This window comes from Candidatus Dependentiae bacterium, assembly GCA_040878395.1.
Lineage (GTDB): Bacteria > Babelota > Babeliae > Babelales > Vermiphilaceae > JAKBEL01.
Genome location: JBBDMI010000007.1, coordinates 1 through 57,671, shown reverse-complemented (window position 1 = coordinate 57,671; position 57,671 = coordinate 1). Strand labels below are relative to the sequence as shown.

Genomic DNA, 57,671 nt, shown 5'->3' with positions numbered 1-57,671 from the left:
TTGAATAATGATAAGTTGATCAAGCAATTGACGGTTCAATTTAAAAAAACTGTTGCTGAAATTAAACGATTATTAAATAAAAGTATAGATGATTCAAAAAAAGAGATTGTTCGACGATTGGTTACATCTAAGCCGGCAGATAAAGAAAACAATCTTAATAGTGCAAATCTTATACCATCTGATGTTCAATCTAAAAAAAGCAGAACCAGAACAAAAATGACCATGCTCACGTCAAAAAATTTATTGAATGCTTCAGAGAATGGTGATTTAAAAGGTGTTAAATGGTACATCGATAAGGGTGGAGATTTAAATCAGGTTAATACAAATGGATTGACTGCATTAGCTTTAGCAGCCAATAAAGGGCATTCGGATATAGTGTCGGCTTTGATTAAAGCCGGTGCAGATCTTGATAGATCTAATAAAAGTGGTCATACACCAATGGTATTGGCATTATTTGCAAAACATTTTGATATTGTAAAACAGTTAATTACAGTTGGTGCAGATGTGAACATTAAAGATCAAAATGGTTGGAATGTATTAATGCATGCTGTGCGTAGAGGTTATATACCAGTTGTAGATGACTTGCTAGAAGAAAGGAAAAGAATTTTATCTAAAATAAATGAAGGTTCTATTGAAAATACTATATATAGCTCAACAAGAATGCTCATTGATGTAGAGGCAGGGGCAAATGTTCAGTCTCCTTTAATTTTGCTTCCAATATCTAAAGGGGACTGGAAGACCGCTATATGGAATATTATGATTAACGCTTTTGGGGGTGGCATTGGATCAGAAGAATTGACTGTAAATCAAAAAAAAGAAAAAGTTGGTTCTTTAATTAAGAAAGAGGAACCACAAAAAATAATAAGTGATACAAAAGGTCTTGTCTTTGAGGAACAGGTTGAAGTTTCAGGTCAGAAGGATCCAATAGAAAAATTAAAAAGGAATGTTCAATTAAATGCAGTAAAAATTATGCAAGCGCCAAAAATATATAAAACTCTTATTGATATTAATGCACAAAATAATGATGGAGAAACAGCTTTAATAATTGCAACACGATGGAACTATGCAGATATTGCCAAAAAAATTATAAGAGCAGGAGCTGATGTAAATATAGCACAAAACACAGGATTAACGCCACTGCATGAGGTCGTGATTAATGGTAATGTTGATTTAGCAAAAATATTATTAGATGAGGGCGCTGATATCAATGTTCGTGATACGTATCGAGGTAGAACACCATTGCACTGGGTTACGCGTATTACAGTAGGGGCACCAAAAAAAAAGTTGAATCAGATTTCAGTAGCAACATCGGTTAAGCTGGTGCGCTTATTGCTTTCTCGAGGTGCTGATCCTATGATTAAAGATTTTCAAGGGAAAACAGCATTGCAGTGGGCAAGAAAGATTAATGCAAAGCCATTGATTGATATATTACAAAAAGCTAGAGCGCGAAGAAAAAAGGTTGCTTATAATCAAAATAACTTTGATATGAACAACCTGTTTAATTTCGGTTTAAATTCGTTCAAAATGATGTTTGCATAATATTAAATAATACATCCATCGTTATATGTTTGAGCTTTGGCCAATACATCATCTAATGATAAACCAAACTCCTGTTTACCATTGCGATAGCGTAAAGTGATAGTATGGTTATCCATCTCTTTTTGGCCCATGACGAGCATCCAAGGAACTTTTTCCAATTGAGCGGTTTTAATTTTGCCGGAAATTGGATCGGAAGTTTCATCCATTGCAACACGAATGTTATGTTTTTGTAGTTGTTGCATAATGTTATGTGCATATTCTTTTTGATCATCAGTGATGGTGAGTAGTTTAACCTGAATTGGTGCAAGCCAGAATGGTAGGTTACCTTTGAAATGTTCCAGCAGTATGCCAAAAAAACGTTCCATAGAGCCATAAATGGCACGATGAATCATAACAGGGCGTTCTTTTTTACCTGATGATGCAATGTAAGATAAATCGAAGTTTTGTGGTAAGAAGAAATCTAATTGAATGGTGCTGCACTGCCAAGAGCGGCCCATTGAGTCTTGGATGCCAAATTCTATTTTAGGTCCATAAAAGGCGCCTTCGCCTTCTTGAATAGTGTATTTTAAACCAGAGCGATCAAGTGCATTTTGGAGTGCTGTTGTTGCTTGTTGCCAATATTCATCGGTTCCCATTGCATTTTCAGGTTTAGTTGAAAGCCCAACGGTTATGTTGTCAAATCCGAACTTTTTGAGTGTTTTTTCAATCGCTTTGATAGTATCTAAAACTTCATTTTCAACTTGATTCGGGGTGCAAAAAATATGGCCATCATCTTGTGTAAATGAACGTACGCGAAAAAGACCATGCAAAACGCCTGAAAGTTCATAGCGATGTACTAAACCAAACTCTGAAAGTTTCAGCGGCAGTTCGCGATATGAACGGGGATGATCTTTATATACCATGATAGCTCCGGGGCAGTTCATCGGTTTGACGGCATACTGTTGCTTATCAATGACCGAAAAAAACATGTTGTCTTTGTAATGCTCATAATGCCCTGACTGTTTCCACAATTCATCGGATAAAATAATTGGTGTTGCAATTTCTTGATAATGTTGTTTATCCAACATAGTGCGTAAATCATCTTTGAGTAGTTGAATAACTTTTTGACCTTTCGGATGAAAGAAAGGGAAACCGGGGCCTTCTTGCACAAATGAAAAGAGATCAAGTTGTTTGCCCAATTTACGATGATCATATTTTTGAGCTTCTTCGACTCGTTTTTCGTATAAACGTAACTCTTTTGGCGTTGCAAATGCGGTACCGGTGATACGTTGTAGCGGTTGTCCGTTTCGGTCTGCACGCCAGTAAGAACCGGAAATATGCAACAATTTAAAATTTTTAAGTTCACCGGTTGATGTTACATGTCCGCCTTTACATAGATCAGAAAAGTCGCCTTGTTCTGCCAAGCCAACAGTGTCGCCGGGAATGAGATCAATAAGTTCTAATTTGTATGGATTATCTTTATAGAGTTTGCGGGCATCTTCTTTTGGAATCTGTTTGTGTGTCAATGGAATGTTGCGTTCTGCAATTTCTTTCATGCGTTGTGTTATTTTTGGTAGATCTTCATCTTTAAAGTTGGTTTCGGGTAAAAAATCATAAAAGAAACCATCTTTGGTTGGAGGTCCAATGGTCAAAATAGTTTTTGGATATAACTCTTTTACTGCCTGTGCAAGTAAATGAGCAGTTGAATGACGAATTTTTTCTATTTGGCTCACGTTATCATTTGGCATAATTTGTACCTTTTTTGTACCGACATTGATTGTTAAATCTTGAAGTTAAGTATATCATATTTGTGCTAAAATGCATGTTTGATGGTAAGGGTTCTATAATATATGCATGGATCATTGCCTGCAGGAAAAATCCTGTGATAGCATCGAATTAGGATGGAGACACCATGAAAAAAAGGAGCAAGAGTAATGTCAAATGATACACAAGTAAAAAAAGTAAAACCATCAAAAAACAAAAAGATCTATTTATTAGATACGAATGTCTTGGTCTATGATCCTAAGGCTATTTATGCTTTTGATGGTGCTGAAGTAGCGTTGCCATCAGTGGTGCTTGAAGAGTTAGATAAATTTAAAAAGGAAGGAACTGAACGAGGGCGCAATACTCGTGAAGCGATCCGTATTTTAGATGGGTTGCGCTCACAAGGCTCATTGGGCAGTGGCATTAAACTTGACAATGGTAGTACTGTGCGTGTTGTGTTTATGCGGACTGAAAAAATTCCATCATTTCCTTTTCAGTTAACCTTTGCAGATAATGAAATTTTATATGAAGCAGTTTCGCTCAAAGAGCAGGGTTATGACGTTCAGCTTATAACTAAAGATTTAAATGCACGTATAAAAGCTGATGCATTAGGTATCGCAACAGAAGATTACATTAAAGAAAAGATTAATATTGATGAATTTTATAAAGGATGGATGAACGTTGCTGTGCCTGCAGTCACTTTAAAAGATAATGATCCTCAAATATTGCAAGAGTTGGCACGAGATACAGATATTGCAGTCAATGAATATGTTGTGCTTGAAAGTCAGCATAATGCGTATAATTATCGCGTATTTCGCTATTTGGGCAGTAATAAATTTGTACCGGTACGTGAACCTTTATTGCGTTGGCCACTTAAACCACGCAATGCTCAACAGTTAATGGCAATGGATTTACTTTTAAATGATGATATTCGTTTAGTTACATTGTTCGGACCGGCAGGAACGGGTAAAACATTTTTAGCATTGTTGATTGGGCTGCATAAAGTTCTTGTTGAAGAAGTATATGAAAAAATGCTCGTTGCACGGCCTGTCGTGCCACTTGGGCGCGACATTGGGTATCTACCGGGTGATTTGCAAGAAAAACTATATAGTTGGATGTTGCCTATTTACGATAATATGGAATTCATTGTGCATTCAGCTTACACCGGGCGTCATTTGGATAACGTTGACCAAGAACAGCAAAAAAACAAAAGAAAAAAAGGACCCGGCAAGAAAAAACGTAAACGTAAAGGAGCGATGGAGTCGTTAGATAATTTGGTTAAAAAAGGTAAAATCAGTTTGGAAGCGATCACCTATATGCGTGGACGTTCAATTCCGTTTCAATATATCTTTATCGATGAAGTGCAAAATTTATCACCGCATGAAGTAAAAACACTTGTTACCCGTGCAGGCGAAGGAAGTAAGATTATACTTGCCGGTGATCCATATCAAATTGATTCACCATACTTGGATTTTGCAAGTAACGGTTTGGTTGTTGCAAGTCAACGTTTCAAAGGGAAAAAACTGTTCGGTTCAGTATATCTTGAAACAAGTGAACGTAGTGAGTTGAGTAAACTGGGAGGTGAGTTGTTATAATGATATATGACGATATTGCACACTATTTCATGCTTTTTTTATATGCAATAAAATGGTTCTTGGCAACTATTGGTGTTTTAATCATTTTCTTAGGTGGTGTTCAAGCTGCATATATGCTATTAAAGAAATGTTTCTTTATAGATAAAAGAAAGAGAGAGCTTGATTTGGATGATGTACGCAGAGAACTTGGTTTGAGTATTGTGCTCGGATTAGAGTTTATTCTGGCCAGTGATGTGATTTTAACCATTGTGTTGCCGGATTATTATAATTTAGGTTTGCTTGCAATCTTGGTGGTAATTCGTACTATTTTGAACTATTTCTTGGATAAAGAGTTGATGCAATTGAGTGTGAAAAAGAGTGCATAAATAAAGCCGCCTATTTTAGTATAAAGTAGGCGGCGGTTTATATTTTGTTATTCTTCAGTTTTTTTATTTAAGAGCTTTTCGCAGCAATTAACTTTTAGCAGTTGCCCTTCGGTTATTTTATCTATTAATTCAGGTTCATCATTTAATCTATCAAGATCTCTTTGATCGCACAAACAAACCTTAAATGTTTGGCCTATACTATTTGTAAATGTACGTACAAAAGGCTTGTTTCCAGGACTTTTGCTTCGCGGTCCCGGTTCGAATGCGCAGTAGCATATACAGGGTGCCTCTTCGTTTTGATTTTTTGCATTTGCCTGAATTTCTGTAATTGTGCCAAATCCAAGGCTTATAATACTAAAAGCTAACAATAATTTTTTCATGATATTCCCTTTTAATTTTAACATAGCAGGTTTATTGTTAATAAATCAAGGGTTCATGTGGGTATTGCCTAGGGTTGGATCAATGATATCAAATATTATGATGAACTGCCCGATGTACTTGCAATGTTTGCCGGATCACTATCAAATGTATCGGGAATATATGGTTGATATATTTCTTTAAAGTTTTCAGGCGATATGGTTTTGGGGATACGACGAGGTATCAAGCTTTGAAACCTAATTACGCGCGCTTGTTTAATATGTTCAGCTTTTTCTTCATCCCCATCTTTTTGGGCTTTTTCGAACTCTTTTTTTTGAAAGAGGTTTATCTCATTGAGTAATTTCATTCTTTCTTTGGGTGAAGATCTTTTTGCAGCTCGAATAATATGATGGATTAATGTTAAGCCATCAAAGAATTCAACTTCTCTGCCGATCCAGGTATAGGCTGTATCGCCCCATCTGTCTTCGATCGTTGGATCTGCACCTTCACACATTAAAATAAATAAACAAGGCAGTAGCTCGCTAGTAGTTAATTGTCTATGCTCGTATCTTACTCCAGATTCATGCATGCGAATTAATTGTCGTAATGGTGTACGTCTTTTTTCTGAGGTTTGAGCATTAATGTCTGCACCATTTTTAATCAATAGTGCTGTAAGCTTTGGATCTCCTTTTGTAACAGCCCAATGCAGAGGTGTTAGTCCTTGTGTGTCAGTATTTTGATAATGTTCTTTTCTTCCGGCGATTGATTCCACCAATTCAGATTTACCGGAACAAACAGCCGAGCGCATTTGATTCGGTTTTGGTTGGTTACGTACAACTTTTTGTCGGAATGTTTCAAGAAGGATTTTTTTTGCTTCTTCGCTGATAGGATAATCAAAAGGCCAATCTTGATAGAGGGAATTAAACTTGGCTCCATGGTTTGTTAAAAGTTTTATTGCCTCTATGTTGTCATAATTAAATGCCATTGCTAAAAGTGATGCGCCATAATGAACTTTTGTATTTACATCAGCTTTTAACCTAATGAGTTCCTTTGTTGATCTCATTTTATTGAAGCGTATGGCATATTCTAAAGGAGTATGATTATGAAGTCTTTCTTCTTTTAAATCAGGATATTTTTTAAGGCACCAAGCTATTTTTTGAGTATCATAGTCTTTGATAGCTTGAAAAAGATCAGCTTGGATGCTTAATTTTTCGGCCCCATATTCTTCCATAAGTAATTTAATCTCTTTTTTATTCCTATCTTGGCATGTAGATGTATCATGACAATTTTTTTCCAAGCATGCTTTACAAGAGACCATGCCCATTTGAGTATATAAGCTTATGCCTCCAGGCTCTTGTGAGCAAAGTTCACAATTCATTTCAGGGGTGCTTTTGGCTAAAAGATGTTCAACTAATTGGACGTCTTCAAGCATACATGCCCAATCGAGCGGGGTTGCTTTTGGCAATGCAGTATTGGGTTCATCTGATTCATCAAGGCAATATTTTTGTATTTTTTCAGGATGCTTGTCTAAAATTTTATCAATTTTTTTTCGATGTCCAAGCATAATTGCTTTAAATAAAGAATTGTCTATTCGATTGAAGTTACATAGTAATATTTCACATCCATTATGTTTATTATCCTGTGCAAGCATATGAGGGGTTGGGCCGGAGCCTACAGGGAATGCTTTTTCCCATTGAGGGTCAAATTCATGAGCTCTTAACAGTCTGCGTAATATTTCAAGGTTTCCAACCATTGCAGCTTTATGAAAAGTATTTTGTGATTGTTTATCAAGAGATTTACCCTTGTAGGTGATTTGATGAGGATGGTCTTCGATCCAAGGATTAGCTTTTTGACGTATTAATATTCTTACTTTTTGTACATTGTTTTGCTCAATTGTATGCATGAGCAATGTTTTGCCTTGTTCATCTCGATTGTTTATGTTTCTGCTTTTAATCGCTTTTTCGAAATTTTTGCGGCTTTGATTTATTAAATTGATCATTTGCTCTGATTTAGATGAATCAGCTGCAAAAGATGATAATGAACAAGTAAGGATGCCTAATAAGCTTAGATAATTTAGTATGTGCATAATAACTCCATTTTTTATATTTTATATATAGTTAATTATACGCTTATTATTCTATTTGTCAATCATTAACAATGTTTTATAGGAAACATGCGATAGGAGTATTTTACTCTATGGTTGATAAAAATACTCCTATAAACCTTCTTACTTACGATACGAAACGTTAATCGTCATATCATATGCGTCAAAGAATCTTTGTGCTTTGTCTGCGATATCATAAGGGTCATAAGATTTGCAACTGAAAACATCAATATGCATATTATCCCCCGATTCATTAACACGAATGGTGATATCAGTATGTCCATTTGCTTGTTGCACTGCACTTAATCCTGCAGTGTAGCCATTGCCACTATAATGGTAGAGGAATTCAGGGTCACCATAGGGTGTCACACCAAGATGATTGCATAGTTTACGCAAAAATCGTTTTACTTCATGTTTCGAGCGCATAATGCTATATAAACAATTATGCAGATCTATACTGGTGTGTGTTGCCCATGCTTTCGGTTTTGATTTTGAGTAGGTGGGCTGTGGATAATAGTCTATGAGTCGACGACTTTCAGATTCAACGGCAAAAAGCATTGAAAGTAATAAAAGTTCTTTCATCGGGATCCTTTTGTTTTGATCAGGAAAAAAATGGGCTCGTCCTTGATCAAAGAATACTGGCTTGATGTGAAAAAAACAAAAGGGTGTTTAATCATGTGATGGAAAGGAGCCCCATGGGCTACATGACCATACACGTTTGCAAATAGTGTATAATGCATGAAATAATGGTTTTTCTTCAAGTTGCTTAACTGCATAGGGTCCGCAACTTAACTTGAATCTACATTGCGCAGGCCCAAGCAAAGGGCGTAAACAGTAATACATAAGAATAAAACCTTTATTGACTGTTTTTATCAAGATATAACGCAAATGCATGATGTAAGATCTTTTTTAATTGGTCAGATGAATAGTTTGTACCTGATTTTTTGATAATAACAAAACAGTCAAGTTTGTGCTCATAGAGTTTTTCTTTATAAAATATGGCTTTCAAGCGTCGGCGTACTCTATTGCGTTCGGGCGCATTGCCAACCTTGCGTGATGTAACCACTAGAATGCGGCCAAAATCTGTGGGGCTCGGGTATAATAAAATATCAAGACCCGAATCGCGGAGGACTCTTCGGGCCTTTTTAAAAACTGTTTTTATCTCATTTTTAGTTAAATGGGATAAGTATGGTGTTATAGCCATATGAGATCTACGCAATTAGTATGCGCTTACTCCAAGGCGTTTTCTACCTTTAGCACGTCTACGATTGATGATTTTGCGACCATGGCGTGTTGCCATACGTGCACGGAATCCGTGTTTTCTACGACGTTTTTTGTGGCTTTTTTTCTTTATAGTCAATGACATGGTGACTCCAGTCGGATTATAATTCAATTAAATTTTGCTATGTTTCTTATTTTAAAGTAATAATCGATGATTGGCAAATTATTTCTTCTTATGGATTTATTGCGTTATTATGTCGTATATTCTATTTGTACTATGTTTTTTATCTTTTTTGTAATAAGTCGATAATATCTTCATATTGGCGAGCGATAGCATAATCTACAGGTCTTTTTCCATATATATCATACATATTGGGATTGGCCTTGCAGTTCAATAGGGTTGACACAATTGTGGTATGTTTTTCTAGTACTGCTATATGCAAAAAAAATTGATATTGTCAGGAATGAATTCAAATAAAAAGAGTAAATAAAACGCATATTTATCTTTAATTATAAGCGTTCAGATCTTGGATTCCCGTTCAAGCCGGGAATGATAAAGAAGAGCATTATCTTATAATGTTTGGTCTTGCTTATGAGAGCCTTGATTTTTCGAACTCGCGTTAATTACTTAAAATATCACAAAAGATGTGGATAATGCATGGGCATTCGCAGCCTGCCCGACATTCTGTGCGAAGAAGTCTTGGCGTAGTCGTAAGCTTTAGCGATGTCTGGGAGAACGACAAGGAAGACTGTTTATAGTAAATTAAAAGTGTATTCACCTAATTTTAATCCGATTGAACATTTTTCGGCGCCCATTAAAAACGTAATTTGGAAAGCCGCCGACGGCGATTTTTTATGAAAAAGCTGTGTGAATATTATGTGAAATGTGTGCTGTTTAGTGAAGGACGCTATAAAAAAGCCATATTAGTCTTTTACTGAAAAGGGTTGTTCAAAAGTTTCATCATCATCATATTCTGTATAATCGATTAATTCTACTTTTGGAACACGTAAGTCGTTTAGATTGGGGAAGGTATCCTTTAAATCATCCCATGTGAGAATGTTTCCATTTTTAAGATCAACTCGCCCATAAAGATCATTAGGATCTATTTCTATTTCATGATAACTTTCATACTCTGTTTCATTATTTTCTTTATCTTCAAATGGAAGCTCATCTTCTTCATCGATGCCGACCTGCATTAACATTCTGCCGACGTTTGGTCCAAAAACATCACGAGATATATAATCGTCTTTGCTTACTCTTTCTAAAATAAACGGTCGATCTAACTCTTGTGGATCATCCTGATAATAAAGATAAATAATTGCATCATCTTTTGCTGTCTGGCGAACGAGTTCTTGGAATGCTAAATGAGGATCTGAGTACCATACAAGTTGATATTGATCGTTTTCGATTTTGTTAAGTAATTTATTCATGCTTTTAATAACTGCAGTTGCAATTGTTATTTTGTTTGCAGGAGTAAGAGTCTTATATGTAGCATATAAGGCATTCAATTTATTTTGGTCGAGATGATTTGTTTTTTCAAAGATGGCTTCATTTATTGTGAGTAGCTCATCTAATAGAGTATTCAATTGAATTTCTTCGATTTTGTTGTCTTGTGCATCATTTAGTAATTGTTCATTTTTATTGAGTAACTCTTTTAATGTTTCCTTATCATATGCTGAACCGAAGGTAGTAATGATCCAGTCTCTAAATTTTGCTTTATAAGGTTTGAATGTTGCTTTGTGGTCTTTATGTTCTTCAATGAATCTTGCAGACTTAATTAAATCATTGATTTTTTGTATAAATGGAGCATCTGTTTTCTGTGCGTCAGTATAGGTTTTTAGATGCACATATACTTGTGATGGAAAATCTTTTGCAACAGTAACAAAAACATGGGGTTTGTATTGAGGATCTTGTTTGTCGAACAGTGTTTTATCTGTTATGCCGACCATATTTGCTTGCGATGGAAATGGTGCAATATCAAACACATTCAAATCGGGGTCGACAATCGTAATAACATCGGCTTTTAAGTCGGGTCTTTTTTGTGCTAAGTCTATATATTCATGCATATTTCTAAACGTATTAACCGTTACATTTGGTACTAATTCTTTAAGATGCTCTAATGCTTTTTGATACCCATATCCTGAATCAAAAGCTCCGGGATCAATTAGTTCAGCTAGTTCAGGAAATAGTGTCTTATTTTCATTGATCCATTTGTATTTTTCATCCGGGTCAGCACCTTGTAAGCCGGCAGCACGGATCACTTCATGTTTATAATGTTTGATTGCGCGTTTTGCATTTTCAGGTCCGGTTTGTTTGATAATGCGTTGTAATGAAATTGGATCAGGATAACCTAAATCAACTAAATTAAGTGCAATGTTGGTGTAGCCATATTTTTTAAGTAACGTTAATAACAGATACTCTTGCAGTAGTAAGCCGGATGCAAAAGATGTTATTACAATGCGTTGTTTAGGATCAGGAAATTTTTTGCGAATGTCATCAGCTAAAATAAAGCTGTAGCTAATGCGATCTGCCATTGGAATGCATTCACATGAATTCATAGTATTACCAACAACATTTTCTATGAACATACCAATAACAAGTGCTTTTGCATGTTCTTTAAATACGGCCAAAGTTTTTTCATTACGTGGAGTAATGGGTGGGTTTTCTTGCAATTGTTCATTTTGAACGTATATATCGTCCCAGGTCAAATCAAATAGATTTTTTAAAAATGTGCGAATTTCATTAATATCTATTTGTTTTATAGCATTCTTATCTATTTCACCTTCTATGACAGCAGGAAAGATTGGGTTGATTATTTCATCTTCTATTTTGCTTTCTGATTTAGAAGAAATTGAGCTAGATGGTAAATATATTGCATCATGATAGATTTCGTTCCAAAGAGTACGTATAAGTTCTTGCATGAAAGCTTTGTTAACACTGTAAGTTACGACTTCATAGGATGCACCTTTTGGCATCGACGATGCTGCCGGTGTAATCTGCATTCCAACCAATGAAAGGGATAAAATAAGTAATATTTTTTTCATTTTACTCTCTTTTTTTTACTCTCTTAATTTCTTAGTTAGATTCTATTCTTTTTTATTATAGCAAAGTATTTTTTACCATTTCAATAATATGTAAACAATTGGGTGCGCTATGAGTGAATCCACTAGATTTTATAGGTGCTTATTATTCTTCAATTAAGTCTGTCAATAGGGAAAATCTGTATACAAATGGATAATATAGTTCCTTTTGTAATTATTGTTTTTACCAGTAAAGGGGGGTGCTTTACGGGCTCTTAAAAACAGGATATATTTTTACATATAATGAATTGGTCGGTTATTTTTATTAATTTTAATGTGAGGTATTCATGTTTACACGTAAAATGAATAGTTTGTTTTTATCGATACTTTGTCTATCAGCTTCGGCTGCTTTTGCAGTGGAAGAAAAAAAGACTGATGAATCAAGCGGGAATGAACAAGCTTTAATCAGAAAAGCCGCTATGTGTGCCGGCGTAGTTGCATGCATTGGTGGTGCGATTTATTTAGAAAAAGAATATAGTCTCTTGAGTGCCTGTTGGAATAATATTTCTAATTGGTGGCAAAATGTAAAAGCTGAATGGGTTTTTAAAAAAGAACATGTTAATGCTCTTTTAACTGAGCATAACAATTTGGTAGAGACAATTCCTGATCAAATGAGTCGCGGTGATTATATTGGTGCAAAAATTGCAACATACAGAGTGAAAGATTTACAATGTAAAATGCATGATATATTAGCAAATTCAGAGATTGATGGGCAATATGTTACTTCGGCATCTGAAAGATGGTCAAATAATTTAAATACTCATTTAAATTTTGTTGAAAGAGCCTGGAAGATTACGCCAAATATTAAAGCTAAAATTATTAAACTTTTCTCTTAATATATAAAAGATGTTTTATCTATTAATAACGAAAATGGAGTTACCTTAAAGATGAAAAAACGATATTTGACATGGGCGTTATCATTATTGATTTTGAATAATGTTGTATGTGCTCAAAGCAATATTTTTGATAAAGACTTTATTAAGCATGTAATTGCTCGTGTTCCTTTCGAAGTGAAAGTTGCAGCAGGAATTGGAGCTTTAGCTGGCATTGTAGGACTTTTAGGTTATTTTGAATCTAAGTGTCAGGAGTCCTATCGTGCAGAAAAAAAACAACAAGAGCTAAATAAGCAGCAGCGAGAGCAGCAGCGAGAACTAAATATGCAAAAATGTCTAAAATGGCTTCAAAAACCTGATTTTAGAGAATCTTATCGGTTTGAAGATGCGGCTGAAGGGGAAAACAATCATTGTTGGTGGTGGTGGTATGATGGCGGTGGTCCTTGCTATAACCCGTACAGTGAAAAATATTCTCAATATGGACATTCATTTTGGTCAACCCGTATTTATAAGTTAGCCATGCCGAATGGTTCGTATCTTAATTTTATTGGTAGAAAGCAGTTGCAGGATAGAGGTGTAAGATATTATGCAACTTATTCAAAGGCATTATGTTTATATTCTGATTTATGTTATAAACGTATTTCGTTACAGGCTCTTATTGAGGAAGTCTCCAATGATTACACGGACAGTTTAGATTTATCTGTAGTTAGAGATTTAAAAAATGATTGCATCAGATATAGAAAAACGTTGAATAATATGATGAATAAATACATTTCATATTTTAATTTCGATACATCACCATGGCTTCGCTTAGAAAAATATGCAGTTATTTTCTATGAATCTGCAGAAAAAATGAATAAGCTTTATGTATTGATTAAGCAAAATGCAAATAAGATCAAACAAAAGTTAAATAATTTAGATAATAAAGAAAAAAATGATTGTCTAAGCTATGAAGAATGTTTAAGCAAGATCCAAGAGATTTGTTCATAGTTATTGTTATATAATAAAGACGGTAATTTTAAAGAGTGAGGAACAAAATGTTTCTCACTCTTTTTTTTATTGTTTACTCAACCAGCGTTCAGCGTCAAGTGCAGCCATGCAGCCTGAACCTGCTGAAGTGATTGCTTGGCGATAGCGGTAATCTGCCACATCACCGGCGGAAAAAACACCTTCAACAGATGTCTTAGTATTATCAGTTATTTTTAAATAACCCCAATCATCCAGTTCTAATTGATTTTCAAATATGTTTGTGTTCGGTTTATAACCGATAGCAACAAAGACGGCATTGGCATCAAGCTTCGTTTTTTCATTCGTTTGTTGATGAGTAATGGTGGCAGACGTTACACCGTTATCATTGCCGAATATCTCAGTGACAGTGCTATTATAGATAATATTTATTTTAGGATTATCAATGACTCGTTTCTGCATTGCAGCTGAAGCGGTCAGTTTATCTAATATATGCACAATGGTTATCTTATCGGTGAATTTGGTCATGAATGAAGCGTCTTCCATTGCGGTATCACCACCACCTACGATGATAACCGGTTTATCATTGTAAAATGCACCATCGCATACGGCACAGGTGGTAACACCTTTGCCCCAGTGTTCATCCTCACCGGGAACACGTAGGCGCTTTGGCGTTGCACCTGTTGCGACGATAACACTGTGTGCTTTAAATGTTTTATCTTTGTTTGTTGTAACGATGAAAGGGCGTTGTTTAAAATCAACTTTGGTAACATCACCCGATTGGAATCGTGTACCAAAGCTTTTTGCATGTTCTTTCATATCCATCATAAGTTTGGGGCCCATAATACTTGCCGTTCCGGGCCAATTTTCAACCACCGTGGTGCCCATCAGTTGGCCTCCCGGTTTTGAACCTTCGATAACCAATGGGTGTAGATTTGCTCGTGCTGCATAAATTGCAGCGGTTAATCCGGCAGGACCTGAACCGATAATAATCAGTTGTTCAATAGTATTGCTCATAAAAAGCCTTTTTATGCTCGCATTAAATGATGTATAACATGATTGAGTGTTTTTTCACGCATACAAATATGTCTTAATTCTTCAGCGCATATTGGAGATTCTTTTCCATGTACACGTGTAATCGGTGCATCAAAATAAATAAACTCTTTTGCTCGTGGGCGTTTAGTTAAGTTTAAATATGATTTTACATCCAAATCACTCGGTATGAGGTTATCATTATAAGCTAATTGATCAAGAATTAATGCTTCTTTGACCTGTTTTTCTGCAAGTTGTTCTACACGTTCTTGAAAATCTTTTTGCATGCGATATACCTGATAATCTGAATTGGTAGATATAAGGTTTATAATTTGCTCTTGTTGGCGAGTGATGACATGCTGTGGAATATCAAATTTATGTTTGTGCAGTAATAGGGCTAAAGATTCTTCAATTATGGATCGGCGTTGAGAAAGGTCATTGCGATATGAAAATACTTCGATTAATTTTTGAAGCATTTCTTTGTTTGTTTTAAGTTTGAACTGTTTCTTGAATAGTTCAAAGCAAAAATAGCTATCATGCAATATATCTATAATTTCTATTGCAAAGATATAATTAGTTTCAAATTGATGACCAAAAAAATGTTGCAATCCTCGGCTTTGTGAATTGAATATTTCTCCTTTTTTGCGCTTCATAAAAATAGAACGCAACTCTTCATCAGCATCTTCATCACCCATTTTTAGCCATAGCATTAATGGTTCGTGATTGAAAAAAGGTAATCCGTCATTATCGAGAGGTTTGATGAGAAATTGTACCCAATCATTTATGTGGACAATATCTTGTTCGTCGAAATTTTTAAGAGCTTCTTTTTCATCTTTTATAAATGAATCAACTTGACGATCAAGGTCTTTATATTTTTTTCGTTTAGGTGCTTTGAACGGAAAATAGCGCCATTCAAGCAGGGGAATATTCTCAAAAGTGCTTAATTCAAAATCAAAAGCACCATCACTATTGTATTTTACACGGATATCTTTTAGGCGTGGTTCGCCTGCAATTAATATTTTGCGACTTCGTAGTTCTTTGTATAAAAAGGGTATAACAAAGTATTTAAATAAGAATTCTTGAACATGATCAATTAGACTGAACATGAAATTTTGTTCAATATATTCGATAGGAACTTCACCTTTGTTGAAGCCAATAGTGTGTAATGCTTGTTTTTGATCATGTGCAGCTTGTAAAAAAAACTTATTAACGCATTCTTTGGGAATAATAATTGATAATGTAGCGCAGGTCGGTCTGACCTGATTGAATTGAAAGTCCAATGCAAAATCATATAGAGGTTGATTTTGGTTTTGGCTTATTTGCTTCATATGCCTCACTCCTGTTTTTAACTGGTGCAAGTGAAGGGACTCGAACCCCCACGCCTTTTCAGGCACTGGATCCTAAATCCAGGGCGTCTACCAATTCCGCCACACTTGCATCCAAATTTTAAAATCAATTTGTGGGCTGCCTTGGACTAGAAGTTAACATCTTGTTGGGCTATTTAGCTAGCAGCCACTATTCTTGTCCAAGGGTAAATGTAACAATAGTCTAGCAAAAATTAAAAGAAAATAAAGGAAAAAGTCTCTTTTTTTAGAAAATTAAAAACTTTTAAGTTCTTTTTCTTTCTTTTGAGCCATTTGGTCAGCTTTTGCAATCCATTTATCCGTTGCATCTTGCACCAAATCACCTAAACGATTAAAGAAATTTTCCGATATTTTTTTGTCTTTTTTTGCATCACGAATCAAATTATTAAAGTCTTTGCGGATATTGCGGATGCTTACTTTGCATTCTTCTAGCTTTTTACCCAATATTTTGATCAATTCTTCACGGCGAGTGCTACTCATTTCAGGTAATACGAGGCGAATGATTTTCCCGTCAACTTGAGGGGTAATTCCCACTTCTGATCCCATAAGTGCACGTTCAATTGAAGGAATTGTTGAGATATCCCAGGGTTGAATTACAATCATGCGTGCATCAGCAGCTGAAAGTGCCGCAACGTTTTTGAGTGCCATTGGTGAGCCATCATAACATTCAACTTTGATATCTTCTACTAATGAAGTATGAGCGCGGCCGGTTCTGATTTTAGCTAATTCGCCTTCAAAATGAGATGTTGCTTTTTTCATCTCATTATTCATTGCTTCTTGGAACGCTTTTGGTTCATTTTCTATTAAGGTAATATCCTTCATGATGGTCCTTGCCTAAAGTATGTATGTTTAGATTCTTAAGATATAGATTAATTTTATCCTTAAGGAGGTTCTTGTCAACCTCCTTAAGGATCCTAGACATAAAAAGAGGGTTGGTACGTGTAGTGTCACACGCTTAGACATAAGATGATTTCATCCTGAGTTGAGTGATGGCGAAAGCCTGTCCTGAGCTCTGTCGAAGGGTATTGATGGACGCTTTTGAATCCCTTTTTTTGTTTTGTTATTTTAGTTTTTGGCACGTCCATTTAGTTTTTTATCTCTGATAATTATTTTTGTCCTTAAGGGCTTTTTGCCAACCCCTTAAGAATCCGGGCCCGAAGGCTTCGCCTTTCGAAACCTTTCATCGCGGATAAAAACGTTCTCATTCACTCCGTTCATTCTCACTGTCAGCACACGCTTTCGCAAAAGTTCAATCTTAGGCTTCCATATCCACTAAAGGATTAAATATTAAAATTGAAATTCCTGTAGTTTGCCTTCGGCATTTGCCGTGAGGGCGAAAGCCCGTAGGCATAATGGCCAGAAGTTCAAACGGGAATGCGATCCAACAGCATGTTGGGGTCTTTTAGTTAAGATATTTTGGACAAGCAAAATATCTTAGCCCGGCTGGCAAGCCAAAAGAAATATAAGAAAAAAAAGTAACGATCGCGAAACACAAAAAAGAATTTTGCTAGCTTTTATCAAAAGCGTTAGCCATTTATTGCTTTAAATGAATCTTTAATTCCTTGTGTGATCTGATCAAGTGTATGATTACATGAAACATTATGTTCTGTTTTGAGAACATCAGTCGTTAATTGATTATTATAAGCCTTCAATTGACGAATAAGTCCCTTGGAGATTTGTGTGTCAGTTACAATAGACGCAAGAATTTCTTGAGGAATTGATTCCTGTTTATCAAGTAATGTTAATATATTTTTTTGAAAATCTGTATCAGTAATAACGATCTGTTTGGTCTGTTTTGATTGTGCCATTACATTTGGCTTGTCGGAGGAATAGTACTGTTGTAGCTTCTGCCAAGCAGAATAGGAAAAGATTGATGCTGTTGCAAGATAGCTGCCATAAGTGATTGCCGGGCTCAACCAGGATGGACTTTCAAAAAGTCCTTTTGCAAAAAGCTCTTTTGTGGTGAATGTTTTTATCGGCAAGAGGCATAAAACTGCTGCCATGACCAGTGTATATTTTTTATTGTCCCATTTCATAACGGCCTCCATAACCAGTGTGACGGGGTAATTTCATTTTTATCTACCTTTTTAAGTATACGGTATATGTAAAAAATTTCAAGTGGTCATTTTGCTGCCAAATTCAGGCTGTTTTGCAGCTTTTATCAGTGCTTTAGGTTCAAATATGTTGAAAATGCGCACAGTTTGATTGTGTTCTTCTGCTAATGCGTATGAAGGAGGGTCCATGATCTTGAGATGTTCATTTAAAGCTGTTTTATACGTAAGGTGTGTGTAGCGCTGAGCGTCCGCATATTTATGTGGGTCTTTATTATATACTCCATCAACTTTAGTGCCTTTCCAGATTTCATCAGCTTGCATTTGCAATCCACGTAATATCGCATTTGTATCGGTGGTAAAGAAGGGATTTCCGGTTCCGCCGGTGAATACTAATGTATTATCTTTTTTGATTGAGGAGGTTATGCCTTGTTGTGAAATGGGCGTTCCTGCAGGAGGGCATTCAATTGCGCAAAAAATGGTAGTTTTGACCTCTTGTTGTTCGAGTAAGTTCTTGAGGATGATGCCGTTGAGTGTTGTCGCTAAAATACCAACTTGATGAGCCGATGATGGTTGCATGCCCAACATCTTTCCTTCTTTTGCACCTCTAAAAAAATTGCCACCCCCGACAACAATGCCGAATTGGTGGCTATTTTTTAGTTCTTTTATTTGTGCAATAATTGCTTGAAGCGTTTTGGGACAAAGTGTTTTGCCATCTTGGGCTAGAAATGCTTCACCGGTCAGTTTTAATAAAATACGCTTTTTTGCAATCATGTTTATGCACCAATTTGATAACGGACAAAATGTTTAATCTTGATGTTTTCACCGGTTTTTGCCATTAAATCTTGTAAAACTTCTCGTACTGTCATTTGATCATTCTTAACAAATGTTTGATCAAGTAAGCAAATGTCAGAGTACAGTTTTTTTAATTTGCCTTCCAAAATCTGATTAACGATTTTTTCCGGTTTTCCTGAATCAGCAAGTTGAGCTCTTAAGATCTCTTTTTCATGTTCAAGAAATTTAGGATCAACATCTTCAGATGAAAGATACAATGGTTTCATAGCTGCAATATGCATACCTAAATCGCGTGCGAACTGCTTTACTTGATCATTTTGTGCAACAAAATCGGTTTCACAATTAAGTTCCAGCATAACGCCAACTTGGTCACCAGGGTGAATGTATGCGTATACGATACCTTGCTCAGTATCTTTGCCCGAACGTTTTGCAGCAACAGCAGCACCTTTTTTACGCAAGATTTCTACCGCTTTTTCAACATCGCCATCAGTTTCTACAAGGGCCTTTTTACAGTCCATCATGCCTAAACCGGTGCGATCACGTAATTCTTGAATTAATTTAATGTCAACTTTTGCCATGTAAATAAGCTCCTGTCAATCGAGTATATGAAATTTATTATATTCTTATTGTGCCATAATTATCTATTTTAGCAATGTTTTAAGCGTTGTATACATTGAGGATGCGTAACATCTGGCTATGAGTTAATGAGCGACGAAATTTCTTCCATTCAGGTGAATGTGTTGCAAGCTCTACGTTTTTTTTCCAGATACCTTTAGTTACGGGTTCTTGAGCTGCAATCACCTTCCATTCATTTATTATTTTTCTGAAAGAAGGGTCTTGCATATACCGAACATCTCGAGCCATTCCGTGCCAAATAAGTGCGATGTCTTTTTTTGTTAGTGGTTCTTCCATAGGCAGGCCACGGAACTTGGTTTCTATGGTTTTCCATAAATCTTTTTTGTCTGTATACCATGCATAATTGGTGCCATTATGAGTAACGCCAACGCGAAAAAGATCCTTTTTTATTTGTTGAATAAGGATCGTATCACCATTATCATAAGTTGCAAAAAAACCGGCAGTTTCTTTGTCAGCAACCGCATCAATAGGCATACCTTTAGGTAGATTTCGTATTTGAATATCAGCAGTGTTAATTGTGCAACAAAATAAAGTTGTTAATAATAAGTAGATCATGTGTTTATCCTTACATTTTTTCAGGGCAGGAGATGCCCAATAGGGTTAATACAGTTTCGAATGTATCTTTTAAAATTGAAATTAACAATAAACGTCCGCGACTTTGTTCAATATGCTCTTCGTCAATGACGCGGTGTTGTCCATAATAGCTATGGAATATGTTTGCTAATTCTAACACATAATAGGTCAACAGGTGTGTTTGGTTGTTTTTGCAGATAGTTTCAAGGATAGAGCGCAAAGCAGCCATTTTTTTGAGCAATAAAGCTTCTTCATGTGTAATGAATTGTGCATCGTCTGAGTTAATACTGTGCAGTGCTTTGATTTCTTCTGCTTTTTTCAAAATGCTTTTTGTGCGGACATAGGCATACTGCACATAATATACCGGGTTTTCATCCGTTTTTTTCATTGCTAAATCGATATTAAATTCAAGTTGTGCATCAGCTTTTCTGTTTAAAAAGAAGAATCGAGCAACATCTTTGCCAACTGTTTGGATGACATCGTGTAACGTAACAATGTTTCCTGCACGTTTTGACATGCGGACTAAATCGCCACTTTGTTTCATTTTTACCAATTGATAGAGAATAATATCAAGTGGGTATTCTGCAAGGCCAAGTGCTTGTTGAATGCATTTCAAGCGCATTAAATAACTATGGTGATCATGCCCTAAAATCATAATTAAATGATTAAAGCCGCGATCGATTTTATCCTGCATATAAGCAACATCGGCTGAAGCATAGGTATACTGTCCGTCATCTTTGATTAATACGCGATCTTTGTCATCACCAAATGCAGTTGCCTTGAACCATGTTGCGCCATCTTTTTCATACAGATAACCGTTTTGATGCAATATTTTGAGTGCTTTTTCGATTTCACCATCGTTATGTAGTTTTGTTTCAGGGAACCACACATCAAAGGTAACACCATAATCTTCGAGTGTCTTTTTTAATGCAGCAAGCAGATGTTCTTCAGCATATTGACTAAAAAATGCTTCAGGTTTTTCTAGTAATTGTTGGCCTTCTTGTGCAACCAGAGGTTTTGCAAGTTCGAGTAGATATTCGCCATGATAGGCCTCTTCCGGTAGTGCGACATCTTGTTCCAATAGTTGCATGCAACGAATTTTGAATGACATGCCAAGTTTTTGCATTTGATTGCCGGCATTATTGATATAAAATTCTTTTGTTGCTTTCAGGCCGGAAAAGTTAAGGACATTTGCCAGAACATCGCCAATAATGGCACCGCGGCCGTGGCCAACATGTAATGGACCGGTAGGATTAGCGCTTACAAATTCAATGTTTATGTTTTCTTTACTGTTTTGGTAGATCTTAAAAAATGTTTTTTTTTGATCGTGCATCTGTTTTGCTAAATTTTGCAATGCATCGTCAGTTAAAAAAAGATTTAAAAATCCGGGAGGGTGCAGTGCAATCTCTTTTACTTGCTCATGAGTAAAACCACCTGCAATGAGTTCAGCAACTTCCATGGGCCGTTTACCCAATGTTTTTGCCAATACCATTGCAGCATTTGAATTTAAATCGCCAAACTCACTTTTGTTTTCATCCGTGTTTATTATTAAAGATGTTTGTGCGGTGAGATCAGGACTAATATCAAATAGTCGTTCAAGATAATCATTAAAATCTTTTTGTATTTGTTCAATTATGTTCATAGGAAAGGCCTTTTTCTTTACTGTTTTCTTGTAAGCGCTTATGCATGAATGTAAATGAAAAAAGGCCAAATGTCACTTGAAAATTTATTCTTTGGGTAAAGATCTTAGTTTTATATAACCGGATCCTAATTGTCGGTTGCGCATGTTTCTTGGATTGAGATTTAGCTGCCCTCGTATGATTTTTCGACTTTCTTTTTGAACCTTGTTAGTTTCTTCTGTTTGATTGTGTTGTAATAGATCTTTGATTGTAGCTAAATGTTGTACTTTTTCTTCAGCTTCTTTTTCTAATGCATCGATAGGTAAAAAGTATATGTGACTGAAAAAGGATAAATTTGCTTGATTGAAAGAGCGCATTAGATTTAAATTTCGAGTAGCTTTGTCGAGAGCTATTTTTTGCATATCTATAGGACTTCTTTTTTGAGTGTCTCTTAATTGTTGTGTTCCTTCCAATAAATCAACTTCAACAGGAGATATTCTCATTATGTTGTAAATTAACGAAGTGTCTCCATCTTTATCCTGGACATTTACATTAGCATTGTTTAAAAGCATGCGTGCTATAATTTCTGGATCTTCTTGCGCAAGCATGAGTGGTGTACGACCTTTATGATCTTTGATGTTTAGGCATGCGGATAATGTATCAATTATTTTAAGTGTTAAATTTTGAACTTTTGGATGAGTTTGGTCCAATAGAGCTATATGATGTAAAGCATGTTGTCCTTTTGTATCTTGTTCTGCATGATAATGAGGACAATCTGTAATTATGTTGTAAATGAATGGTAAGGGCATTTTGTCTTCTATTGCCTGTATCAATATTGTATTGCCATTGGGCATTTTGTATATCTCTTTTGTGTATTGTAAGCAAGCATGTAGTTTTCCCATTAAAATCGCTATTTGCTTTGCTTTTTTTTCATCAGATACGTTTGGGTTTAGACCAACCCTTTTGATGCTAGAATAGATAGCCTCTATTTCTGTTTGATCAACTTGTGCGCCGTATATAAGCAAATACTCGATAAGAATTATATCTGCTGTATATCGTAATAAATGAATGATGAAAGGCTCTGTTGTTTGATCAATCGTAATTGGCTGATTAAAATTGATGCCGTGTTTTTTCAAAACTTGTAATATAGGCAAGTAATCTTGTTCGGTGTTTTCTCTGAATGTACCATTTTGAGTAAACAGAAGTTGAAATGGGTGATATTTTGTTTTTGCACCATAGGTTAATAAGATGTCAGCTGCGTGTGGATAATTGTGCTGTAATGCAATCTGTAAAGCATTTTTTTTATTGATTGTAATATTTTCATTTGCGCCGGCATCAAGCAGTATTTGCATTGCTTGTGTATCATTTTGACGCGTTGCAATCATCAATGGCGTCCACATACTTTTTGTTGCAGGTCGATTTGGGCAAGCTTTGTTCAATAGGGCTTGTATTGTATTTAGCGATCTATTTTTTTTGCGTAATGCGATGCTTAATGGTGTTTCGTTATTTTGGTTATAGGCATCAAGGTCGATGTTGGTTTTTTGAGTTAAGACAGTCAGTACTTCATGTGCATTATATTTTACTGCAATATGCGCAAGATTATTACCGCCAGATACTGTAAGCAGGCCATTTGCACCTTGATCAATAAGTTTATGAGCTGTTTGTGCGTTATTATTGATGCAAGCTTGCATCAACTTTTTATTTAATGGTTGACTGAGTAGTAATTTTTCGGCATCAGAGCAGTTATAGTTTTGCGCAATCTGTAGAGCACTTTTTCCATTGATTGCGATATCTTCATTTGCGCCGGCATCAAGCAGCATTTGCATTGCTTGTGTATCATTTTGACGTGTTGCAATCATCAATGGGGTCCACATTTTGGTAGTTGCCGGTCTGTTTGGATCAGCACCGAGGTCTAATAATTTTTTTATTCTTTCGTGGGACTCTTCTGTGTTTTTGCGCAAAGCAATACTGAGTGGAGTTTCTTCATTTTTGTTGTAGGCATTAAGGTCGCGACCAGTTTTTTTAGCAGGTGACTCTGAAGGCTCTTTCTTTTTATCATCCATTGGGTATAAAGCCGAGGTGAAAAACGCTAACATAAGTAAATATAGATTTTTTTTAGTCATAACTATTCTATTTTGATTTTAGCTGTTTATAATACATTTTTTACTATATTTCAAGTATAAAGAGCTTTTTATATTTGTCAAATTGAAAATTATATATAAAATTATAGGTATAGATTTGCGCATTGTTTGGAGGTGTTAGATTGAGAAAATGCTTTATTATAATGGTTATTATTGCTGTTTTTGCTATAATTAAAAGGAATATCAAAAAAGACGAAATGGAAAGAAATATGAATATTGCCGTATTAGTTTCAGGTGGTGTCGATAGCTCAGTTGCTTTGCGTTTATTGCAAGAACAAGGGCATAATGTCACCGCATTTTACCTTAAAATCTGGTTGGAAGATGAACTTGCTTATTTGGGCGATTGTCCTTGGGAGCAAGATTTATCTTACGTACGCAAAGTGTGCGATCAAGCTAAAGTGAATCTTGAGGTTGTTAATTTGCAAAGAGAGTACTTTGATCATGTGGTCAAATATGCTATTGCTGAAACTAAAGCGGGCAAAACGCCAAATCCTGATGTGTTCTGTAATGTTATGATCAAATTTGGTTTTTTCATTGATTACATTGATAAAACATATCCAGGCAAATTCGATAAAATTGCATCAGGGCATTATGCACAACTGACACAAAAAGATGATGTTTTTTATCTTAAAAAAGCGCCTGATACCATTAAAGATCAAACCTACTTCCTTTCACACCTCAAACAAGATCAGTTAAAACGTATAGTTTTTCCGATTGGTCATTTGGAAAAAAGTGAAGTGCGTAAATTGGCTCAAAATTACAATCTCCCGAACAAAGATAGAAAAGACAGCCAGGGCATCTGCTTTTTAGGAAAACTCAAATTCAATGAATTTTTGAACCATTATCTGGGAGAAAAACCGGGTGACAAGGTTGAATATGAAACGGGAACTATTCTTGGGCAACATAAAGGATTCTGGTATCACACGATTGGGCAACGTCAAGGTTCAGGCCTTTCGGGCGGTCCGTGGTATGTTGTGGACAAAGATCCGATAAAAAATATTGTATATTTTTCTCGCAACTATTTTGCACAAGATAAAAAACGTAATCAATTAACTGTTTCAGATCTTAATTGGTTTGCCGGCAAAGCTCCTGAAAAAACCGGTTTATCAGTGAAATTGCGCCATGGGCCAAATATGCATAGTTGTACTATTTCAGCACATCATGGTGATGTTGGTGATGTTATCGTAACATTGCATGAAAATGATCAAGGGATTGCACCAGGGCAAATAGCAGCGTTTTATGATGGTGATATCTGCTTGGGTGCAGGAATAATCAAAAGTTGACGGAGATCTGTTTTATTTCAACTTTGGCATACAAACATATTGTGCTAGACTTAATATATATCATTCTTTTTAGCGTATGAGGTCTGTCGGTTTCTATGTCATACAAGCGAATGCAGTGGCAAAAATTAAAAAAAATTCATATTAGATTATTTCGGGATATTCCGGCGCATGAATTGCGTATTACTATTCCTACTATGTTGACTATTTTGCGTATTGTTTTTGTGCCTTGTATTATCGTTTCTATGTTTATGCAGCAGTGGGGAATGGCTTTTTTGTTCTTTTTGACCGCTTCAATTACTGATTTTTTAGATGGTAACTTGGCTCGCTTATGGAATGAAAAGACATTTTTGGGCGCTTGTTTGGATCCGATTGCTGATAAACTGCTACTTATAAGTTTTTTCTTTACGCTTGTTTTTATTAAAACGCCACTTTTTTCTGTTCCGTTATGGTTTGTATTATTGGTCTTGCTTAAAGAGTTGATAGTAATTTTTGGTGCAATGTTTATTTTATTTAGCGGGCGTCATTTGGATGTGCGGCCTACTTGGCTTGGCAAATCTACTACTGTGGTGCAAATGGTCTTTATTATATGGTTATTTGCCTGTTACTATTTTCATTGGGTGCCGGTAAAGACCTATTATTCAATGTTGGCAATTATGCTTTTAATGGTTTTTTTGTCATTTGTACAATATATTCGTATAGGCTTTAAACAAACAGCGATTTCATCGTGATGCAAGGATAGTATGCGTTCTATATGTATTTTGTTGTTATTTTGTACAAGTCTGAATTTTGGTCATGAATTTATTCAAAAGCGTAGAGCACCCAAAGTTTCACTTAATAAAGTCAAGCAAGAGGCGGCAGATATTTTGAGCCTGCAATTGCGTCTTTCTGCTGAAATTATGCAACAGATTGGTCATATACAGATAACCATGCAATCAAAAAATATTACATTTGATTTAAAGCATGAAAGTGACCAATTAAAAATGATTGGTAATCAATTGCACATGTATAGTTTACAATTGGTTGATTTACTTCAACCAATGACATCTGTTCAATCTATGCGTTTTACACCTGACATGTCATTGTCATTAGGATTGAGTCATATCGTTAATAGTATGGGTGTGATTCAGCAACATATTATTAAGCATTTAGAAGATATTTTTGAAAATAAGGGTTGTCTATTCATTAGAAAATATACATTGCAATTATCTGATGTGGTTAAAACAATTAAAATATATAATGATCAATTTCATGCATTGAAAAAAATGTTGCATGCGTTAGAAAAAAAACTGTTACCAGTACATAAAAGTAAAGAAAAGCAGCGTGCTTTATCGTGCGAAGAGCATGTAAAAAAAGCTTAGTACAAAAGCTCTTTTTGTGCTACAGTTAACAGTATTAAATATATTATACAAGAGTTTCAACTTTGAAGGGAATACAAATGGCTGCCGGTTACAATCGTGTTGTTATGGTTGGTAATTTAACGCGTGATCCTGAGTACAAACAGCTTTCATCGGGACAAGCAGTTTGTCGTTTAGGCCTTGCGTCAAATCGTCAATACAGAAATCGTCAATCAGGTGATATGGTACAAGAAGTATGTTTTGTTGATATTGATGTGTGGGGAGCACAAGCTGAAAGTTGCCACCAATATTTGCAAAAAGGACGACCAGTATTAGTTGAAGGACGTTTGAAGTTTGACTCATGGGAAGATCAAAATGGTCAAACACGTTCTCGTCATACAGTTGTTGCTGATCGCGTAGTGTTTTTATCAGCTCAAGAGTTTTCGCCAGCCGAACGTGTTGAGCAATCATCAAATCAAGCGAATCAACAATTGAATCCTAATGATCCGGTTGAAAAAAAGTTAATGGATCAAATTGATGATATTAAAGCAAAAGTGAGCAAAAAAGCTGCTGCATCTAAAGTAGAAAAAGCACAAGCGCCAAAGACAGGAGAGATTGATTTTAAAGATGAGCCTCCATTTCAGGATGATCTTCCTTTTTAATTAGTTATGAACTAAAAAAAAATGTATAAGGCACTTTTCGAAAGTGCCTTTTTTAGTGTGTAATTTATTAAAGACAAACATATTTATTGACAAATTGAATTTTCTTCGTGCATTATGAAAGAGAGAATAATGCATTATAATAGGGGAGTTCATGCATGAAATCTAAAGTACAACTCAAACTAAAAAAACTGTTTCAGGTTGCATCTGTTTGTATAATAACATGCGGATACTCAAGGACTATTGAAGTTCAATTGAATTTTGATGAAATATTAGACAAGACGCCATATGCATCATTACTTAAAGAGCTTATTTGTTTAACCGATACTATTGGGCTCTTACGTCATCGTATTAAAGCAGATGAGCGACGTTTTATCGAAGATAGTGTTTTAGGTAAAATGGTACGAGTACAGCAATTAATAAAGCAGATTGATTTTACAGATGTTGTACAAGACGATATTGATTATCTTTATTATTGGTTAGTAGTAGCGACAACTGAAAGATTGCCGGAATTGTTGATGCAGCAAATTGATGAGCTAAAACGCTCCTTGAGTTTATATGTTCAAAATCCATTGCAATCGAGCGATCTTTCTTGATAGTATACAATTTGTATGAGTGTTAAATAATGGAGTTATTTATGAAGAAAAAAATCTTATTAATCGCATGTTTTTTAACGGTATCAATGTCAGCAAAGTTGCGCATTCGTCAACAAAATCCGCAATGGGCTAATCGTCATTATGCATGCTGTGCAGATCGTCGTGGTGCCATTGTGCCTTATGGTGTTACCAATGCTGAAGATGCTGTTAATGCATTACGTGAAGAAATTGTTAAGGCTGAGGATAATGGTACGTATATTGCCGATTGGGGCAAAAAACGACGGGCTGCGCTTGAAATACAATCTCAGTTGGGATTTACTGTTCCTGAAGATTACAGTTTTAATGATGATGATGAATGATTTTTTAGAAAAATCATAATCAAAAATCTTTTTTTTAAATTACATCATACTGAGCTTAATTACATCATACTGCCATGTGCGGCGAAGCTTTAGCGAAGAGGTAAGCTTGTCGAAGTATCCTTTTGAATCCCTTTTTTTATTTTTATTTTTATAATTTTCATACTGAGCCTGTCGAAGTATCGTGTCCATTTATTTTCTTTGGTTTCAAAGTCATTTCTGTCATTAAGGAGGGTCCTGTCACCCTCCTTAACAATCCTGGACACGAAGGCTTTGCCTTTCGAAACCCAATTTCCCGCGTAAATGCAGTGGCACACGCAGATATTCTATTTTAGCTGCTCTTCGAGCATAGACTAAAATAGAATATCTGCTTCGGCCACTGTCACGCTATCAGCTCTTAACCAAATAAATATAAAATTTGTATCCTTTAGCGGATATGGAAGCCTAAGATTGAGCTTTTGCGAAATCGTGGGCTGACAGTGCGAATGAACGAAGCGAATGAGAACGTTTTTATCCGCGACTAAGGTTTCGAAAGGCAAGGCCTTCGGGCCCGGATTCTTAAGGGGTTGGCCCGTCTTCGTTAAAACTACGCCGGGCACGGCAAAAACCTTCGAGGACTTCATCCTGAGTGCTCAACGTAGTTGAGTGTATCGAAGGGCCTTAAGGACAAAAGAAACTTTAAAATCAAAAAAAATAAATAGACGTGCCAAAAAACTAATAAACAAAACTAAAAATTAAAAGTGAATTAAACAATATCCAAAAATTTATTTTTGTGCTTTAGAATAACGATATATATCGTTATTCTAAAGCAACCACACCACTCTGTGTACCGGCTAAAATAACACCGGTCATGCCAATAGGGCGAACCCAATAAAAGGCCGATTTATCGCGTAATACACAATCTTTGAGTACTGTTTTGAGCGGATCACACACATTCCATACACAGGTATTAAATGGCGTCACTTCCAAAAAGCGCAATTGTTGCAATGGGCAGCAGTTGCAGGACTTTTTACCACAACATGGCACGCATGCAAGTTTTGCATTACTTGGTGAAATAATAAAAAATCTTCTGCCGCCATCTGACCAGAAGTAACATATTTTTTCAAATAGTTTCAGGTCATCGCATGGTGGATTTGTAAGTTCGGTATCAACACAACAACAGGGCTCGCAACTGGTGCTACATACTGTCGTTGCTTCCTCACATGGTGTTGGGCAATCATCAGTACAACAACAGGTTTGTATCGTATCGCATTGAGATTCACATGCAGAACTGTCGCAAGTGATTAAATGATTAAAATGAGTTGGTACAAACGAAAAGCTTGGTGTCATATCGCACTGTCCATTGAGCTGGTGAATTGATGAACGTTCAAATGTTTTGCAACCGCATGCATCTTGTGCGCTAAATGGCCAGAGTGTGCTCATAATGGTTGCGTTATCTATAGCGCCCATGCCATAAAAAAGTGTTTTATTTTGGATCAATGTCCAGTTAGCTTGGGTTTCGTTCATTGCATCTTGAACGCCGTTTGTTCTTTTCGATTGAAATATGCCGTTATTGGTGGTGAGCACCAACTGTTCTTGAGAGCCGTTAGCAGATGTTTGCATGATTTCCATCTGTGTGAACAGTAAAGTTTTTTGCAATGCAGTTGATGTTGAACTGGTGGTTGAACGTGCAATGGTGACAATATTCCCGCTATCGAACATATCATCAAGATTGTCCTCGAAGTTTATACGTTTAATTTCACTATAAAATGGCAGTTCGCAACTGGTGGTAAAAGTCATTACATACAATGTGTTGCCTGATGTTTTGATATCAACAATAGGTGCTGAAAGAGCAGATATTTTATGCCATTGAGCATCTTGAAAGGTGTCGCTGCATAAAAGATCAAATTCTGTAACATTAAAGCCATTTTTATCTTCTTTTGCAAATGCATAGAGACCTTTGTCGGTGCCTGCAAAGAAGTAGTTTGTATCACCTTGATTTTCTGTGCGGCGTGCATATTCTAATGTGTTAACACATCCGGCATCAGGAAGTTCAGTTTCCAAAAAGAAATCAGGACAACAATAATCTATAGTGACCGCTTGTGGATAAGGAATACTTGATGTTGGCATAATATCATAGGGCATGCCAGGTGCTTTTGATGTACTGGTTAATGCAAAATCAACTTTGTTTGTTCCACCAAACAATGCATAACGATATGGATTGCTTTGGCCAAGTCCGGTTGTTGATTGATCCAAGTCAAGCACTGAATATGCACCATCGCATAATGAGCGGTTGATCATAGAAGCTAATGAGCAACTTTGGCAACAAGGCTCACATTGGTCGCCTTCATCCCATTCGGTTATGCGCACGGTTTTTTGTGGCGCTCCATCAACCGCAATAACTTTACCCGTAACGGCATCGACGGCAAAAAATGAAACTTGCGCACTTGACGGGCTGTCAGGGAATCCACAAATTGGCCATACACGTTTTGTCCATGGTGTCCAACTTTTTATTTTTCCTTCGTTGTCAAACTGTGCTTGTGAATACAAAATGCCGGTTTCGTTTTGTGCATCTTGAGGAATCTTGAGTGATACATAAACTGCATCGCCAATGACTTGAATATCAGAAATTGTTTGAGTTGGCAGGATTGGTAATGGACCGTTACCCACTTGTGCGAATAAATCAGAACTGGTAACTAAATCAGCCTTTGCGGTTGCCGGTGTTCTGAACCGATGAGTGGCGACATCGAATGCATTTTTGTTTGCAAGTTTTCCTTGCTCAGGATCTTCCGGATCACATTTGTCTACAAGTGGTAATGCAAATATTCGGTTTGTTGCCTTACCGTTGCCGCCATGCACAATAAGATAACTTGGGCCGGTACTGCAATGCATGATTTCCAGATGTTCAACCGTTAAATTAGCATCACCATCAGGAATGTCCCCTACTATATTATTGTGATTGTTTGCATCAAAAGCGTTATTAGGTGCAATTTTATCTATAGTTAAGGTCCCTTTTTCAGGGCAGGTGCCAACGGTACCGACAACAACTGATATGCCACCGGCTCCATTCACTTGCGGTTCTATTTGAATCGATGCTCCGGCATATAAACGTTCAAGTTGGTCATCCCATAATAAAATTGGATCATTTTGAATGTCAATTGTGCTATTGCCAATTTTCAATTGTGGAGAGTTATTATTAAATTGCTGTGCTTTTATGCCCATATCACCCGGGACCGCGGCAGTTTGATTTAAAGATAAATTTTCTTGATTTATAGCGATAACTGCAATGCCACCATCTGCTTCACTAAATACGCCGCCTGATACGGTAGCAAAAATAAAACAACGATTTGCAGCGATACTATGAATTGTAGATGCACCATTTCCATCTTCGTTTAATGTAGGATTATACAGTTTAAGATCAGGGCTAAAGGTAACTTTGTTGGTAATATCAAGAATAAAGACTTTCGTTGAAGTATTAGTGCCTTCAGATACTCCGGCAACGCGTGAGCTGGTATCACCGGCATCAGTTGCCATGGCTAGTAATGCAATTGATTCATTATTTAGATTAGGCTCGGATGTGCTGGTTTGAGTTGCTCGTGGCTTAAAACGTGGAATTTGACTTGATCCTAATGTGCGTTGGAAACTTGAAACAGCATAAGTTCCAGCACTGCTTGCCAGGCCGACATAAAAAATGCCATTTGCACGATCATAGGTGGTTACTTGTACGGGAGCATTGAATGTTTCGGTTGCATTTGCAGGGCAACCATTGGCAGCAGTCGTAGGTTTAACATTTCCTTGTATAAGTTGTGTTGCAAAACTTTGATTGAAAAATAACATGCAGATCAGTAAGGTGCACATTTTTCTGTTCATACTCAAATTCCTTTTTTATGCATTTTTTTTTTAATAACTCCAGACCAAATCTATACCAACCATGCCACCACCGATGCTGGTGTTGAAAATGCGTTGACCACCGATAACAAAGTTTCCAAAGAAACCTAAACGTGGTCCAAAGAAACAGCGCTCTTGCAAGAAATCAAATTCTCCTAGCAGATGAATGGTGTGCATTTTCCATCCGCTGAGCATTGAATCACTACACACAATGCCGGGATCAAAAATGCAAGTATCGGTAGGGCGTATACTACTTTCACGTTCAGTTGAAAATGAATAACCTAAAAGAAGTGACAGATTTCTGCAAAAATGATCCGCTTTTATATAGGTGCCAATTTGCCATAAAGCGCCACGTTTCACATCCGCGCATCCTTTGGTTAATTTGATAAATCCATTTTGAGCTGTGCTGGTTTTCATGCGAATTTCACGGCATTTACTTTTGAATGGCATTGCAAAAACATGACCGCCGAAAGTGAACCATTCATATAGGCCAAATGCAAGACTCATGTTGAGCGGGAAACCGTAATGGCCGTCATATCCTTGGGGTAAATCGAAAATAATATTTGGATTGCTTTTACGACCGGTTGGGAACAGTACACCGGCTTGGAACATTGCATCGATAAAATCTAAATGCTCTGTTTCTTCAAAATTTACTGCCCATCCTAAAATAGCACTTGTATCGCCTATACCGGTGTGATCTACGCCTTCAAAGCATAAGCAATGATCATTCAGTATGGAATCAAATTGATTCAAAAATGTTTGCCAAATAGGGCTGTTTTTATTTGGGCAAGGAGGGCAATCTGATGAAAGATCACAACAGGTTATATCGCTTATTTCTAATTTACGAATCGGAACATAGAGTTCAAAGAAAAAACCATCAGTAATGTTTTGATAGAATTGTAGATCAAGTTCTACCGTTTTGAATTTACCACCAAATGAAAATTGCCCAAAACAGTTACGAGCAGGTTCTTTTTCCAGCAGTTGTAAGGTGAGGTCTTGTGGCTTAGTGAAATCTTTGCCCGGGACTCCTTCACCTAATTTGAAGGCAACTTGTGGGCCGAAAATATCGAGTAAACATACTTTATCTGAGCATCCATTGCGTCCGGTGCGTGTTGAACCGGCACCAACACGTGCATTGAGTGTGCTTAAGCCTTGTCGCTCAAACCGCGGTTCACCAAAAAAGAAACTTGCACGATAAAAGTGTAAATTATCCCATGCAATAAGACTGATATTGGTACATAATCCTATGATTAATAACTTTAATGCCTGCTTCATATTAAATATCCTTAGATCTTTTGATATCTTTTTCATGCAACAATGTATATAAAACTAGCATATATTTTAACCGCTGTAACTACCCTGATGAGCTTGTTTGGTTTATCATGCTTTGTTATACTAAACATATATAGATATAGATATTTTTAAAGTTTTTTTAAAATGTAGGGATTATGGAATCAAATAACAACGCACCTGAAATGAATGAAAAAGCAGCTTGTTACCTAGAAAATGATACACAAAATGAGCCGGCAGAATTTCAAGAATCAGCTTCTGAAAGCGCAACAGAGCAAACTGAACACAATGAAGAGTTACAGGCTCAGTTAGATGCATGTAAAGTTGAGTCTCATGAATGGAAAAATAAGTTTATGCTTATTTCTGCTGATATGCAAAATTATAAACGACGCATTGAAAAAGAACAGTCTATGTGGACACGTCGTGCACAAGAAGATATTCTTGTGAAATTATTGGCAATTGTAGATGATTTTGATCGGGCATTAGCTGAACATAAAAAACAGGAAAAAACTCCTGAATTAGATGCTTGGCTTAAAGGTTTTGAAATGATTGGTAAAGGTTTGTATAAATTTCTTGGCACCATGCATGTCAGTGAAATTGAACAAATGCAAGCATTTGATCCTATGCTGCATGAAGCTATTGCACAGGTTGATATGCCGGATGTTACTTCAGGCGATATTGTTGATGTTGTACAAAAAGGGTTTATGTTTGGCGATGAGGTGTTGCGTCCTGCAAAAGTAACCGTTGCAAAATAATTATAATTTAAAAGCTCCCAGATGAATAAGTATATTCTGGGAGCTTTTTTGCTATTTTTTATATGTCCAGATTCGCAATTGATTTCCAATTGAGCACTTTACCTTTTGATCTTATTTGATTTTCAGTCCCACCATAAATTAAATAATTTTTTTCCGGATCAGTGTCTGAGAGATTATTCCATTTATAGAGTCCGTTGAAGAAGTTTTTAGTAATCGTTTCTCCTGATTTGATTTCTATAGGAATAAGTTCTGTTCCGCGTTCAATAATGCAATCGACTTCATGTCCGTGACTGTCTCGCCAGAAATATACTTTTGGTTTTTTACCTGCATTGTATATGTTTTTAAATATATCAGATATCACTAAGGATTCGAACAAGCCCCCTACCATATAATGCGTTTTAAGTTGCTTTTCTTCGCTTATGCCCAGTAATGAGCAGGCCAGTCCTGTATCATAAAAATAAAGCTTGGGTGATTTAACCAATCGTTTATTAAAGTTTTTATGATGTGGCTGTAGTAAAAATATAATATAACTTGCTTGCAATATTGAAAGCCATGATCGAGCAGTATTGTGTGAAATGCCGGCATCACTTGCTAATGAAGAGAAATTAACTAATTGGCCGATGCGTCCGGCACAAAGTTGAAGAAATCTTTCGAATGTACTTAGGTCATTTACATTAACTATTTGACGCACATCCCGTTCAATATATGTTGTAGTATAATGTATATACCATGGTTCAGGCTCCAGGTCTTTCGCATATATACGTGGATAGAAACCTTTCAATATAAGTGCTTCCGGACTATTGGGAAGTAAAGATGCATTTTTTAATTCTTCAATTGATAAGGGCAATAAGGTGGTTATAGCTATTCTGCCGGCTAATGTTTGTGAAATTGATTGGTGTAAAATAAAGTTTTGAGATCCGGTTAAAATAAAATAGCCGGGTCTATCATATGTATCAATGTGCGTTTGGATATAAGAAAGAAGTTCAGGGACTTGTTGAATTTCATCCAATATGAGGCCATATTCATTTTCATTTGTTCTTAAGAATTTTTCAGGATCATCTTGGGCAAATGTACGTTGATTTATGTTTTCCAAGGAAATATACAGATGATTTTTGAATATTTCTTTGGCGAGTGTCGTTTTTCCCGATTGTCGAGGTCCCAAAATGGCAATTGCCGGATATCCTTGAGCATATTTTAGTAATGTACCTTGTATTTGACGTTTTATAAACATATTTTCTTCCCTTATTTTTATTATGGATCTTGTGTAAATTGTAAATCAAATTGAAAAATTGCACAAGATTTAATGTTTAAAGTTGTGTAATTTGTAAGTTTGATTTACAGTTTACACAAAAAACAGCTAAAAAAGAGAAATGATGCGATTAAAATAAAACATTATTTTTTAATGTGATTTCGAAAACATAAAATACCTGAAATAAATCAATATTGCGATCAGGCGATACTGTGGACATTTCTAATGTCTAACGCTACCGAATGAATGTATGTTTCCATAATCAGGATGCAATTAAATCAATGTTTGGTTAAATTCAAAAAAAATTCAAATAAGATGTGACAATAATCCAAGTAAAAAAATAAATTTGTTCATTTTGTCATTCCTGAAGGGAATCCAGTGGAAACCGATGTGATCTAGAGGAATACTTGGCCAAAAAATTTTGTTCGTTTAGAGAATGATTGGTTTTTAATGTTTTTGAATTTTACTTTACAATACTTTTTAAATAATGCACATCATTGACCAAGGCTTTATTAACATTAGGCCGATCACTGCTGGATTCCCTTCAGGAATGACAAAATAGAAGATTATTTTATCTATAATGATCATTACTATACAAAAAAAAATTTAAAAACTGTTCACAGTATTGATATATGAAGATGCATCTAAAAGAGTATGTTAACAATGATATACTCAAACAGATTGAGCAATCTCATTGTATGTGTATGATAAAGCAATAATCTTACTTATAGTTATATGTATGTTATGCTTAAATTCTGCTAATGCTTCCAAAGCCCGACAAGCAGTTCAATGAAAATCAGAATGATAATTAATACTTCAAGCATGTCACCACGGATTGAATCAACTTTATGTTGGATGACATTTTTGATATCGGTAATAATTTCAAGTTTCTGATTGATGCCATTACGCCAGCCATTAAGATCAAGCTTATCAACAAGTAATACATAAATTTCAGAAAAATAGGGCTCACCGACCAGTTTAATGCTACTTTCCATACGCTCAATGATTACTTGAATATCAACTTTAAGTTTTCCTAGTTCATCGACCGGACTGGTAGCAGTGCTGCCAATAAATGGTAAATATGACTTCAAGCTTAAAGCGCCAAATTTTTCTTCATATATGAGATTCAATTTTTGATCGAGTAATCGATCGAAAAAGCGTAATTCAAGCGCTTGAATATTGGCAAATTCAAACAAGTACAAAATCTCTTCATAATCCGGATCATATACAAATGAACTTTCGGTATCGACAATAATCAAATCACCTCTAAGGTAGCCAAGAGCATCATTCCAGATGTCTTTGATTTGATACTCTGACAGCATTTCTTTTTCAAAGCGTATCATTGAAGCGACAACACTGCCATATTGATTCTTGAGTTCATCTACGGTAATGCGGTCTTCGTTTTCTACATCAACTTGAATTACCATATAAGATGATTTGGTTAAAAAGAATTTGCCTTTTTTTACATTATTTTTTATTGCCTTATACACATTCGCGGCGTCAATGACACTTTGTTCTTGAAATTTATTATCGAGGTTTTCAATATTTTTTCGTACTTGATCAAAAGTGTCGGAAAATGGAATTTTATAGGTAAGGGCGATTGTGCCAAAATTGTGTAATCTCACACTATGACAACCGGAACTGCTATGCGGATGAGGCAAATCAATTTCCAATGGCATATGGTAATTCTTAAAAAATTTGGGGACGGTATATGAACGAGTTATGATATGGTCTTCATCTTTAATTGCTTCTAAATTGAATTCATCACCAACATCAAATGCATGAAAAATATAAAAGTTTCCGGTAAAGGTTCGATTTTCTTTAGATGTTGGTGTTTTTTCAGGCATAAATAATCCTTTGTTTGAAAGTTGATCATAGATTACTGTATCATAAATTTGGTTGAGCCTGCAACTTTACATCTCAAATGTATGAGTGAACTGAGACAATATAAAAAAGGAATAAAGATATGTTAAATGGAATAGATTTTTCTATGGTGTCATTAGCGAGTATTTTTTTTATGATGGTGCGTGCAACTATTATCTATTTTTTAGGTATTATTTTTGCTCGTTTTAATAAAAAATTGGTAGGAGTTCGCAATCCATTTAACTTTGTTATATTTGTAATGCTTGGCTCTATGCTTGCACAGGCGATTGTTTTTCCGGAGTTTTTTATACCGATTTTATGCAGTTTATTCTTTTTGATTGTATTAAATATATGTATAACGATGTTGGTGTTTCATGTACCCTTTCTTGAGCTGTTAATAAAAGGAAAACCGGTTAAATTGGTGGTTAACGGTAAGATTCAATCGAGAGCTATGGAAAAAAATTCTATTACAAAAGATGAACTGCTCAATGAGCTGCAAACTCAGTTACAGACGCGTGATCTTAAAAGGGTTGAGTCTGCTGTATTAGCGAGTGATGGTACTATTAAGTTTACGGTGAAAGAAGATTGACCTGTTTTTGTTTAAAAGAACGTTTAGACGATGGCATTATCCGGTAATGCATGTTTAAGGAATGTCAAACCATCTTTACTTACAATGAGTTTATTTTCATGCTGTAAGATGAATTTTTCTTTGAGTGCGTATTGCACAATGCCGGAGCATTTTTTATGGCTCCATTGCATATCATCGGCTAATTGATCAAATGTGCATGCATTATGATATTTAATATAAGAGCACAAAAGGCGCATTGCATGTTGTTTTCGTTCTTTGGTGTTTGATATATATTGAGCACATAAACCACGTTTTGGTGCAAATAATAAAGCACTTAAAAAAAGTAATCCATTCATCGTAGCTATAGATCCTGCAATAGAAACATCAAGAGTATATGCAAAAATATATCCAAGCAATACGGATAAAGTTGCAGCAACAAAGCTGATATGTATCATACGATGAAGCGTTCTTGATATTAAATATGCAGTTGAAGCAGGTCCGATTATCAAAGCCACAACAACTATAGAGCCTACAATATCAAATGTACCAACACAGGTAATGCTAGTTAAGCACATCAAAATGTATTGTATAATTAAGGGAGAAAATCCCAATGCAGATGCAAGTCCTTTGTTAAACGTAGTTATTTGAAGTTCTTTGTAGCATAATGCAACGAATAAACTATTGATTAATAAAATGACAATCATGTTCCATAATGCGTGTGGTCCAGCTGGATAACCATGTATATATAATGTGTCGAATGGAGCAAAAATAATTTCTCCCATGATGACCATATCAATATCCAAATGTACGGTACGTGCATATAAACAGATCAAGATAATACCAACAGAGAAAAAGAGGGGAAATACTAATCCGATAGCAGCATCTTCTTTGAGACATTTAGTTGCAATAAGCGATTCGGTCAGGAGTACAGTTACAATTCCGGTACATGATGCGGCAATTGTCAAAAAAGGTGAATGTAGATTGTGCGTGCATAAAAACATAATGACAATACCGGGAAGAATTGCATGACTTATTGCATCACTCATAAGTGCCATGCCACGCAGCGTTAAAAAAATACCGGGCAATGTACAAGCGTAGGCAACCAAAAGGGCAATCGTGATAATTTGAACGTCGACAATATTCATGATTTTTGCTCTAAAGGGCATTCGGGAATATGCCTGTTGATAGTTCGTTGGCGTTTAATTTTTTTATACACACCACGTTTTGGTGCGCACATAAGTGAAATAAAAACAATAATACTCGCAACAACTACAATAACAGGTCCGGTTGGTAGTTGCTCATATTGTGCACTTATTAAAGCACCTGAAACTGAAGAAAAAAAACCGAAAAACATAGCAAGTAACACCATAGAACCAAATTTTGTAGTCCATTGACGTGCTGCAGCTGATGGCGCAATCAAAAAACTACTCATTAATATAACACCTACCAATTGTAAACCAACAATAATGCAAATGATAGTTAAAAAAATCAGTATGCATTGTATGGTTAAGACTGGATAACCAATGCATTGAGCATATGCTGCATCAAAAACCACCAGTTTGCATTCTTTCCAAAGCAAAGCAATTGTTGTGCAGATTAATAAACAAACAAAACCGATGACATGCAGATCATGTTGCATGAGTGTCGATGCATTGCCAAAAATGTATTTAATCAACATGCCATGTTGTGCGTTAGGAAATTGTTGCACCCAAGTGAGTAACACTAAGCCAAATCCAAAAAATACAGATAAAATAATACCCAACGCGGCATCTTTTTTGAGGGTGGTTTTCTGTATGATAACATACATGAGTGATGTACCCAATATTGCCGACAGAGCGCCACCCATCAAAAGAACAATTGGTTGCTTGCTTTGCGTAAAAAAGAAGGCCAATACAATACCCGGTAGTGTGGCGTGTGAAATAACATCACCGAGTAAGCTTTGTTTTTGCATGAATGCAAAAGAACCAATGATTGCACTTGTTATACCAAAAAGTGCCGTGCCGATTATGATCGTACGCAAAGTATAATCCATGCATATATCGTGTAATAATGAAATCATAGTCTGCCTGTATGTTGTGCGTAGGTTTGTTGTATGATTTCTTGATTATATATTTGATTAACTGGACCAAATGCAGTTTGTTTTACATTTAATAATAATAGTTGGTCAAAATAGTTCTCTACTGTTTGCAAATCATGATGCACGATAACAATAGTTTTGCCTTCGTTGCGTAACTGTTTTAAGACGTTCATTATCGCTTTTTCGGTTGTTGTATCAATGCCAATGAACGGTTCATCGAGTAGATAAATTTCAGATTGTTGTGCCAATGCACGAGCTAAAAATACACGTTGTTGTTGGCCGCCGGAAAGTTCAGCAATATGTCGATCTGCCAAATATTGCATGTTAACCATTTCAAGGGCATTGGATACATGATCATAATCAGTTTGTTGCGGCGATCCAAACCAACCGATATGTCCGTAGCGTCCCATCATGACCACTTCTTTTACTGTGATAGGAAAATCCCAGTCAACTTCACTGCGTTGAGGAATATAAGCAATTTTCAATGCATGTTTTTTAAATGTTTGTCCAAAAAATGAAATTGTGCCGGCGAACGGTTTTAAGGTGCCGATCATCGTTTTGAGTAACGTTGATTTTCCTGCGCCATTTGGTCCCATAATGCCAACAATGTTGCCAGGCATTATTTTTGCATGTATGCACCACAAAAGTACCTTTTCGTGATAGGTAACGGTGAGATTTTCTATTGAAATGATTGGGCGCATTTTTTGATTTTCGTATTTTTTAAACGGTTTTTATTATTTTTAAAGAGTAGGCATACAGTTGCCAATATAGCTCGCAACGATATTTTTAACCATTTCCGGGCCATAAGTTACAACGATATTTTTAACCATTTCCGGGCCATAAGTTACAACGATATTTTTAACCATTTCCGGACCATAAGTTACTATGCATGCTGCAATAAATTTTGTTCCGTATTCTTTGACAGCGCTTTCCCATCCGAGTTGCGTAATCGCTTGAGTTTGTTCAGGGGCATATTTTCTTCCAACTTCTAAGGCATTATCAAAAATGAATTCATTCAGAAGATTTATCAATATGCTGTTGCCTACAAATTCAGCAGAAAAATTAAGTTTTTTATCTGCATTTGTTAGTTTTGTATGGCAAAATTGTGTCAATGAATCTTTTGTGCATCCTTTGACTGCGCCTATAAATTGATTTGTAGATAATTTAACGTATTGCCCATTTTCAAATGAAAGTAAAACGGTATCTTCCGGTAGTGGTGAATTATCTATAAGGACATTTGCTATATTATTTCCGAGTAAGATTGATCCATCACGTGTCATTTGAATAACAGTACGTTTTTGATTTTTGTTTAAATATGCTTTTACTTCTTCGTTTACGATACTGTTTGTTGTTTGAACAGCGATACTCGTGAGCTGATGGTGAGATGTTATTGGTGTGCCATTGGGTAGATATATTGTTTTATCTTCAATACAATATCTTTTCAAGGCGATTTCAAGGAGTTTGAAGCCTCCATTGATTGACTTCGATGCAGTTTTTTTTGCTTCATTTTTTAATTGATCGGTTATCTTTTGTTTTTGCTCTGATGGCAATGCCTGCCATTTTGTAGCTGCGGTAGTAGTACCGGCACCGATACCGATGCCAATAGCTATTGCTTTTAATGCATTTTTATTTTGTTTTTTTACCGTATCAATATATGCATTAAACAGTTCTATAGGGGCTGTGTAGGGAATCTTATTTTGTTCGCAAAAAATTTTATATTGAGTGAAATCACCATTAGTTTGTGTCATATGCATCAAGAACTGTGTGGGCGACATATCCAGGCCAATCTGCTTGCATATTTTTTTCCATTCAACGGCATCAACAACTTCTTGGGTACCAACTTCCATATTGTTTTCATTTGCTTGTTGTTTCATCCATGCCATCAGAAGTGTAAATTGTTGTAATTGTTCTCGATCAATGACGATTTCAGCTGGAGTTTGTGCAGTATGGACTTCTGATGTTGATGTTTCAGCTGTGTTGTTTTGCAAGGCTGTATCAATACGTTCATCTTGTGCAGATATTTCTGTAATAAAGATAACGCAAAGCAACAGTGATAAAAGTTTTTGATTGATCATGAAAAATTCCTTCGTGCAAGTTTTAATATTTGAATGTACATAGTTTACCGTGAATTGAGGCCATTTACAACTGAGTTTACATTATGTTTGAGCATTCCGATGTATGTATGAGCATCTGAATGTTGTGGACCGAGTGCATCAGAATAAAGTTCATCACCAATCTGTACCTGCCAACCATAAGCGTGAACTGCTTGACTAATTGCTTGCATGCTGCGATGCGGTAATGATGATTCAACAAAAATAGTTTTTATATTGTTTTTTACAATAACTTGTACTAACTGTTGTATGTCGGTGATGCATGGTTCTGCGTCTAAATTGATACCTTGTAATGCAATTACATTAATATCGTATATACGGCCAAAATAGGAAAATGCATCATGTGTTGTTACCAAAAATCTATCCTTCTTAGGGATCTCTTTAATTTTGGTTTGTATTCTATGGTGCATTTTTTGCAATTGTGTCACATAACTAGCGTAATTATGTCTATATATTTTTGCGTTTGTTTGATCATGTTTAATTAAAATATCGGTAATATATGCAATTACTTCTATCCATAGCGTTACATCAAACCAAATGTGTGGATCATATATACCATCAAATTCATCAGATTGAATCAGTTTCGTTTGATCAATGATGTTCGCTACAGCATATGTTGGCTTCATGGTTTGCATTTTTTCCAAAATACTGGCCATTTTACCTTCCAAATGTAAACCGTTATACAAAATTATATCTGATGATAATAATGCACGTATATCACTCAATCGTGCATGATATGAATGCGGATCAATACCCGGACCCATTAATGTATGCACTGTAATGTGTTTGCCGGCAATCTGTGTGACCGCATCGGCAATAATACTTGTTGTTACGGTTACATGTAGTGAACTATTATTATTTTGCTGGTATATGGTCGGGAAAAAAAATATGGAAACAGCAGTTATAGAAATTATAACTGCTGCAATAAATATCGATTGTTTTTGCATGTTTATTAAGGGGTACTCTTTTTTGTTATAGTATTATGTTTTTTTAGCATTTCAATACGTTGTTCAAAGGTCGGATGTCGACCAAAGATTATACTAAACCAATTTAATAATGTTTTTTGGATCCCATTTGGATTCATCATAAAATTTGCTTTAGAGATTACTTTACGGCGCATTTTTTCAAGTGCTGAGATGCCTTCATTTGCAGAATTTAAAAGATATGCAGCTTCTTTGTCTGCACTTAAGTCCATATTTCGTGAACAATAATTATAGCAAGGGATTCCAAAAGGAGGTCCTAGTAAAGTTGTTAGTAAGGCAGCAAGTATAATTTTATAGATCCAATGTTTATTCTTAAGGTGTGAAATTTCGTGGCCCAAAAGAAAAGCCTGCTCTTCTTTTGTGTATTTTGCTATTTTTGATTGATCAATGACGATAGTGTTAAAAATAGTAAATGATTGTCTAGGGTATGAGCTTCTAAGGTCTTTGTGTAGAATAGTAACGTTATCTAGACTACGACCGAATTTTTGTAATATTTCTTGAGCGAATTCAGTTTCAATTCTATTAATTTTAAAAAATAGAATATCAAGTAACATGAGTTGTTTGATGTCTTGATAATTTTCATAAAAAAATTCTTTGATGCTTTCCCACTGAGATTTGTCTAACAGTCGATTGTCTTCATATTGTTGCCATCGTTGCTCTGCGGTGATATTGGGCTCAAGAGCCTTTGCATCTCCCATCGCGCTTATGCCATGCATAGTTAAAAGTAATATAGCTGAAAGTATCAGTTTTTTCATACAAATCCTTTGGTGTTGATGTTTTAAAATGAAAAAATCGGCTGTTAGACATGAAATTAGAGTCGCTCTTGTTTTTCTGCCAGTTCTAATAGATATTCGGTTCTGTCATGTAATTCAGGATGTGAAAGTTTTATTCCAAACCATGTTTGTAAATTATGCCATATACCATTTGGGTTTAAGGGTACTTCTTGTTTTGAAATCCATTTTTTACGTATTTTTTCAAAAGCAGAGGCACCAGCTCGGGCCAGTCCTAGTGTTTTGGCTGCTTCAAGATCACATCGTTTTTCTTGATAGCGTGAAAGCTTTAATGATAATGGAATGCATACATAAGCTTCTAATATTAACCAAAATATGAAGTATTCAATTGGCTTTGGATTATTTAGTACTTTATTTAGACCATATTCTTTGACTTGCTCTAGAAATAGTGCAAAAAGTAATCGGGTGAGCCAGTCTTTCTTTTTTAAATGAACAATCTCGTGTCCGAGAATAAAAGCTTGTTCTTCTTTGGTAAGTTTGGACATTTTTTTGTGATCAATAATAATGGTATTAAAAATGGTACAAGCCGGTCCTGCCATTGGTTTATCTAAAATTGTCACATCATTTAAATTTCGTCCAAATTTTTTTAATATTTCTTGAGCTTGATCCGTGGTGATTCGATTATTTTTAAAAAATAATATATCTAATAAAAAAATATGTTTTATTGATTCTTTCCATTCGTAGCAAAATTCTTTTACTTTTTTCCATGGTGATGTATGTGCTAATCTATTCTGTTCATACTGTTCCCATTTTTGCTCGCGAGTGATTCTTGGTGCTAAAGCTTGATCATCACCCTTTGTGTAATTAGCACTATGCATAGTTAAAAGTAATGTAGCTGAAAGTATCAGTTTTTTCATACAAATCCTTTGGTGTTTTTAAATGATAAATATTGTTGTATATAATGAGTTATTTTTTCAAAATAGCAAGGAAAGCTTCTTGTGGGACTTCTACGTTACCAACTTGTTTCATACGCTTTTTACCTTTTTTCTGTTTTTCAAGTAATTTACGTTTACGTGAAATATCACCGCCGTAACATTTAGCGGTTACGTCTTTGCGCAATGCAGCAACTGATTCACGTGCAATGATTTTTGCACCGATTGCTGCTTGAATAGCGACCTCATATAATTGACGTGGAATAACTTTACGTAATTTTTCGGCTAAATCTCTACCAAGATGGTATGATTTATCTTTGTGTACGATAACTGATAAAGCATCGACAGGCTTTTTGTTCAGTAGGATATCCATTTTGACCAAATCAGAAGGTTCATAGCCAGATTCTTCATAATCAAAACTCGCATAACCGGAGCTCATTGATTTTAGTTGATCATAAAAATCGGTTGCCACTTCATTAAGGGGGAGTTTGTATTTTAAAATAATACGTTCTTCATCCATGTATGAAAGATCGGTTTGAATGCCTCGTTTTTCTTCACACAATTTTATCATATTGCCCAAATATTCTCTTGGTACAATGATAGTTGCCGATATTATCGGTTCATAAATGGTTTCAATTCTACTCGGATCAGGGAAATCTGATGGTGTTTCGACCTGTATTTTAGAGCCATCTTTCAAATCTATCTTATAGAGTACACTAGGTGCAGTTGCGATGACTGATAGATCATATTCTTGTTCAAGCCGTTGTTTGAATACATCCATATGCAACAATCCAAGAAATCCACACACAAAACCAAGACCCAGTGCAGGCGATGATGTTTTGGTAACTGTTACACTTGCATCATTGAGTACAAGTTTTTCAATAGCATCGGAAAGTTCAGGAAAGTCATTGGTTTCAACGGGAAATATACCGGCAAATACCATCGGTTTTGCAGGACGAAATCCTGGAAATGGTTCAATATTTTTTTTATAAGCGCCAATGGTGTCGCCAACTTGTGCTTCTTTTACCGTTTTCATACCGGAAATTAAATAACCAACTTGACCGGGATATAAAGCATGGGTCGGTTGTTGATCTGGATACATCAACCCGACTTCCAGCACTTCGTAATGCCTGCCGGTTTGAGCTAAACTGATGTTATCACCTTTTTTGATACAACCATCTTGTACTGCAATCAAACATATCACACCGCGATATTCATCAAACCATGAATCGAATAGTAATGCTTTAAGTGGTTTTTCTTCATCACCTTTTGGTGCAGGAATACATGTAACGATAGCATCTAAAATTTCTTTGATACCGATACCGGATTTTGCAGAAGCAAGAATCATTTCATTCGGTTGAAAATCGAACAGTTTTTCAAGTTGTACAGTAACTTTTTCTGGTTGTGCATTTGCCATATCAACTTTATTAATAACCGGAATCATGGTTAAGTCTTGTTCAAAAGCTAAGTAAAAATTGGCCATTGTTTGTGCTTCCACACCTTGTGCTGCATCAACAACAAGCAATGCACCTTGGCATGCGTATAATGAACGTGAGACTTCATAATTAAAGTCAACATGGCCGGGAGTATCAATTAAATTTAATAGATACAGTTCGCCATCGTATTCATAGAACATAGAAACGGTTTGTGCTTTAACGGTGATCCCACGCTCTTTTTCTACTTGGAGTTTGTCCAAAAATTGTTCATTTTTATTACGATCGGATAAGGTGCCGGTAAATTCCAGCAAACGATCAGAGAGGGTGGACTTGCCATGATCGATATGGGCAATGATTGAGAAATTACGTACATGACTGGGATGAAAATCTTTTAAATTAATTTTTGATAAATCCATATTTTCAGCTATTTTTTTAGGTTTTAAAATGACAATTTTGTTGATAGGTAAAATTATAAAGTAAAAATAGAGTGTTGTATATGATTGGATTGGCTGATCAGGATTGATTATTAATTATTAAAATCATTGACAAGTTGAAATAGTTTTAGCTACTATAAATATGAATAAGTAATATTGTCAAAACATCTCTTTTGAGGCTGTTTTTATAGAAAAAGGATAAATAATGAAAAAAAACTTGTTTTGCCTAGTTTTTTTGGCTCAAATGGCGATAGCTCAAGATCAAGCACTTAATTCAAGTGTAACTATAGAAGATGTGCCAATGGGAAAAAGTGAAGAATTGGTTAACATCGGATTGAATGAAGCTCAACGTAAAGACGTCGCTCAAAGGTTAAATACACTTCTTGCTGATGAATATACATTATATATTAAGACACAAAAATTTCATTGGAATGTAGTTGGTCCATTTTTTGGTTCATTGCATAAACTGTTTAATAAGCAATATGATCAGCTTGCAGCTAATGTTGATTTGGTTGCTGAACGTGTACGTGCATTAGGTTTTAAAGCGTATGGTTCATTGGCAGAATTTATTGAAAACACGAATATTCCTGAAAATCCTGATGTTAATCCGAGTGCAAATATGATGATAAAACTGTTGCTTGAAGGGCATGAGTCTATTATCAAAAATTTACGTGAGCTGGTTATCTATACAGTGGAAATAAATGATACAGGTACTAACAATTTTGTATCTGATTTAATTGAAAAGCATGAAAAAGCTGCTTGGATGTTGCGTGCTCATTTGTTAGGTCAGTAAGAAGATACAATAAATTAAATTAAAAAAGAGCTCATACTCCATGAGCTCTTTTTTAATTGTTCTTTTTGGTTTATAACCACGATTATACTTAGGCGTTCATTAAGGCATCACATTAGATCAGTAAAAGTTGGATGATGAAATCAACTTTGCTATCAATTGCACATACTTTCGATTGAACTTGTTCAATTTCTGCATCGATCACATCAACTTTACTGTCAATAGTGCAGACTTTACTTAATGTATTTTCATCAAGATCTATGATCACATCAAGCTTGCTATCCTCTGTGCCGCGAATGAGCATATCCAATGCGCACAGTTTACTATCAACCTGATCAATCACACTGCCATCGAAATCTATGCTATTTAATGTTGATTGAATTGCATCAACTTTAGAATCTATGGTGCATACTTTGCTTTCTATAGTGTTTGCAGTTAGCTGAATTTGGTCGACTTTAGAGTCAATGGTCATATCAAGAAGTAAGTCGTCAATGATGTTCTGCCACATACGCTGTTGTGTTGGGACGGGAATGTTGCCTAATATATAATGTGATAGGCTTATCGCACATAGTGCAATTAATATTTTTTGCTTCTTTTTTTCTCTCATTTTTTCTCTCATTTTTTCTCTCTTTTCTCTTAATAGCATGGATGTTTTTTTTTAGCAATATCGTAATTTTTTTTGGAAAATTGTAATGGTAGTTGAATCGCTTTATAAAAAACTATTTCATAAAGTTACTCAAAGTCTTTTTTATAACAGATTAATAATTTAATATGATGCGTAAGTTATTAATGGTTCACGCATCATGTTTTTTTTGAAGCATCTGTATGTTAAAAAAGATGACATCAAAATAAGGTGATGCATATCTTGACGTTCATCCAATCACTTGTTTATTTTGGCAATGAATGTATCCTTATTATATAAATAATTATATAAAAATTTGCAAAAGTTACCGTGCCTTAATTGATGGATAGGAATTTATGGAACCCAATCAAAATAATGTAAAAAAGGGACGAGTTGTTCCTGTACTTATTGAAGATGAATTAAAAGATTCGTTTTTAGATTATGCAATGTCCGTAGTTGTCAGTCGTGCAATTCCTGATATTCGTGATGGTTTAAAACCGGTTCATCGACGTGTTTTATATGCAATGCATCAGATGGGATTGCATCATAATAAACCTTATCGTAAATCCGTACGTGTGGTCGGTGACGTTCTTGGTAAATATCACCCGCATGGTGATCAAGCCGTGTATAATACCATGGTTGGTATGGTACAAGATTTTTCAAAGCGTTATCCGTTACTCGATGGCCAAGGAAACTGGGGTTCCGTTGATGGTGATAATGCTGCTGCGATGCGTTACACTGAAGTACGTATGGCAAAAATTGCTCAAGAGATTCTTACTGATTTAGATAAAAACACGGTGCCATTTGTAGCTAACTTTGATGAAAGTACTACAGAGCCAACTTTGTTACCGAGTAAATTACCTAATTTATTAATAAATGGTACAACCGGTATTGCTGTTGGTATGGCGACATCTATTCCACCACATAATTTAACTGAAATTACCAATGCGTTATTAGCATTATTAGAAAATCCAGATCTTTCTGAAGATGAACTGTTTAAAATAGTTCCTGCTCCTGATTTTCCAACAGGTGGTATTATCTGTGGACGTGCGGGAGTTGTGAAAGCTTATAGAACCGGGCGTGGAGGCCTTACTCTGCGTGCAGTAGTAAATATTGAAGAAGGTAAAAAAGGTACAAGTATTGTTGTATCAGAATTGCCTTATATGGTTAATAAAGCAGACTTAATTATAAAGATTGCTGATTTAGCTCGTAATAAAATTATTGAGGGCATTGCTAATATTCGTGATGAATCGGATAAGCGTGGTATGCGTTTGGTTATTGAACTTAAACGTAATGAAAATCCTCATGTTGTATTAAATCAATTATATAAACATACTTCGTTCCAAACTTCAATTTCTATGTTGATGCTCGGTTTGCTTGATAATAAACCGATGATTTTTAATTTGCGTCAATTATTGGAGCATTTCCTTTTTCATCGCAAAGAGGTTGTGTATCGTCGTACATTATTTGAATTGCGCAAAGCTGAAGCGCGTGAGCATTTATTAAATGGTTTCATTATTGCGCTTGATAATATTGATGAAGTGGTTGCAACTATTAAGCAGTCATCATCAGCTGATGAAGCGATTGCTAAATTGAACAAGCGTTTCTTATTAACTGATGCTCAAGGTAAAGCGATTCTTGAGATGCGTTTGCAACGTTTAACCGGTTTAGAGCAAGACAAAATTCGTTCTGAATTAGAAGAAATTAAAGTGACCATTACACGTCTGAAGCTCATTTTAGCAGATGAATCAGTATTGCGTGCTGAAGTGCAAAAAGAACTTGAAGAGATCAAACAAACATATGGTGATGAGCGCAAAACACGTATTGAGGGAGCATTGGATCTGCTTACCGAAGCTGACCTAATTCCTCAAGAAGATGTTGTCGTTACATTAACTATGAAAGGTTATATCAAACGAGTATTGCTAGAAACGTACGGTGTGCAACATCGTGGCGGTAGAGGCAAGATGGGTATGGCTGCATTGGGTGATTCTGATGATGTCGTACAAGATATTTATGTTACACGTTCACATGATGAACTCTTATTCTTTACTAACTTAGGGCGTGTGTATAGCTTGCAGGTATTCCAAGTTCCTGAAGGTTCGCGAACTTCAAAAGGTCGCGCAATTGTGAACTTACTACCATTGCAACCGGGTGAAAAAGTGGTAAAACTACTTTGTACTCCGGATATGAAAGATAAGCAAGTTGTCATGACAACCAAAAAAGGTTTGATTAAACGAACCGACGCTATGGCATTTGCAAAAATTCGTCAAACCGGTATCCGTGCAGTTACCTTAAGAGAAGATGATGAATTGGTCTTTTGTGCAATAAGTACCGGTAATGATTCCGTTGTATTGGCAACCTCACATGGGCAAGGAATTCGTTTTAAAGAAGATGAAGTTCGTTCTATGGGAAGACAAGCATCGGGTGTTATTGGTATTCGATTGAAGGGTGACGATTTTGTTGTTGGTATGCAAGTTATTTCCGATGGTGGTGATCTGTTGTTTGCAACAGAGCGTGGCTATGGAAAACGAGTGAAAATTCAAGATTTCCGTGTTGCTCATCGTGGCGGTGTTGGTGTGCGTACCATTCCTACAAACAAGCGAAACGGTGAAGTGATTGGGCTTGTATTGGTAACCGATAAATCAACTGTATTGCTTATTGATCAAGCGGGTAAAATTATTCGTCTTTCACCAACTGAAATTCGCACCATGGGTCGACAAGCAAAAGGTGTGCGTTTGATTAAACTTGAAAAAGATCAAACATTAGCAGCAGTAGTTGCATTTGAAGAATCGGATGATGTAGGCAATCTAAATGATGGTGGCTCGGGAGAAAATCAAACCGAAGCGGCATCTGGAACAGTTGCTCAAGTTGACGATGAATCACAAGTACAAGCTGATGCCATGACAACCTCTGATGATACATTGGAGTCTTTAGATGCTCAACTCGATTCGGTAGATGGTCAGTCAGTTGAAATTGAAACACCTGAAGTTCCGGCAGAATCGGTTGAGGTGATGCCGGCACAATCAGTGAAAACAAACAGTGTTGATGTTGCAATTGATAAATCAATAAAGGTGACTGATAATAACACTGGTGTTACCGTTGAAGCAACTGAGCATGACGAAATGCACATTGAGTTCAATGATGGCAATGATCAGCAACAAGGTTTGTTTTAATAAGAAATAATATAGAAAAAGTGAATGAAAAAGAGCGCCTCTATTGTGGAGGCGCTCTTTTTCATTAGAAATGACAGCAACCCCTCCTTTAATTGCTAGTTGAAATATATGTATATTATGTTATAATTTATACTATTACGGTTTTATGGAGGTTTAATCATGAAACAGCTTTATTTAAAAAAATATGTTTTAACCATTGTTATGCTTAGTCTGCTTGTACAGCCTGCAATAGGACATGCAGGTTGGAGTGATTGGTTTAAAAATTGGTCATTTAATGAGGTTAAAGAGGTAGTATTGCCTTATCTAAAAGATCCAAAAGTCTATGCAATTGCAGCATTAGCATCAGTTGGATTATACGCTTTTATTCGTCAAAGATCTTCAGGAAATATACAGGCTAATTCTGATGTATCGCAAGCGTCGAGTCATGACAATAGGCAAGTTAAGGAAACTCCTAAAATAAAATATTCAGATGTTTCTACATATGTGAGAAATATCCTTTTTCAATCTATAAGCAATTCTAAAGATATTGATTTCTTGATATGCAAAGTAAAGACGATGTTGAATGAACAGGATGAAAGTGAGATAGATCAAGCTGTGCTTGATGGTATTATTTTATATTGTCGCATGAACTATGAGTTTTATAGAAAAGCAGATTCGGCTTTTAGATCACCTGACAACTTAATACAGGATCGCAGTTCTTTAGTAAAAAGACAGGGCGGGTCAACTTGTGCAATGCATGCAGCATTCAATGGCGTTACGCTGTATCAAAATTATACAAACAGTGCCGATTATAGAGATGCGAATGTATTCGATCTGCTTAAGAAAGGTCCTGAAATTAACAGTTGTAAAGAATATTTAAGGTTAAATGTAGATCCTGATCATTATGATGCTAGGTATGAAAATCTTAATGAATTTGCAATAAACAATGTAATGGAAACGCTTTTACAAATGAATGTTGAAAATTATACCATTATTCCAAATGTAATGGAGTTTGGTCCCGAATTGGATGAGCATTTTCCATTAGTAGCGCAACGGTTGCAATCGGAAGAAAATTATTGCCATGTTTTTTTGCTCGGTAATATGAGTAATTATGAAACTGGGAGCGGTACTCTTCGAGGAAGGCAAGGGCATTGGATTTCTGTTGTTGCAAGAAGTGGTGAGCATGGTATTGAACTGTTTGTAATGGACTCATTAAATGTTCGCAATACTCAAGGGCCATTGGTGCACAAATTACAGCTTTTCTTGGTTATTCCACATCAAGAACTTCAATTGATTGCAGATGTTGAAAATGATTTTAAAACTGCTCAAATACGTTGTTATGAGGATGGGCTTGTTGTGTATGAAACTGCATTGGAAAAAATTGAAACAATAGTTACTGTAGCAAAGGATAAAAATTTAATTCATTCTTGGACGTTTCAAACAAAATATGCCGGTCACATAAAGCGCATGCTTAATCGCATTAATACATATGCAAATAATGAGCTTGGTGTAAGGATTGCTCAAGTGTTGAGTTTGTTAGATTGATACATGTGGATTGCCTATAATTACTGGACCAATCGACAGTTTAAGATTACAATGAAAACAAAAAGGGCTGTATATACGGCCCTTTTTCATGTTTAATGTTATAAAAAAGATATTTCTATGCAACGTTTACTTATTTTACATCTCTCGTTGATTGATGGGGTTGGTTCGGGGATTATTACTCGATTATTGCAAAGTGATCATTTTGCAGATCTTTATGCATTCGGTGTGCAAGAAATGGCAGTTAAATGTGGGATAAATCTTGAGCTTGCATCAAAGATAGTCCATGGGCTTAAAGGTATTGAAATACTTGAGCAAGAAGTTCAACTCATGCAAAAGCATTGCGTTGAGTGGACATCTGTAATTGATGAAGATTATCCTGAGTTGCTCAAACATATTAATGGTCCGCCATCAGTTCTGTATTATCGGGGAACACCACTTAATCGTTTTGAGAAAAATATCGCTATTATCGGTTCACGCAAAGCGAATTATTATGGCCAACAGGTGATCGATGCATGTGTGTCTACTTTAGTACAAAAAGGGTGGAATATAATCAGTGGTGGTGCAATTGGTGCAGATACCATAGCACATAAACAGACTGTTGCTTGTGCAGGAAACACGGTTGCTATTTTGGGATCCGGTTTGTTGCATCTTTATCCACGATCAAATACACGATTATTCCAAGAAATTATAGATTGTGGAGGTTCAGTTGTGAGTCCATTTGCATTACAAAAAACGGCTCATCCGGGACATTTTCCTGCACGAAATCGTATTATTTCCGGTATGTCAGAGGCATGTTTGGTGGTGCAAGCTGCGCAAAAAAGTGGCGCATTAATTACAGCAGAATATGCATTACAGCAAGGAAAATCTGTATTTGCGGTGCCCGGTTCTATTTTTGATCCACTTTCTGCCGGATGTCATGCATTAATAAAAGAAGGTGCGACGCCAATGCTTTCGGTTGATGATTTGATGCGTGAACTTGGAGAGACCGAGGTGCAACAATCTCTGCCACTTGTTTCGCTAAAAAAAGTTGCTCAAACAAAACAAACAAAAGTGAAACCGGTATTACAGGCTGCAACAACTATAGATGAAAAGATTTTATTTCATTGTGCTCGTGAACCGCTTTGCGCAGATGATCTGCTTGTCCATATTGATATTGATATAGATCAACTTAATAATTATCTATTTGATTTGCAATTATCAGGAAAAGTGATGCAAAATGCGGTTGGTTTATGGCAACTGAAATAACCTTGTTTGTGCAGGTATTTAACGATTTTGTTTTTTGCAATTTTAAAGAAATACTGTATAGTAAAAGAGTTATTAAAATAACTATATTTATACACTATTGAGTGTGTTATAGGTTAAAAGTGTTGATAAAAATTCTATTTGTATTGGAAACTCCTGGAGAATAAGTCATGCCAGTACCAAAACGGAAGCGAAGTAGACCTCGCCGTGATAAAAGGTTTGCAAATTGGGGATTAAAAGTTAAAGCTATTGCTCGTTGTCAGCAATGTGAACATCCTATGCCTGCTCATCAGCTTTGCAAAGAGTGTGGGTATTATAAAGGTAGAAAAGTTTTAGTTACTAAAACTGATCGTGCTGAAAAACGTGGTGAAACACGTAAAGCAAAAGAAGCGTTAGAAGCAAAAAAAGCTGAAACGCAACAAAAAGAAGCGAAGTAAAGCAAATTTTAATGGAGGTTTGCTTTTTTTTGTTTTTATATTTGCCGGAATTCGTATTGTTTTATTGGTATGATAAATGGCATTAAGATTTGTTATTAAAAAATTGGATGGTGGTAATAAATATACATGGAGTTGGTCTATGATACAGGCAAAAAAAATGATTACATCTGTGCAAGATCCTAAAACAAAAGCCATGATCATTGGGTTAGGTTTTTTGACATTATCGACTATAGGTTGGTTTTCTTATCAATGGTATTCAGTGTATCGAGGAAAGAAAGCGCAACAGATTTTAGGTGAGTGTTTACAAGAATATCAAACAGCAACAAACAGTGTGCAACCACTGTGGTCTGAAATACATTTAATGAATGATTTAGGATTTGATCAAGCATCAGGATCCTCATTACAACCATTTTTCTTGGTGATGCAAGCGCAGGCGTTGGCGCGTCAACAGAAAATAGAAGAAGCTACCACACATATGCAACAAGCTATCGAAATGCTTGATGCTGCATCTCCTTATAAAAATTACTTTATGTTGACCAAAAATTTGATGCAATTAGATGCGACAAACAAAGATGAAAGAATGCAAGGGTTTGAGCAATTACAATTATTAGCTCAAGATGAACATAATACATATCGTGATGCAGCATTGTATCATGTTGGTGATTATTATTTTGCAGATAACAATTTTGGTAAAGCAAAAGAAACATGGCAAAAGCTGATTGCTCAAAAAGCTGAATTTTCCGATTCACCTTGGATTGAGTTAGCAGAGCAAAAAGTTGCAACAGTATAATTTAAGCAAAAAAATTAAAGCATTCGTCTTTGCATCAATAAGTATGCAAGGGCGATTGTTTTGTAATAAAAGAATTGATATATGAAAAAAGCAAAACAGATGGTTCGTGTTCGATTTGCACCTTCTCCAACAGGTTACTTGCATATTGGTAGTTTTCGAACCGCTTTATTCAATTGGTTATTTGCACGCCATCATGGTGGGCAATTTTTAGTGCGTATCGAAGATACTGATATTGAACGTTCAAAACAAGAATATACTGATGCGATTGCAGATGCTCTTGCATGGGTTGATATCAAAGCTGATGAACCGATTGTATTGCAATCAGATCGTTTTCCTGAACATACAAAGTTGATTGAACAGTTGCTTGCGCAAGGTAAAGCATATAAAGATTTCTATACTCAAGATGAGTTCTTTGAATTATACAAACAAAAACATGGCACAGCAGATTTTGCAAAAGCATATAGCGTGTGTCGTGATCAAGAGCAAAATCAAGACAAACCGTATGTGGTGCGTTTTAAGTTACCATTAGATCGCAAAGAGATATGCTTTGATGATGCAATTCGTGGCAACGTATGTTTTGCTATTGAACAGCTTGATGATTTTGTAATTGCACGTTCAGATAGTCGCCCGATGTATAACTTTGTTGTGGTTGCTGATGACATTCATCAACGCATTACGCATGTTATACGTGGTGAAGATCATATTCCAAATACACCAAAGCAAATATTATTGTATGAAGCTTTGGGAGCAGAACAACCAACTTTTGCACATCTACCGTTAATTTTAGGCAAAAGTGGTAATCGCTTGAGTAAGCGTGATGCTGCAACGTCAGTTATGGATTATAAAGAACAGGGTTATTTACCTGATGCATTATTAAATTATTTAGTTCGTTTGGGTTGGGCTCATGGGGATCAAGAAGTTTTTTCTCGTGATCAATTAATTGAACTGTTTCAATTGAAAAATGTGGGCAAAAAAGGAGCAATATTTGATCAAGAAAAACTTGATTGGTTAAATGGTCTTTATATACGTGATACAGAAGATCAAGCATTATTAAACATTATACATACAATCAAACCTGATTTTGCACAAACTATTGGCAGTAATGATCAAGAGTTATGTGCATTTATTGCTTTATATAAAGAGCGTGTAAAAACAGTTGTTGAGCTTGCAGATGCAATTATTGATGTGCACCATGCGCCAACTGAATATGATCAAGCTGCGTGTGCAAAATGGACAAATGAGCATACGGCTGATGATGTAACAATGATAATAAAATTACTTGAAGCTGCAGAAGCATTTAACCTTGCATCAATAAAAGAACAGATTGTAGGGTATGCAAAAAAAGAGAACAAAAAATTAGGTACTATTGCACAACCAATTAGAATTGCATTAGTAGGTGGAAGTTCGAGTCCAAGTGTGTTTGAACTGTTAGCATTATTGGGCAAATCTGAGTCACTGGCACGATTAAAACAGTTTGTTTCATTTTTAAATCAGCGTGCATGATAATTGACTCCGAATGTGAGGGAATCATGAAAATAGGGATGATTTTTCCAGGCTATGGTAGCCAATATGTTGGCATGGCAAAAGATATTTATGACGAATCTCGTGTCATGCAAGAATATTTTGAACAAGCATCTCATTGTGTTGATATCAATTACATCAAGTTATGTTTTGCATCATCTGATGTTGAACTTTCAAAAATGCATCATGCATATACATCATTGTTTTTAGTCAGTTCATCGCTTTATGCAGTATTAGCTGATGTCGGTATCAAACCTGATGTAGTTGCCGGTTATAATGTGGGACAGTTTGCTGCTATGCATGCTGCAAAAGGACTGACATTTGCCGATGGCCTTTATGTGCTGATGAAATTTTCATTATATGCACAACAACTTTTTGAGCAACAATCGGTAGCGATGGCGCGCATTAAAGGTTGTTCAACTGACGAATTGCAATTATTACTCAAACAAGTAGCGCAAGATGCTGTTTCTATTGCTGTATATGAAATGCCAAATCAACATATTATTTCAGGTCCTGAGGATGCTGTGTTTGCTTGCATGCAATATGCAAAAAAAATGCCCGGAGTTAAAGTTGAGGATATTGCTATCGAGTTTGGTTTGTATACTCCTGTAATGCAATCAGCAATTGATCAATTTAAAATCTATTTAGAAAAAGTTGATTTTAAAGATATTGAGATTCCGCTTATTTCAAATATTTCAGCTCAATCGGTAAATTCAGGTATCTCATTAAAACATGAAGTTATTCATCAATCAGTTAAACCATCAAATTGGCTTGCCTCATTACGAGAATTGCATACATGTGATCTATTGCTTTCGGTAGGGCCGGGAACTATGTTAGTTGATATGGCAAAGCAGTTATATCCAAACAAAAAAATAATGGCTATACAAAAGTTAAGTGATATTGAATTATTAAAGCAGTTTATTGAAGATCAAAAACAACAGGGTAAACAGTCGGAAGTTGAACAATCAGCGGTTGAACAACCAACGGTTGAATAACCAACGGTTGAATAACCAACGGTTGAATAACCAACGGT

51 protein-coding genes and 1 tRNA gene (1 of these 52 running past the window's edge) are annotated in these 57,671 nt (G+C 35.8%); 21 read left to right on the top strand and 31 right to left on the bottom strand.

All coding sequences use genetic code 11. From position 1 onward, the window contains the following. Positions 1–1,539 carry the 3' portion of an ankyrin repeat domain-containing protein gene (locus WD055_03065; protein ID MEX0849186.1) on the top strand. 858 nt of this gene lie to the left of the window's left edge, so only the last 1,539 of its 2,397 coding nucleotides appear in the window; the start codon falls outside the window, past its left edge; it ends in the stop codon at positions 1,537–1,539. 2 nt (positions 1,540–1,541) lie between these two features. On the opposite strand, the gene thrS is transcribed toward WD055_03065, so the two are convergent. Continuing rightward, entirely contained in the window at positions 1,542–3,266 is a 1,725-nt protein-coding gene (thrS, locus tag WD055_03060; GenBank protein ID MEX0849185.1) for a threonine--tRNA ligase, read from the bottom strand. 186 nt (positions 3,267–3,452) lie between these two features. On the opposite strand from thrS, the gene WD055_03055 reads away from it, so the two are divergent. After that, positions 3,453–4,877: a PhoH family protein gene (locus WD055_03055; protein ID MEX0849184.1), complete on the top strand. Its 1,425-nt coding sequence runs from the start codon at positions 3,453–3,455 to the stop codon at positions 4,875–4,877. Continuing rightward, positions 4,877–5,242, top strand: coding sequence for a DUF1622 domain-containing protein (locus WD055_03050; protein MEX0849183.1), 366 nt, complete (start codon positions 4,877–4,879; stop codon positions 5,240–5,242). The genes WD055_03055 and WD055_03050 overlap by 1 nt, the downstream gene beginning before the upstream one ends. 47 nt (positions 5,243–5,289) lie before the next feature. Here WD055_03050 and WD055_03045 read toward each other — a convergent pair whose 3' ends face one another. The 7 genes from WD055_03045 to WD055_03015 all read right to left on the bottom strand — a co-directional run bounded on the left by WD055_03045 (position 5,290) and on the right by WD055_03015 (position 11,969). Next, the gene (locus WD055_03045) at positions 5,290–5,622 is read right to left on the bottom strand and encodes a hypothetical protein (protein ID MEX0849182.1); all 333 of its coding nucleotides are present in this window, start codon (positions 5,620–5,622) and stop codon (positions 5,290–5,292) included. Between the two features lie 95 nt (positions 5,623–5,717). After that, a complete protein-coding gene (locus WD055_03040; protein ID MEX0849181.1) occupies positions 5,718–7,685 on the bottom strand; it encodes an ankyrin repeat domain-containing protein in 1,968 nt (655 codons plus the stop codon). 141 nt (positions 7,686–7,826) lie between these two features. Then, on the bottom strand, positions 7,827–8,285 hold the full coding sequence (locus tag WD055_03035) for an S-adenosylmethionine decarboxylase (GenBank protein MEX0849180.1): 459 nt from the start codon (positions 8,283–8,285) through the stop codon (positions 7,827–7,829). An 87-nt stretch (positions 8,286–8,372) separates the two neighbouring features. Next, positions 8,373–8,546 carry a membrane protein insertion efficiency factor YidD gene (gene yidD, locus WD055_03030; GenBank protein ID MEX0849179.1) on the bottom strand — a complete coding sequence of 58 codons (174 nt, stop codon included), beginning with the start codon at positions 8,544–8,546 and terminating at the stop codon, positions 8,373–8,375. A 13-nt stretch (positions 8,547–8,559) separates the two neighbouring features. Continuing rightward, positions 8,560–8,907, bottom strand: coding sequence for a ribonuclease P protein component (gene rnpA / locus WD055_03025; protein ID MEX0849178.1), 348 nt, complete (start codon positions 8,905–8,907; stop codon positions 8,560–8,562). A gap of 15 nt (positions 8,908–8,922) precedes the next feature. Further along, a complete protein-coding gene (rpmH, locus tag WD055_03020) occupies positions 8,923–9,069 on the bottom strand; it encodes a 50S ribosomal protein L34 (GenBank protein ID MEX0849177.1) in 147 nt (48 codons plus the stop codon). Positions 9,070–9,848: 779 nt separating this feature from the next. Then, a complete protein-coding gene (locus WD055_03015) occupies positions 9,849–11,969 on the bottom strand; it encodes a hypothetical protein (protein MEX0849176.1) in 2,121 nt (706 codons plus the stop codon). 323 nt (positions 11,970–12,292) lie between these two features. On the opposite strand from WD055_03015, the gene WD055_03010 reads away from it, so the two are divergent. Then, complete coding sequence (locus tag WD055_03010; protein ID MEX0849175.1) at positions 12,293–12,841, top strand: hypothetical protein; 549 nt, start codon at positions 12,293–12,295, stop codon at positions 12,839–12,841. A 51-nt stretch (positions 12,842–12,892) separates the two neighbouring features. Next, entirely contained in the window at positions 12,893–13,828 is a 936-nt protein-coding gene (locus WD055_03005) for a hypothetical protein (protein ID MEX0849174.1), read from the top strand. A 66-nt stretch (positions 13,829–13,894) separates the two neighbouring features. On the opposite strand, the gene trxB is transcribed toward WD055_03005, so the two are convergent. From trxB to WD055_02955, 10 genes are all read right to left on the bottom strand, one after another. Further along, positions 13,895–14,821, bottom strand: coding sequence for a thioredoxin-disulfide reductase (gene trxB, locus WD055_03000; GenBank protein ID MEX0849173.1), 927 nt, complete (start codon positions 14,819–14,821; stop codon positions 13,895–13,897). Positions 14,822–14,832: 11 nt separating this feature from the next. Continuing rightward, positions 14,833–16,164, bottom strand: coding sequence for a trigger factor (locus WD055_02995; protein MEX0849172.1), 1,332 nt, complete (start codon positions 16,162–16,164; stop codon positions 14,833–14,835). Between the two features lie 22 nt (positions 16,165–16,186). After that, positions 16,187–16,273: transfer RNA gene (locus tag WD055_02990), tRNA-Leu, on the bottom strand. Between the two features lie 161 nt (positions 16,274–16,434). Next, positions 16,435–17,022: a ribosome recycling factor gene (frr, locus tag WD055_02985; protein MEX0849171.1), complete on the bottom strand. Its 588-nt coding sequence runs from the start codon at positions 17,020–17,022 to the stop codon at positions 16,435–16,437. A gap of 704 nt (positions 17,023–17,726) precedes the next feature. Beyond that, complete coding sequence (locus WD055_02980) at positions 17,727–18,236, bottom strand: hypothetical protein (GenBank protein ID MEX0849170.1); 510 nt, start codon at positions 18,234–18,236, stop codon at positions 17,727–17,729. Positions 18,237–18,314: 78 nt separating this feature from the next. After that, the gene (gene pyrH, locus WD055_02975) at positions 18,315–19,025 is read right to left on the bottom strand and encodes a UMP kinase (GenBank protein ID MEX0849169.1); all 711 of its coding nucleotides are present in this window, start codon (positions 19,023–19,025) and stop codon (positions 18,315–18,317) included. 2 nt (positions 19,026–19,027) lie between these two features. Further along, complete coding sequence (gene tsf / locus WD055_02970; protein MEX0849168.1) at positions 19,028–19,624, bottom strand: translation elongation factor Ts; 597 nt, start codon at positions 19,622–19,624, stop codon at positions 19,028–19,030. A gap of 79 nt (positions 19,625–19,703) precedes the next feature. Next, on the bottom strand, positions 19,704–20,237 hold the full coding sequence (locus WD055_02965; protein MEX0849167.1) for a hypothetical protein: 534 nt from the start codon (positions 20,235–20,237) through the stop codon (positions 19,704–19,706). Between the two features lie 10 nt (positions 20,238–20,247). After that, positions 20,248–21,897: an arginine--tRNA ligase gene (argS, locus tag WD055_02960; GenBank protein MEX0849166.1), complete on the bottom strand. Its 1,650-nt coding sequence runs from the start codon at positions 21,895–21,897 to the stop codon at positions 20,248–20,250. Between the two features lie 84 nt (positions 21,898–21,981). Further along, positions 21,982–23,997, bottom strand: a complete 2,016-nt coding sequence (locus WD055_02955) for an ankyrin repeat domain-containing protein (protein ID MEX0849165.1) — start codon at positions 23,995–23,997, stop codon at positions 21,982–21,984. A 215-nt stretch (positions 23,998–24,212) separates the two neighbouring features. On the opposite strand from WD055_02955, the gene mnmA reads away from it, so the two are divergent. The 6 genes from mnmA to WD055_02925 all read left to right on the top strand — a co-directional run bounded on the left by mnmA (position 24,213) and on the right by WD055_02925 (position 28,246). Beyond that, positions 24,213–25,298, top strand: a complete 1,086-nt coding sequence (mnmA, locus tag WD055_02950) for a tRNA 2-thiouridine(34) synthase MnmA (GenBank protein ID MEX0849164.1) — start codon at positions 24,213–24,215, stop codon at positions 25,296–25,298. Between the two features lie 95 nt (positions 25,299–25,393). After that, on the top strand, positions 25,394–26,026 hold the full coding sequence (locus WD055_02945; protein MEX0849163.1) for a CDP-alcohol phosphatidyltransferase family protein: 633 nt from the start codon (positions 25,394–25,396) through the stop codon (positions 26,024–26,026). Between the two features lie 12 nt (positions 26,027–26,038). Further along, on the top strand, positions 26,039–26,656 hold the full coding sequence (locus WD055_02940) for a hypothetical protein (protein ID MEX0849162.1): 618 nt from the start codon (positions 26,039–26,041) through the stop codon (positions 26,654–26,656). 77 nt (positions 26,657–26,733) lie between these two features. Beyond that, positions 26,734–27,294 (top strand): single-stranded DNA-binding protein, encoded by a 561-nt coding sequence (gene ssb / locus WD055_02935; protein ID MEX0849161.1) that lies wholly within the window; start codon positions 26,734–26,736, stop codon positions 27,292–27,294. 155 nt (positions 27,295–27,449) lie between these two features. Next, complete coding sequence (locus WD055_02930) at positions 27,450–27,887, top strand: hypothetical protein (GenBank protein MEX0849160.1); 438 nt, start codon at positions 27,450–27,452, stop codon at positions 27,885–27,887. Between the two features lie 41 nt (positions 27,888–27,928). Beyond that, positions 27,929–28,246 carry a hypothetical protein gene (locus WD055_02925; protein ID MEX0849159.1) on the top strand — a complete coding sequence of 106 codons (318 nt, stop codon included), beginning with the start codon at positions 27,929–27,931 and terminating at the stop codon, positions 28,244–28,246. 795 nt (positions 28,247–29,041) lie between these two features. Here the strand turns inward: WD055_02925 and WD055_02920 are convergent. Next, positions 29,042–32,092 carry a hypothetical protein gene (locus WD055_02920; GenBank protein MEX0849158.1) on the bottom strand — a complete coding sequence of 1,017 codons (3,051 nt, stop codon included), beginning with the start codon at positions 32,090–32,092 and terminating at the stop codon, positions 29,042–29,044. A gap of 30 nt (positions 32,093–32,122) precedes the next feature. Next, a complete protein-coding gene (locus WD055_02915) occupies positions 32,123–33,385 on the bottom strand; it encodes a hypothetical protein (protein MEX0849157.1) in 1,263 nt (420 codons plus the stop codon). Between the two features lie 173 nt (positions 33,386–33,558). Here WD055_02915 and WD055_02910 point away from each other — a divergent pair, with 173 nt between their 5' ends. Continuing rightward, positions 33,559–34,155, top strand: coding sequence for a nucleotide exchange factor GrpE (locus WD055_02910; protein ID MEX0849156.1), 597 nt, complete (start codon positions 33,559–33,561; stop codon positions 34,153–34,155). Between the two features lie 58 nt (positions 34,156–34,213). Here the strand turns inward: WD055_02910 and WD055_02905 are convergent, their stop codons facing one another. Together WD055_02905 and WD055_02900 are read right to left on the bottom strand one after the other, a co-directional pair. Next, a complete protein-coding gene (locus WD055_02905; GenBank protein MEX0849155.1) occupies positions 34,214–35,386 on the bottom strand; it encodes an ATP-binding protein in 1,173 nt (390 codons plus the stop codon). Between the two features lie 776 nt (positions 35,387–36,162). Continuing rightward, positions 36,163–37,251: a hypothetical protein gene (locus WD055_02900; GenBank protein ID MEX0849154.1), complete on the bottom strand. Its 1,089-nt coding sequence runs from the start codon at positions 37,249–37,251 to the stop codon at positions 36,163–36,165. A 119-nt stretch (positions 37,252–37,370) separates the two neighbouring features. On the opposite strand from WD055_02900, the gene WD055_02895 reads away from it, so the two are divergent. Then, the gene (locus WD055_02895) at positions 37,371–37,856 is read left to right on the top strand and encodes a YetF domain-containing protein (protein MEX0849153.1); all 486 of its coding nucleotides are present in this window, start codon (positions 37,371–37,373) and stop codon (positions 37,854–37,856) included. A gap of 23 nt (positions 37,857–37,879) precedes the next feature. Here the strand turns inward: WD055_02895 and WD055_02890 are convergent, their stop codons facing one another. From WD055_02890 to lepA, 8 genes are read right to left on the bottom strand one after another with little or no spacing between them, the layout of a single operon-like run. Further along, positions 37,880–38,980 (bottom strand): metal ABC transporter permease, encoded by a 1,101-nt coding sequence (locus tag WD055_02890; GenBank protein MEX0849152.1) that lies wholly within the window; start codon positions 38,978–38,980, stop codon positions 37,880–37,882. Beyond that, positions 38,977–39,894 (bottom strand): metal ABC transporter permease, encoded by a 918-nt coding sequence (locus WD055_02885; GenBank protein MEX0849151.1) that lies wholly within the window; start codon positions 39,892–39,894, stop codon positions 38,977–38,979. Before WD055_02885 ends, WD055_02890 begins: the two co-directional genes overlap by 4 nt. Continuing rightward, on the bottom strand, positions 39,891–40,613 hold the full coding sequence (locus WD055_02880) for a metal ABC transporter ATP-binding protein (protein MEX0849150.1): 723 nt from the start codon (positions 40,611–40,613) through the stop codon (positions 39,891–39,893). The genes WD055_02885 and WD055_02880 overlap by 4 nt, the downstream gene beginning before the upstream one ends. 39 nt (positions 40,614–40,652) lie before the next feature. Next, the gene (locus WD055_02875) at positions 40,653–41,987 is read right to left on the bottom strand and encodes a hypothetical protein (GenBank protein MEX0849149.1); all 1,335 of its coding nucleotides are present in this window, start codon (positions 41,985–41,987) and stop codon (positions 40,653–40,655) included. A 44-nt stretch (positions 41,988–42,031) separates the two neighbouring features. Continuing rightward, positions 42,032–42,970: a zinc ABC transporter substrate-binding protein gene (locus tag WD055_02870; protein ID MEX0849148.1), complete on the bottom strand. Its 939-nt coding sequence runs from the start codon at positions 42,968–42,970 to the stop codon at positions 42,032–42,034. 5 nt (positions 42,971–42,975) lie between these two features. Further along, on the bottom strand, positions 42,976–43,761 hold the full coding sequence (locus WD055_02865) for a M48 family metalloprotease (GenBank protein MEX0849147.1): 786 nt from the start codon (positions 43,759–43,761) through the stop codon (positions 42,976–42,978). A 56-nt stretch (positions 43,762–43,817) separates the two neighbouring features. Beyond that, the gene (locus tag WD055_02860; GenBank protein ID MEX0849146.1) at positions 43,818–44,654 is read right to left on the bottom strand and encodes a M48 family metalloprotease; all 837 of its coding nucleotides are present in this window, start codon (positions 44,652–44,654) and stop codon (positions 43,818–43,820) included. 49 nt (positions 44,655–44,703) lie between these two features. Further along, on the bottom strand, positions 44,704–46,521 hold the full coding sequence (gene lepA / locus WD055_02855) for a translation elongation factor 4 (GenBank protein ID MEX0849145.1): 1,818 nt from the start codon (positions 46,519–46,521) through the stop codon (positions 44,704–44,706). A 223-nt stretch (positions 46,522–46,744) separates the two neighbouring features. Between lepA and WD055_02850 the strand changes: the two genes are divergently transcribed. Continuing rightward, a complete protein-coding gene (locus tag WD055_02850; GenBank protein MEX0849144.1) occupies positions 46,745–47,332 on the top strand; it encodes a DNA starvation/stationary phase protection protein in 588 nt (195 codons plus the stop codon). 112 nt (positions 47,333–47,444) lie between these two features. Here WD055_02850 and WD055_02845 read toward each other — a convergent pair whose 3' ends face one another. Further along, positions 47,445–47,948 (bottom strand): hypothetical protein, encoded by a 504-nt coding sequence (locus WD055_02845; protein MEX0849143.1) that lies wholly within the window; start codon positions 47,946–47,948, stop codon positions 47,445–47,447. Between the two features lie 359 nt (positions 47,949–48,307). On the opposite strand from WD055_02845, the gene gyrA reads away from it, so the two are divergent. From gyrA to WD055_02810, 7 genes are all read left to right on the top strand, one after another. Continuing rightward, on the top strand, positions 48,308–51,124 hold the full coding sequence (gyrA, locus tag WD055_02840; protein ID MEX0849142.1) for a DNA gyrase subunit A: 2,817 nt from the start codon (positions 48,308–48,310) through the stop codon (positions 51,122–51,124). A gap of 159 nt (positions 51,125–51,283) precedes the next feature. Further along, entirely contained in the window at positions 51,284–52,648 is a 1,365-nt protein-coding gene (locus tag WD055_02835) for a hypothetical protein (protein MEX0849141.1), read from the top strand. Between the two features lie 117 nt (positions 52,649–52,765). Beyond that, entirely contained in the window at positions 52,766–53,893 is a 1,128-nt protein-coding gene (dprA, locus tag WD055_02830; GenBank protein ID MEX0849140.1) for a DNA-processing protein DprA, read from the top strand. A 167-nt stretch (positions 53,894–54,060) separates the two neighbouring features. After that, complete coding sequence (gene rpmF, locus WD055_02825) at positions 54,061–54,327, top strand: 50S ribosomal protein L32 (protein MEX0849139.1); 267 nt, start codon at positions 54,061–54,063, stop codon at positions 54,325–54,327. Positions 54,328–54,403: 76 nt separating this feature from the next. Continuing rightward, positions 54,404–55,117: a hypothetical protein gene (locus WD055_02820; GenBank protein MEX0849138.1), complete on the top strand. Its 714-nt coding sequence runs from the start codon at positions 54,404–54,406 to the stop codon at positions 55,115–55,117. 81 nt (positions 55,118–55,198) lie between these two features. After that, positions 55,199–56,620, top strand: a complete 1,422-nt coding sequence (gltX, locus tag WD055_02815; protein ID MEX0849137.1) for a glutamate--tRNA ligase — start codon at positions 55,199–55,201, stop codon at positions 56,618–56,620. 26 nt (positions 56,621–56,646) lie between these two features. Beyond that, positions 56,647–57,633: an ACP S-malonyltransferase gene (locus WD055_02810; protein MEX0849136.1), complete on the top strand. Its 987-nt coding sequence runs from the start codon at positions 56,647–56,649 to the stop codon at positions 57,631–57,633. The last annotated feature ends 38 nt before the right edge of the window (positions 57,634–57,671 follow it).

Coding starts and splice junctions, on each gene's coding strand:
- thrS (MEX0849185.1), bottom strand. CDS start 3,266: ATGCCAAATGATAACGTGAGCCAAATAGAAAAAATTCGTCATTCAACT.
- WD055_03055 (MEX0849184.1), top strand. CDS start 3,453: ATGTCAAATGATACACAAGTAAAAAAAGTAAAACCATCAAAAAACAAA.
- WD055_03050 (MEX0849183.1), top strand. CDS start 4,877: ATGATATATGACGATATTGCACACTATTTCATGCTTTTTTTATATGCA.
- WD055_03045 (MEX0849182.1), bottom strand. CDS start 5,622: ATGAAAAAATTATTGTTAGCTTTTAGTATTATAAGCCTTGGATTTGGC.
- WD055_03040 (MEX0849181.1), bottom strand. CDS start 7,685: ATGCACATACTAAATTATCTAAGCTTATTAGGCATCCTTACTTGTTCA.
- WD055_03035 (MEX0849180.1), bottom strand. CDS start 8,285: ATGAAAGAACTTTTATTACTTTCAATGCTTTTTGCCGTTGAATCTGAA.
- yidD (MEX0849179.1), bottom strand. CDS start 8,546: ATGTATTACTGTTTACGCCCTTTGCTTGGGCCTGCGCAATGTAGATTC.
- rnpA (MEX0849178.1), bottom strand. CDS start 8,907: ATGGCTATAACACCATACTTATCCCATTTAACTAAAAATGAGATAAAA.
- rpmH (MEX0849177.1), bottom strand. CDS start 9,069: ATGTCATTGACTATAAAGAAAAAAAGCCACAAAAAACGTCGTAGAAAA.
- WD055_03015 (MEX0849176.1), bottom strand. CDS start 11,969: ATGAAAAAAATATTACTTATTTTATCCCTTTCATTGGTTGGAATGCAG.
- WD055_03010 (MEX0849175.1), top strand. CDS start 12,293: ATGTTTACACGTAAAATGAATAGTTTGTTTTTATCGATACTTTGTCTA.
- WD055_03005 (MEX0849174.1), top strand. CDS start 12,893: ATGAAAAAACGATATTTGACATGGGCGTTATCATTATTGATTTTGAAT.
- trxB (MEX0849173.1), bottom strand. CDS start 14,821: ATGAGCAATACTATTGAACAACTGATTATTATCGGTTCAGGTCCTGCC.
- WD055_02995 (MEX0849172.1), bottom strand. CDS start 16,164: ATGAAGCAAATAAGCCAAAACCAAAATCAACCTCTATATGATTTTGCA.
- frr (MEX0849171.1), bottom strand. CDS start 17,022: ATGAAGGATATTACCTTAATAGAAAATGAACCAAAAGCGTTCCAAGAA.
- WD055_02980 (MEX0849170.1), bottom strand. CDS start 18,236: ATGAAATGGGACAATAAAAAATATACACTGGTCATGGCAGCAGTTTTA.
- pyrH (MEX0849169.1), bottom strand. CDS start 19,025: ATGATTGCAAAAAAGCGTATTTTATTAAAACTGACCGGTGAAGCATTT.
- tsf (MEX0849168.1), bottom strand. CDS start 19,624: ATGGCAAAAGTTGACATTAAATTAATTCAAGAATTACGTGATCGCACC.
- WD055_02965 (MEX0849167.1), bottom strand. CDS start 20,237: ATGATCTACTTATTATTAACAACTTTATTTTGTTGCACAATTAACACT.
- argS (MEX0849166.1), bottom strand. CDS start 21,897: ATGAACATAATTGAACAAATACAAAAAGATTTTAATGATTATCTTGAA.
- WD055_02955 (MEX0849165.1), bottom strand. CDS start 23,997: ATGACTAAAAAAAATCTATATTTACTTATGTTAGCGTTTTTCACCTCG.
- mnmA (MEX0849164.1), top strand. CDS start 24,213: ATGGAAAGAAATATGAATATTGCCGTATTAGTTTCAGGTGGTGTCGAT.
- WD055_02945 (MEX0849163.1), top strand. CDS start 25,394: ATGTCATACAAGCGAATGCAGTGGCAAAAATTAAAAAAAATTCATATT.
- WD055_02940 (MEX0849162.1), top strand. CDS start 26,039: ATGCGTTCTATATGTATTTTGTTGTTATTTTGTACAAGTCTGAATTTT.
- ssb (MEX0849161.1), top strand. CDS start 26,734: ATGGCTGCCGGTTACAATCGTGTTGTTATGGTTGGTAATTTAACGCGT.
- WD055_02930 (MEX0849160.1), top strand. CDS start 27,450: ATGAAATCTAAAGTACAACTCAAACTAAAAAAACTGTTTCAGGTTGCA.
- WD055_02925 (MEX0849159.1), top strand. CDS start 27,929: ATGAAGAAAAAAATCTTATTAATCGCATGTTTTTTAACGGTATCAATG.
- WD055_02920 (MEX0849158.1), bottom strand. CDS start 32,092: ATGAACAGAAAAATGTGCACCTTACTGATCTGCATGTTATTTTTCAAT.
- WD055_02915 (MEX0849157.1), bottom strand. CDS start 33,385: ATGAAGCAGGCATTAAAGTTATTAATCATAGGATTATGTACCAATATC.
- WD055_02910 (MEX0849156.1), top strand. CDS start 33,559: ATGGAATCAAATAACAACGCACCTGAAATGAATGAAAAAGCAGCTTGT.
- WD055_02905 (MEX0849155.1), bottom strand. CDS start 35,386: ATGTTTATAAAACGTCAAATACAAGGTACATTACTAAAATATGCTCAA.
- WD055_02900 (MEX0849154.1), bottom strand. CDS start 37,251: ATGCCTGAAAAAACACCAACATCTAAAGAAAATCGAACCTTTACCGGA.
- WD055_02895 (MEX0849153.1), top strand. CDS start 37,371: ATGTTAAATGGAATAGATTTTTCTATGGTGTCATTAGCGAGTATTTTT.
- WD055_02890 (MEX0849152.1), bottom strand. CDS start 38,980: ATGAATATTGTCGACGTTCAAATTATCACGATTGCCCTTTTGGTTGCC.
- WD055_02885 (MEX0849151.1), bottom strand. CDS start 39,894: ATGATTTCATTATTACACGATATATGCATGGATTATACTTTGCGTACG.
- WD055_02880 (MEX0849150.1), bottom strand. CDS start 40,613: ATGCGCCCAATCATTTCAATAGAAAATCTCACCGTTACCTATCACGAA.
- WD055_02875 (MEX0849149.1), bottom strand. CDS start 41,987: ATGATCAATCAAAAACTTTTATCACTGTTGCTTTGCGTTATCTTTATT.
- WD055_02870 (MEX0849148.1), bottom strand. CDS start 42,970: ATGCAAAAACAATCGATATTTATTGCAGCAGTTATAATTTCTATAACT.
- WD055_02865 (MEX0849147.1), bottom strand. CDS start 43,761: ATGAAAAAACTGATACTTTCAGCTATATTACTTTTAACTATGCATGGC.
- WD055_02860 (MEX0849146.1), bottom strand. CDS start 44,654: ATGAAAAAACTGATACTTTCAGCTACATTACTTTTAACTATGCATAGT.
- lepA (MEX0849145.1), bottom strand. CDS start 46,521: ATGGATTTATCAAAAATTAATTTAAAAGATTTTCATCCCAGTCATGTA.
- WD055_02850 (MEX0849144.1), top strand. CDS start 46,745: ATGAAAAAAAACTTGTTTTGCCTAGTTTTTTTGGCTCAAATGGCGATA.
- WD055_02845 (MEX0849143.1), bottom strand. CDS start 47,948: ATGAGAGAAAAAATGAGAGAAAAAAAGAAGCAAAAAATATTAATTGCA.
- gyrA (MEX0849142.1), top strand. CDS start 48,308: ATGGAACCCAATCAAAATAATGTAAAAAAGGGACGAGTTGTTCCTGTA.
- WD055_02835 (MEX0849141.1), top strand. CDS start 51,284: ATGAAACAGCTTTATTTAAAAAAATATGTTTTAACCATTGTTATGCTT.
- dprA (MEX0849140.1), top strand. CDS start 52,766: ATGCAACGTTTACTTATTTTACATCTCTCGTTGATTGATGGGGTTGGT.
- rpmF (MEX0849139.1), top strand. CDS start 54,061: ATGCCAGTACCAAAACGGAAGCGAAGTAGACCTCGCCGTGATAAAAGG.
- WD055_02820 (MEX0849138.1), top strand. CDS start 54,404: ATGGCATTAAGATTTGTTATTAAAAAATTGGATGGTGGTAATAAATAT.
- gltX (MEX0849137.1), top strand. CDS start 55,199: ATGAAAAAAGCAAAACAGATGGTTCGTGTTCGATTTGCACCTTCTCCA.
- WD055_02810 (MEX0849136.1), top strand. CDS start 56,647: ATGAAAATAGGGATGATTTTTCCAGGCTATGGTAGCCAATATGTTGGC.